The organism is Aeromonas sp. 604282 (assembly GCF_049170575.1).
Taxonomy (GTDB): domain Bacteria; phylum Pseudomonadota; class Gammaproteobacteria; order Enterobacterales; family Aeromonadaceae; genus Aeromonas; species Aeromonas veronii_A.
The window spans coordinates 56234-112382 of record NZ_JAAKMV010000014.1; the positions used below are offsets into that span (position 1 = coordinate 56234).

A 56149-nucleotide genomic window follows, 5' to 3' on the forward strand; every position below is an offset into this window, starting at 1 on the left:
GGGGAGTGCATAAATATTGGAGTGGGTAACATTATTGGTACGGCTCGTTTGCTTACCCGTTACCCTTCTGCTATAGATGTCGCCCTCAATTTATGGATGGCACGGGTAGCGTGCTGAATTAGGAGACAGGGCATGCCAACAGGCGAAAACAGGAAATCTCTGGGCCCCCTGGCCATTGCGGGTGTCGCGCCTTACCAGGAAAAGCCGGGTGAGGAGTACATGAATGACCAACAAAAGGCGCATTTTCGCAAGATCCTGGGTGCCTGGCGCAACCAACTGATGCAGGAAGTTGATCGTACCGTCGACCATATGAAAGACGAGGCTGCCAACTTCCCGGATCCCGTGGATCGTGCCGCGCAAGAAGAAGAGTTCGCTCTTGAACTGCGTACCCGCGACCGTGAACGCAAGCTGATCAAGAAGATCGAGAAGACCTTGCAGCTGCTTGAAGACGATGATTTCGGTTACTGCGAACATTGCGGTATCGAGATCGGTATCCGTCGTCTGGAAGCCCGTCCGACTGCCGACCTCTGTGTCGATTGCAAGACGCTGGCCGAGATCAAGGAAAAACAGATGGCCGGTTGATCCCGACCCTCTGGTATATGAAAAAGGGAGCTCGCGGGCTCCCTTTTTTATTGAGCTTTTGGCGGTCGCGCCCCAGAATGCAGCCTCAATGAATCGCTTACCCGAACAGTCATGCCAGTGAATCCCCCGTCCTCACCCCTTGCGCGCCCCTATGTCGGCCGCTTTGCTCCCTCACCCTCAGGCCCGCTTCATTTCGGTTCGCTGATCGCCGCCCTCGGCAGCTTTTTGCAGGCCAGAGCGCAGCAGGGACGCTGGTTGGTACGCATCGAAGATATAGATCCGCCGCGGGAAATGGCAGGGGCAGCGAACCTGATCCTCAAGACTCTTGAGGCATATGGCCTCGAGTGGGATGGGGAGGTGATGTTCCAGAGCGCGCGCCATGGCCGTTATGACGAGATCATCGACCAGCTCTATCGGGCGGGAGACCTCTACTGGTGCCGCTGCACCCGGCGCGAAATCATGGCCGCGGGCGGTCTCTACGGCGGCCACTGCCGCACGCTGGGGCTTGCGGCCGAAGGTTGCGCCGCCCGGCTGCGCCAGCACCATCCGGTCTACCACTTCGACGATCGCTTGCAGGGCCATATCGCGGTACCGGCGGCGCTCGCCGAGGAGGATTTCATTATCCGTCGCCGCGACGGGCTCTACGCCTACAACCTGGCGGTGGTGGTGGATGATATGGACAGCGGCATCACCGAGATAGTGCGCGGCGCCGATCTGCTGGAGCCCACGGTGCGCCAGATTGCCCTCTACCAGACCCTGGGGGCAGCGGTGCCGGACTGGGTGCATTTGCCGCTGGCGGTGCTGGCCGACGGCAACAAGCTCTCCAAGCAGAACCATGCGCCGGCGCTGGCGCTCGATGAGGTGCGCCCGGCCCTGTGGCAGGCGCTGCACTTCCTCGGCCAGTGTCCGCCGCCCGAGCTGATGGCGAGCCGGATCGACGAGATCATCGAATGGGGCATCGCCAACTGGCAGCTAGAACGGGTGCCCGCCAGCGAGAAAATCCCGCTGGGCCTTGAGTAAAAAGAGCCGGTTTTCGTGTAATAAGGCGTGAGCTGGGCGCTGATAGACCGCTATTTTCGCTGGCAGACGGTTTCATGCGGGATCAATTGTCAGCACGGTTTTTCATTTGGTTAGGCGTGAGCTATCATAGGCCGCTATTTTTTGGCCTCCCGTCAATTTAGAAGTCATGAAGAGGTGTACCATTTTTTCCCAGATCGCAAACTTTTGCCGCAAGGTGCTCGGCAAGGAAGACGGCGAGCAGTCGGTGGAATCCCCCATTCCAGCCCGTGTCGCCGGTCAACGTCGTACCTTAAGCCGTGATCAGCACCCTATTTCGCGCAAAGAGATCAGCGAGAATGCACTCAAGGTGCTCTATCGCCTGAACAAAGGGGGCTATGAGGCCTACCTGGTCGGCGGCGGAGTCCGGGATCTGCTGCTCGGGAAGACGCCCAAGGATTTCGACATCGCAACCGATGCGACGCCGGAGCAGATCAAGGCGCTGTTCAGCAACTGCCGCCTGATTGGCCGTCGTTTCCGCCTGGCCCACATTGTCTTTGGTCGTGACGTGATCGAAGTGGCCACCTTCCGGGGTCACCACCATCAGGTCAATACCAGCAAACATGTGTCGGCCCAGTCTGATGAAGGCATGCTGCTGCGCGACAACGTCTACGGCACCATCGAAGAGGATGCCGAGCGCCGCGACTTTACCGTCAACGCCCTCTACTACAGCGCCAAAGATTTCACCCTGCACGATTTCGAAGGGGGTCTGGAAGATCTGGCCGAGCGCAAGCTTGAGCTGATCGGCGATCCCGAGACCCGTTATCGTGAAGATCCGGTGCGGATGCTGCGCGCCGTGCGCTTTGCCGCCAAGCTGGATATGACCATCAGCCCGCGTACCGCCGCCCCCATCAAGGAGCTGGCGCCGCTGCTGCAAGACATACCGGCTGCCCGCCTGTTTGAGGAGACCCTCAAGCTGTTCCTAGCTGGCGACGGTCTGGCGACCTACAAACTGCTGCGCGAGTATGGTCTGTTCCAGCAGCTCTTCCCGCAAGTGGCTGCGCTGTTTACCCCGCACGGCAACTCGCCCTACGAGCAGTTTATCGAGCAGGCGCTGATCGATACCGACACCCGCGTTCGTGAAGACAAGCGCGTCACTCCCGCCTTCCTCTACGCCACCCTGCTGTGGGGCTGCGTCGAGGCCCGTGGTCGGGTGCTGGAGAACGAGAGCGGCCTGCCCTGGTATGACGCCTTCATGCTGGCGATCAACGAGGTGCTCGACAATCAGGTGCGGATCATCGCCGTTCCCCGCCGTTTCACCACAGATGTCCGTGACATCTGGGCACTGCAACAGCGGCTGACCCGTCGTCAGGGCAAGCACCCCGAGCGCGCCATGGAGCACCCCAAGTTCCGCGCGGCGTTCGACTTCCTGTTGCTGCGCAACCGGGTCGAGCGCGGTCTCGGCGAGCTGGCCAGCTGGTGGGAGCGCTATGTCGCCTCCAATCCGGATGTGCGCCCGCAACTGCAGCGTGAAGCGACCCGTCGCCCGGCCAGCGGTGAGCGCGGCGAGGCTCGCAGCCACGATGGCGAGAAGCGCAGCAGCAACAGCCGCAACCGTCGTCGCCCCCGTCGCCGCAAACCGAAAGTGGCCGAGTGACAACAGACGTGATGACCGAGGTCTTCATCGCCATTGGTTCCAACCTGTCTGACCCGCTGGGTCAGGCTCGTCGCGCCGTTGCCGCCCTGGCAAGGTTGCCGGAATCTGTGCTGGTGGAGGCCTCGTCGTTTTACAGCAGCCGCCCCATGGGCCCTGCTGACCAGCCGGACTACGTCAATGCCGTGGCCCGGCTCAATACCCGGCTCGCGCCCCTTGCGCTGCTGGATCAATTACAAAAAATCGAGCTGGAACAGGGACGTGTGCGCAAAGATGAGCGGTGGGGGCCGAGAACTCTGGATCTCGATCTGCTGCTCTATGGGGATCAGGTGATCAACCATGAGCGCCTGATCGTACCCCACTACGGCATGAAGGAGCGGGAGTTCGTGCTGCTGCCCCTTGCCGAAATTGCGCCTGCTCTGGTGCTGCCCTGCGGCACCCCGCTCGCCCTACTGGTTGCCCGCTGCCCGCACAATGATTTGGCCATCATTGCCCCGCGTGCAGACGTACAGGAGCCTCTATGAGCAAGATCACCACCGCCAGCCTGCTGAAGATGAAGCAGGAAGGTCAAAAGTTCACCGCCATCACCGCCTATGATGCTACCTTTGCCAAGCTGTTCGACGACGAGGGGGCCCACGTGCTGCTCATCGGCGATTCACTGGGCATGGTGCTGCAAGGGGGTCAGGATACCCTGGCGGTCAACATGGATGAGATGGTCTATCACACCCGCTGTGTGGCGCGCGGTGCCAGCAAGGCACTGGTGGTCGCCGATATGCCGTTCATGAGCTACGCCACCCCCGAGCAGACTTACCAGAACGCCGCCCGCCTGATGGCGGCCGGTGCCCGCATGGTGAAGATGGAAGGGGGCGACTGGCTCTGTGACTCCATCCGCCACCTTACCCGCAACGGGGTGCCGGTGTGCGGTCACCTCGGCCTCACCCCGCAATCCGTTCATGTCTTTGGCGGCTTCAAGGTGCAGGGGCGCGATGAGTTTCAGGCGCAGGAGATCTACCGTCAGGCCCTCGAACTGCAAGCGGCCGGTATCCAGCTGCTGGTGCTCGAGTGTGTGCCCACTGCGCTGGCCGAGCGAATCACCAAGGCGCTTCGCATCCCGGTGATCGGCATTGGTGCCGGCCCCGCGACCGACGGTCAGATTTTGGTGATGCACGATGCCTTTGGCGTCACCTCCGGCTATGTGCCCAAGTTCACCAAGAACTTCCTGGCCGAGACCGGTGATGTGCGTGCCGCCATCCGCCTCTATGTCCAGCAGGTGAGCGAGGGGAGTTTCCCCGGCCCGGAGCACTGCTTCAACTGATCCTGGCTGTTGCATGATGGGGGCTGCGGCCCCCGTCTCTGCTTGTCAGCCTCGCACAGTTAATCCGTATAGCTAATCCGTATCTTATTGATTCATCTAAAGGTGAACTGCTGATAGCCATGTTCGTGCCCCATCCCGCCCGAGCGCTACCGGTAGATGCAACCCGTCTCTCTTTTTGATTTATCGGAAGGTGAACTGCTGATGTTGGTCGTAAATAATCCCGTCGTTCTGCGTGAGCAGATCAGCCAATGGCGCCGTGAAGGGCGTGCCATCGCATTCGTGCCCACCATGGGCAACCTGCATCAGGGCCACCTGACGCTGGTGAAAGAGGCGCACAGCCACGCCGAGAAGGTGGTGGTCAGCATCTTCGTCAACCCGATGCAGTTCGACAAGGCCGAGGATCTTGCCAACTACCCGCGCACTCTGGAGCAGGATTGCGCTGCGCTGGAAGCGGCCGGTGTCGATATGGTATTCACCCCGACGCCGGAGATCATGTATCCGCAGGGGCTGGCCAGCCAGACCTTCGTCGAGGTGCCGGGTCTCTCCAATCTGCTGGAGGGGGCGCTGCGTCCGGGTCACTTCCGCGGGGTCAGCACCGTCGTCACCAAGCTGTTCAATCTGGTACAGCCGGATGTGGCCTGCTTTGGCCAGAAGGATTACCAGCAGTTGGCGCTTATTCGCAAGATGGTGGCCGACATGGCGATGCCCATAGAGATCGTCGGCGTACCCACCGTGCGGGCCGAAGACGGGCTGGCGCTCTCTTCCCGCAACGGCTACCTGACTGCCGCCGAGCGGGCCATTGCCCCCGAGCTGGCGCGCACCATGAACTGGATCGCCGAGCAGATCGAAGCGGGTGACCACCACCTGCCCTCCTTGGTGGCGCAGGCCAGCCAGCGCCTCGACAACGCCGGTTTTCGTACCGATGCCATCGACATCGTCGATGCCGCCACCCTCGAATCCGCCACTGACGAGAGCGCGCAGCTGGTGATCCTGATGGCTGCTTATCTCGGCAAGGCCCGCCTTATCGACAACCGCGTCGTCACCGTAAAGAAGTAATTCCCCCGATTGTCAGCGGACGCCTTCCCGGGCGTCCGCTGCTTTTTCACGCCTGCCATTTGGCGTTTTCCCCCGCGACCCTGCTCGCACCCGCTGTTTTCTCGCTCCACAATCGGCCCTGATGGCCGTTACAGGTGTTTATTTATGTTTACCTTGTTTGCTTCGTTGCTCTTCTGTCTGCTCTGTTTTGCCCTGACCCGGCTGCCCGCCACGGTGCCGCTGTCGCGCAAGGTGCTCGCCGGTCTGCTGCTGGGGGGGCTGTTTGGTCTCGGTCTGCAACTGGGCTGGGGCGCCGATGATGCCGGTGTCCAGCAGACCCTTGAGTGGGTCAATATCGTTGGCGGCGGCTATGTCAGCCTGCTCAAGGTGGTGATGATGCCGCTGGTGTTCACCTCCATCCTCTCCGCCATCAACAAGCTGGAGCAGGCCCAGTCCCTCGGCAAGATCAGCGCCGTGCTGATCGGCTCCATGCTGACCCTGGTGATGATCGCCGGTGTGGTAGGGATGAGCATTACCCACCTGAGCGGCCTTACCGCCACCGGGCTGTTGAGCCACGGCAGCGACGCGGCAGCCCTGCAACAGAGCATGAGCACCATCGACAGTGCCCAGACCCTACCGGCTCTGCTGCTCTCGCTGGTGCCCACCAACTTTGCTGCTGATATGGCGGGTAGTCGCGGCCTCTCGGTGATCGGGGTGGTGATCTTCACCGTGCTGGCCGGGGTTGCCCTGCTGCAGATGAAGGCGGAGCATCCAGAGGCCGGTGCTCGCGCCGCTGTGGCCATCGACACCCTGCAACTGTGGGTGATGAAGATGGTGCGGGTGGTGATAGCGCTCACCCCCTATGGCGTGATGGCGCTGATTGCCCGAGTGGTGGCCCACTATCCGCTGAGCGAGATCCTTAATCTGCTCGGCTTTATTCTGGTCTGCTATGTCGCCATTCTGGCGATGTTTGCGGTACACATGATGATCCTGCTGCTGATCGGTCAGAACCCGCTGCACTACCTGCGGGAAGTATGGGGCGTGCTCACTTTCGCTTTTATCTCCCGCAGCAGTGCCGCCTCCATTCCGCTCAGTATCGAGACCCAGCAGCGCCTTGGCGTGCCCGCCAGCATCGCCAATTTCGCCGCCTCATTCGGTGCCAATCTGGGTCAGAACGGCTGCGCCGGCATCTACCCGGCCATGATGGTGGCGATGATTGCCCCCATGCTCGGCATTAATCCGTTCGATCCGCTGTTCCTGCTGACTCTGCTGCCGGTGATTGCGCTGGGTTCCATCGGGGTGGCTGGCGTCGGCGGTGGCGGCACCTTCGCCGCGCTGATCGTGCTCTCCACTCTCAACTTCCCCATCGCGCTGGTGGGGGTGATGATCGCCATCGAGCCGCTGGTGGATATGGGCCGTACCGCTCTCAACGTCAACGGCTCCATCATGGCGGCGATGATCACCAAGCGCCTGCTGGGCAAACAGCAGCTGGCCGAGACGCAGGTGCTGGAGCAGCAGGCCGCCAGCTAACCCCGAGCGTTACCTAATATGAAAGAAGCCCGCAGTTGCGGGCTTCTTTCATATCGGCTGTGTTGCCTTGTGGGCAAACGCGGTTATTCGGCAGAGACGGGGTAACCGGCTCCTTTCCAGGCGAAGATGCCGCCCGGCACCCGATAGACCTGTTGATAGCCCTGAATCACCGCCCAGGCGGCAGCGTTGTGGCTGCGGCCGCACTTGACGAAGCCGCAGTAGATCACCACAGGGCGGGACTTGTCTTCACCCAGCAGCGCCTGGAACTGCTCCGGTGTACCGCTTCCCTCGACGATCTCGCTCCAGTTGTCGCCAGCTTTGGCCTCTTTCACAAAGACAAAGTTTTTGGCCCCCGGAATGTGCTCTTTCTTGTAGGAGTCCTCATAGGGCATGGTGTCGATGATCACCAGCTCCTCGCCCTTGTCCATCCGGGTTTTCAACTCGGCCACGGTCAGCAGCTGATAGCCCCCCTGCTGCGCCTCCTGTGCCAGCTGCACAGCCGATTGTTCCAGCTTCACCTCCTGCTCGAACTGGTTGTCGCCACAGCCCGCGAGGGCAAAGCTGGCGGCGATCAGCGAGGCCACCAGAGTGCGGGATCGCAATGTCATCATGTCACTACTCCTTTAGTACGGGAAAAACGGGAACGGGAAAAACGGGGCGGGAAGTTCGCAGCAGGGCGCCCGCAAGCGTCAGTAGCAGCAGATCCCGCACAATAGCTTCCGGCAACGAGCTGAGATCAGCCCTGCCAAGACAGCCGCAAGAGATGTCGAGCCCGATGGCAACGCCATAGCCCAACACCGGAATAAACAGGGTGAGCAACCCGATCACCAGCCACAATCCCCAGCGCCGGTTGGCGATGACTGCAAGCCCTGCGCAGAGCTCAAGGACAATCAGCCCCCAGGCGGCGAGTGGCAGCAACGGCGGCCAGAGCAGGCCAAAGGCGCCGATCTGCTCGATGAACAGGGCGGGGGAGGCCAGCTTGAACCCGGCGGAGGCGAGAAAGAATCCCCCCAGCGCCAGCCTGGCCAGCATGCGCAGATAAACAGCCATGGGATAGCTCTTTATCATCCATGACTCCGACTGCCAACCACAGGGCTTTGCTTTGCCATGGCTGGGCCATCGGCCTGGTAGCGGGCCAGCTCCTGATAGTCGCCGTCCGCTTCGCAGCGAAAGACGGCTGCGGTTTCGCCGCGCTGACACCAGTTCTGCCATTCATCTGGCGAGCAGTGGAGGCGAATGGCGAGGCCGCAGCCAGCGCTGAGCCGGCGCGGCACGTCGCAGACCCGAAACGACTGGCCGTGCAGCTCCAGCCGCTTGCGCAGCCTGACCGTACCGAGGGTGGAGTGGAACAGGTAGAGGAACTCTTCGTTCATGACTTGCCTCCCGCCATGGCGCGCGCGCCAAACAGCGCGGCCCCCAGCGCACCGGCAAATTGGGCGTCCGGGTGGGTGGCCACGTCGCAGCCCAACCCTTCGGCCAGATAGTGGCGGAAGGTGGCGCAGTGGCTGACGCCGCCGGTAAAGAGCACTGTCGGTCTGGTACCGAGGCGGCCGATAAAGTTGGCACTGCGCCGGGCCATTGATCGGACGATGCCGGCCAGGATCGACTCGGCCGGAATGCCCGCCGAGCGCAGGCTAATCGCCTCCGATTCGGCAAACACGGTACACATGCTGCTGATGTCGTGGGGCTCTGCGCCCTCCAACAGCTCGTCGAGCTGCTCGACCCGTGCCCCCAGAGTGCGGGTGATCACCTCGAGAAAGCGACCGGTACCGGCGGCGCACTTGTCGTTCATCAGAAAGTCGGTGAGATTGCCCTCGCTATCGAGCTGGATCACCTTGCTGTCCTGCCCGCCGATGTCGATGACGGTGTGTACCGACGGGCAGAGCAGGCGAGCCCCCAGCCCATGGCAGGAGATCTCGGTGACCCGGCGATCGGCGAACGACGCCAGATCGCGGCCATAGCCGGTCAGGGTCAGGTGGGGGCGCTCTGGCAAATCGGCCGAGAGCTCCTCCCAGCCTTGCTCGATGGCAGCCAGCGGACGAAAGGGGGTCGGCACCATAAAACGGCGGACGATACGCCCGCCATCCTTGTGGTCGAACAGGATCCCCTTGGTCGCGGTGGAGCCCGAGTCAATCCCGATGGAGAGTGACACGGCGCCTCCTCACAGCATTTCGATAAAGGCGGCCAGCCGGGTGGCCAGTTGTCCCTTGTCGGCGCTGGAGTAGTCGGTCTCGACCGCCATGTAGGGGATGCCGTGGCGTTCGCGCACATGGCGCTTGATGGCGAGCGACTCCACCGCATAGGTGTGGCAGGCCTGCAGGATCAGATCGATCACCCCGTCTGCCTGATACTCCTCCACCATCTGGCTCAGCAGATTCATGCGCTGGTGGTTGGGGGAGATGCAGGAGCAGCCGATGGCCAGATACTTGTCGGTTAAGGCATCGAAAGGGTCACCCTGTTCGCTGACGCACTGCTCGGTCGCCTTGGCGCCGGTGCAGTTCTCGTAACCCACCACCCAGCCACCGTGCTCCTCGATGAGGCGCACCACCTTGTCGGCCGCGCCGCCGATGGGACAGCCGGTGATGAGGATACGTGGGCGGGCATCGAGCCGCTTGCCCTCGGCATACTCGGTCTTGATGCGGCGGGTCATCTCCTGCAGCTCGCTGATGAGCTGCTCCTTGTCGAAGCGGAAGGTGGCGCCATAGACCACCTTGAGCAGGTCGGTGCCGCTCAGCGCCGGCGGGTTGAGCTGACCCAGCCGATAGAAGTCGGCCAGCGCGCGGCGCTCGCGGTTCTTCAGCACGATGGCGTCGCGCAGCGCCTGCTCGCTAATGGGTTGGCCGAACTGCTGCTCCAGCAACTCCTTGAAGCGGACGATTTCGCTGCGCCACAGGGTGCGGGAGGCTTCGTCATCGGCACGGTTGGGCAACTGCATCACGTGCACCGGTTTGAACTCGGCCATGTACTCGTACATCTTCTTCTTACCGTCGCAGGTGGTTTCCCCCACCACCAGATCGGAGAAGTAGAAGTAGGGGCACTTGTCGGTCTTGCCGAACCCGTAGCTGCTCTTGATCAGCGGGCAGAGGTTGCGGGGCAGATCTTTCTCGGCCTCCTCGATGGTCTCGTCGCTGGTGGAGCAGAGCGATACCACCACGGCGCCGGCGGCCATCGCCACCTCCTGCGGCATAAAGGTGCAGTAGGTGCCGACCAGGGGGATCTGTCGCTCCTTGAGTGCCATCACAGCCAGAAAGCCCTGCCGACGGGCATCAGAAAAACTATCGAAAATGGCTGGCAACTCGGTGATAAGTGACATAGGCGATCCTGCCCTGATGAGAGAAATGAAGAGACGGACGAGCCATCCGTGACGGCACATCCAACCGCGAGAATTATACCTTTGGGGGTAATTCGAAAGTTGCGGTGGATCACAAGGTGTCAGGTAAATCCTTAATAACAGGCAGGTTATTGAGAGGGGGGCTAGTTGGTTGAAGTGGCAGCATTTGGAGGGAGATAAAAAACGGGCACCGCGAGGTGCCCGTTTTGGTCATCAGTGGCGCAGGCCGGTGCCGCGCGAGATAAGCCACCATGCCAGACCGTAGAGAGCCACGATAAAGCCGATGATGATGAGGTAGGCGGTGCCGAGCGGCACGTCGGAGATCCCGAGGAAGCCGTAACGGAACGCGTTCACCATGTAGATGATGGGGTTCACCTGGGAGACGCCCTGCCAGAAGGGGGGTAGCAGGCTGATGGAGTAGAACACCCCGCCCAGATAGGTGAGCGGCGTCAGCACGAAGGTGGGGATGATGCTGATGTCGTCGAAGGTCTTGGCAAACACCGCGTTGATGAGGCCGCCCAGCGAGAAGAGGATCGCGGTGAGCAGCACGGTCACGCAGACGCTGAACAGGTGGTGGATCTGCAGCGGCACGAAGAAGAGCGACACTAGGGTGACAATGAGGCCGACGCAGAGGCCGCGCGCCACGCCACCGCCCACGTAGCCGGCGATGATGACGTAGTTGGGCACTGGTGCCACCAGCAGCTCCTCCACGTTGCGCTGGAACTTGGCGCTGAAGAAGGAGGAGGCGACGTTGGAGTAGGAGTTGGTGATCACCGACATCATGATGAGGCCGGGCACGATGAACTCCATGTAGGTGAAGCCGCCCATGTCACCGATGCGCGAACCGATCAGGTTGCCGAAGATGACGAAGTAGAGGCTCATGGTGATGGCGGGCGGCACCAGGGTCTGGATCCAGATCCGGGTAAAGCGACTCACCTCTTTGGCCAGGATGCTCTTGAAGGCGATGTAGTAAGTGGTCAGGTTCATGCTTTTCTCCCCTCTTCGACCAGGGTGACAAACAGCTCTTCCAGCCGGTTGGCCTTGTTGCGCATGCTCAGCACCTGCACCTGCTGGTTCGAGAGCTGCTCGAACAGGCTGTTGAGCGACTGGCTCTTGTCGAGATCAACTTCCAGGGTGCGCTCATCCGGCATGCGGCCGTTGAATTCGGGCACATTCGGCACGGCAGAACCAGGCGCCAGATCGAGCAGGAAGGTCTCGCGACCCAGCTTGCCCAGCAGGTTTTTCATGCTGGTGTTCTCGATCAGACGACCCTTGTCGATGATGCCGATGTTGCGGCACAGCATCTCGGCCTCTTCCAGATAGTGGGTGGTGAGGATGATGGTGACACCCTGCTCGTTGAGATCCTTGAGGAAGCTCCACATGGAGCGGCGGATCTCGATATCGACCCCGGCGGTCGGTTCATCGAGGATCAGCAGTTTGGGCTCGTGCATCAGGGCGCGGGCGATCATCAGACGGCGCTTCATGCCGCCGGAGAGGGTGCGGGCCGGCATGTCGCGCTTCTCCCACAGATCGAGCTGGCGCAGGTACTTTTCGGCGCGGATCTTGGCTTCCGCCTTGGGCACGCCGTAGAAACCGGCCTGATGGGTGACGATCTGGATCACCTTCTCGAACTGGCTGAAGTTGAACTCCTGCGGCACCAGTCCGAGCTGGGCCTTGGCCTGTTCCAGATCGCTGTCGATGTCGTAGCCAAACACCTTCACCTTGCCGGCGCTCTTGTTCACCAGCGAGCTGATGATGCCGATGGTGGTAGATTTGCCCGCGCCGTTCGGGCCGAGCAGGGCGAAGAAGTCCCCCTGCTTGACGGTAAGATCAATGCCTTTAAGAGCTTCAACGCCCCCCTGATAGGTCTTTTTCAGGCCGCTGATTTCCAGTGCGTTCATTGCAACCTCTGTGATGGTTGAATCCGGCTCGATACAGAAAAGGCGGCCAAGGCCGCCTGCACAAAGTAAAGGGCACAAGGCCACTTCACCCGTGATAGTCCTGAACCTGGCTTACTCCTGGGGTACCACTTTGCCGATGAAGGGCAGGTTGCGGTACTTCTGGGCGTAGTCGATGCCACAGCCGACCACGAATTCGTCCGGGATGGCGAAGCCGACCCAGTCGACCGGCACCTGCACTTCGCGGCGGGAGGGTTTGTCCAGCAGGGTGCAGATGGCCAGGGATTTCGGCTCGCGCAGGGAGAGGATCTCGCGCACCTTGTTGAGGGTGTAACCGGTATCGATGATGTCTTCCACGATCACCACATCCTTGCCCTTGATGTCGTCGTCCAGGTCTTTGAGGATGCGGACGTCACGGGTGCTGTGCATGCCGGAGCCGTAGCTGGAGGCGGTCATGAAGTCCAGGGTGATGGGCAGCTGGCACTGGCGGCAGAGGTCGGCCAGGAAGATGCAGGAACCGCGCAGCAGCGCAATCATTACGACTTCGTCAGAACCCTGATAGCGGGCGGTGATCTCTTCACCCAATTTGGCGATCCGGGCGGCGACTTCAGCCTCGGAGATCATCACCTCGACGGTGTGTTTCATCACTTACTCCCATAAGGCCAAAGGGGATTTGGCCGTTCATGAATATCAAAACCGATGATTCTACCACTCATGTTGAAGGGTGCTAGAGATACGTGGTGCTTTTATCAGCTTATTTTAATTGATAGAGTTAGCAGGCACTCAGGCATGATTAGTTAAAATACTATAAACACCATAATCAATAACTATTAGATGATAAAAACTATGGAACCACGCGCAGAAATAAGACGTCGTACCCGGCTGTCGCCGGAAGCTCGTCGCTCCCAATTGATGGAATGTGCCATCGAGGTGTTCTCCCGCCGCGGTATTGGTCGTGCTGGCCACGCCGAAATTGCCGAGCAGGCCAAGGTCTCTGTTGCCACTGTCTTCAACTATTTCAACACCCGCGAGGAGTTGGTAGATGAGGTATTGGCCGAGATCGAACGTTTCGTGAACCAGATGTTGTCGCAGGCATACAGTGGCAATGGTTCAATGTTCGACAAGATCAAGCGCCATGTGAGCTTGTCTGTCGATGCGGCCTACGACCAGCCCGATTACGCAGGTATCTGGCTGGAGTGGAGTTCCTCGGTTCGGGAAGAGGTATGGCCCCGCTATACCCGGCTGCTCGATCAGTGCCTTGAGCTGATCGCCAGCGAACTGCAAACCGCCATGGATGCAGGGGAGATCACCAGCGTGCTGTCGGCACAGGATCTGGCCCGCTCTTTGACCGGTTTTGGCTATGTGATGATGCAGATGATCAATCAACCCCAGCGCCCGGCGCGCGAAGAGGTGACTGATTTCCTGTTCAAGTACGTGACGGCACCTATTCAGGCTTGCTGATACGGCTTAACGAAAAAAGGCGCCCCTCATCAAGGGGCGCCTTTTTTTATCCGCTTTGTCTGGCCTGCTCAGCCGTGTCCATAGCCCCAGCGGTGGGTCAGCTCATGCTCGACACCCAGATGATCGAGGATGCGGGCGACCATAAAGTCCACCAGATCCGCAATGCTCTTTGGCTCATGGTAGAAGCCGGGCGCGGCGGGCATGATGGTCACCCCGAGCCGCGCCAGTTTCAGCATGTTCTCCAGATGGATCGCCGAGAAGGGGGTTTCGCGGGGCACCAGGATCAGCTGGCCACGCTCCTTGATCACCACGTCCGCCGCCCGTTCCAGCAGGTTGTCCGAGGTGCCGTTGGCAATGGCCGAGACGGTGCCCATGGAGCAGGGGCAGACCACCATCTGCTTGGGCGCGGCCGAACCGGAGGCGACCGGCGAGAACCACTCCTCCTTGCCGCAGGCCACGATCTGCCCATCGATGGCGCCATATTGGCGACAGAGATAAGCAGAGAGCTCTTTCGGCGAGCCGGGCCAATCCTGCTGCTGCTCGGTTTTGAGTACCACACGAGCCGCCGAGGAGGCGAGCAGATAGACCCGATAGTCCGCCTGCACCAGACACTGGAGCAGGCGCAGGGCGTAGGGGGCGCCGGAGGCGCCGGTCAGCGCCAGTGTGATCGCTTTGTTCATAGTTCGCCGTGGTAATCCTTGAGGCGGGCGATCAGCTTGTCATGAATGCCACCGAAGCCGCCGTTGCTCATGATCAGAATATGGTCGCCATCACGGCTCTCGGCCACCAGCCGGTTGATCAGGGTCTCCAGATCGTTGAACACCTTGGCCGGTCGGGTCATATGGGCAGTCACTTCGCCGAGATCCCAGCCGATGTTGGGAGGCTGGAAGAAGAATACCTCGTCAGCACCATCGAAGCAGCCGGCCAGCTCCTCCTTGTGTACCCCCAGTTTCATGGTGTTGGAGCGCGGCTCCAGCACTGCCAGGATACGGGCTTTGCCTACCTTGGCGCGCAGACCGCCAAGGGTGGTTTCGATGGCGGTGGGGTGGTGGGCGAAGTCGTCATAAACGCTGATGCCAGCTACCTCGCCCTTGAGCTCCATCCGCCGTTTGGGGGATTTGAACTGGCAGAGGGCTGCAATACCGTGCTCCACCATGACACCGGCGTGGCGGGCAGCCGCGATAGCCATCAGGCCATTGTTGACGTTGTGCTCGCCGATGCACTCCCAGTGCACCTCGCCCTGCTTTTCGCCATCCAGCCACACCTCGAAAGCGGAGCCGTCATCGGCCAGCTTGACCGCTTTCCACTTGGCGTCGTCCTGACCGACCAGCTCCACTTCGCTCCAGCAGCCCATCTTGCGTACGGCGGTGAGGTTGTCATCGGCTTGCGGGAACAGCACCCGGCCGTTGCTCGGCACGGTACGCATCAGGTGGTGGAACTGGCGCTGGATGGCGGCGAGATCCGGGAAGATATCGGCGTGGTCGAACTCCAGGTTGTTCATCACCAGGGTACGCGGGTGGTAGTGAACGAACTTGGAGCGCTTGTCGAAGAAGGCGCAGTCGTACTCGTCCGCTTCGATGACGAAGAAGGGGGCAGAGCCGAGACGGGCGGAGACCGGGAAGTTGCCCGGCACGCCGCCAATAAGGAAACCGGGCTCCAGTTTGGCGTACTCCAGCACCCAGGCCAGCATGCTGGCGGTGGTGGTCTTGCCGTGGGTGCCGGCAACGGCCAGTACCCAGCGATCCTGCAGCACATGCTCCAGCAGCCACTGGGGGCCGGAGATGTAGGGCAGATTGCGGTCCAGCACATATTCAACACAGGGGTTGCCGCGGCTCATGGCGTTGCCGATCACCACCAGATCCGGCGCCGGATCGAGTTGGGAGGGGTCATAGCCTTCGGTCAGTTCGATGCCCTGTTGCTCGAGCTGGGTACTCATGGGGGGATAGACGTTGGCATCCGAACCGGTCACCCGATAACCAAGCTGTTTTGCCAACACCGCCAGACCACCCATAAAGGTGCCGCAGATCCCGAGAATGTGAATATGCATACCGCTTCCTTTCGCAGTAAAGGGAAGTGGGCATTCTAGGGGGTGTTGCGGTGGTGGCACAAGCCGCACTCATGGTGAGAGGCCCACAGATGACGCACTGGAGGCAGAAATATTGTCGCTGTCGCGGTGTGCGAGGCTGGAGTGGGTTGTTGGGCTTTATTTGAGGCTTGATTTTGTGTCGCACTTTCTTACAATTCTTCGGTTTTGTGACGCACCCTGCAGTTTTACGATATCGCCCTTTTCAAACGGAGAGTCCCCATGGGCAAGTTCCTGCTTTGCTATCTGGTCGGTGGTCTGGTGGCCATCAGTTGGGCTGCGCTGCCCGCTCATGGTCCCTGGGATCAGTGGGACCTCGCGATTTTTCATACCGTCAATGTCTGGCTCGGGCAGTCTGCGCTGTGGGCCGATCTGGTGGCCATCACTAATAACCGGCTGTTCGATCTGGCAGTACTGACCTGTATGGGGTTGATCCTGGCCCGCTGTTTCTTTGCCCGGGATTTGGCGGGGCGTCGCCAACTGGTGGCGATGGGCATTGTCATGCTGCTGAGTGCACTGGTGATCAACCAGCTTGGTCACCGATTGCCGGTGGAGCGACCCAGCCCGACCCTGATGGTGGCCGATGCGCTGCGGGTGACCCAGCTAAGCGGTATTCCGACCAAGGACTCTTCCGGTGACAGCTTCCCCGGGGATCACGCCCTGTTCCTGATGATCTTCGCGGGTTACGCCTTACGTTATCTGCCACGTTGGGCGGGTCTCACCGCATTGTTGATGGTGCCGCTCTTTTCCGCACCACGCATGCTGGCGGGCGCTCACTGGTTTACCGATGTCTACGTCGGCGCACTGGGGCTGGCCACCCTCTGCCTGCCCTGGTTGCTGCTGACCCCCCTGGCGGATCGGCTGATTGGACGCATCGTTCCCTATCTCGCGCCATTACCACTATTACGTAGTCAGACTCACTGATTGAGTGCCACAAAATAAAACGCCCCGATATCAAGATATCGGGGCGTTTTATTATCAGTCCGCTAGAGATCAGCTTTGATAGCCGTTCGGATTCTGGCTTTGCCAGCGCCAGGTATCGATCATCATCCGCTCCAGACCGCGCTCTGCCTGCCAACCCAGCTCGGCACGGGCCTTGTGCGGCTCGGCCCAGCACTCGGCGATGTCGCCCGGGCGACGGGGTTTGATCTGGTAGGGAATGGTGCGACCGCTGGCCACTTCAAATGCCTTGATCATCTCCAGCACCGAGTACCCCTGACCTGTGCCCAGGTTATAGGTAAAGACGCCGGTATCAGACTCGATGCGTGCCAGCGCTTTGAGGTGACCGATGGCGAGATCCACCACGTGGATGTAATCGCGCACACCGGTACCATCCGGGGTCGGGTAGTCGTTGCCAAATACCCCCAGCTCCTTGAGCTTGCCGACACCCACCTGGCTGATATAGGGCAACAGGTTGTTGGGGATGCCGTTGGGATCTTCACCAATCAGGCCGCTCTCGTGGGCGCCTACCGGGTTGAAGTAACGCAGCAGTACGATGGCCCAGCGGGGATCGGATTTGGCGAGATCACGGAGGATCTCCTCCACCATCAGCTTGGAGCGACCATAGGGGTTGGTGGCGCTGGTGGGGAAATCTTCCCGCAGCGGTACCGAGGCGGGATCGCCATAGACGGTGGCCGAGGAGCTGAATACCAGCCGGAAAACCCCAGCCTTGGCCATCTCTTCGCACAGCACCAGAGTGCCGGTGATGTTGTTTTGGTAGTAGGTGAGCGGGATCTGGCTTGATTCACCGACCGCCTTGAGGCCGGCGAAATGGATCACCGACTCGATCTGGTGGGCGGCAAACAGTTGCTGCAGGCAGGCTCTGTCCAGCACATCCCCTTCGACGAAGATGACCGGCTTGCCGGTGATCCGTTCGACCCGCTTGAGTGACTCCGGTGAGGAGTTGGAGAGGTTGTCCAGCACCACCACCTGCTGCCCGGCGTTCAAGAGTTCAACCAGGGTATGGGAGCCGATATAGCCGGCGCCCCCTGTAACCAGAATTGTCATTTTTTATCCCGTCTTCGACTGAAACTGGGGCTGAGTCTACCTGCCCGACCCACTCGGGAAAAGCGCGAGATGCCAGGAACTCGCCTCAATAGTCGACGCTGACATCTCCACTGGCTGTGCAGGAGCAGGCCAGAGCCACCCCGCGTTCGAGATCCTGCGTGCTCAGGGTCATCACGCTCTGGCGCTCGATATCGCCTTCCGTGGTGCAGCGGCAGGCGCCGCATACCCCGGCGCGGCAGGCGGCCATTATGGTCTCACCCGCAGCTTCCAGCGCCGCCAGCAGGGTTTGGCCCGGCAGGATCTTCACCTTTTTGCCGCTCTTTTTCAGGGTTAGCCAGAAGTGGTCGCTGCTGGTTGCAACTGGCGCCGTATTCGATGTAACCGCAGGCAGACCGAACGACTCCTGGTGTAACTGCTCAGCCGGCAGTCCCAGCTCCGCCAGCATGGTGCTGACTGCTGTCATGTAAGGCGCAGGCCCGCACAGATAGACGTGGCGGCTCAAAAGATCCGGTACCAATTCCTTCAACATGCCCGCTGTGAGTCGGCCCACCCATGGGTGATCTGCAGGGGCCTCTTCCAGAATCAGGGCATGGCGTACACCGGCATGGGCCGCGGCCAGCGCAGCCAAGTCGTCTGCGAAGATCACATCCTCAGGCGAGCGGGCACTGTGAATAAAGCAGATGTCGGCATCCGGCCGCTTGGCCAGCTCGTCGCGCAGCATGGCCCACATGGGGGTGATGCCGGAACCGGCACTGAGCAGCAGTGGCCGCTCGCAGGGCAAGGCAGTCAGGTTGAAGTCGCCGAAGGGGCCATCCACCCGGATCTCGTCCCCCACTTGTAGGGTCTGGTGCAGATGGTGGGAGACCAGCCCCACATCCTTGATGGTGACCTGCCAGCAGGCATCCTGTGGGCTGGAGGAGAGGGTATAGGCGCGGCAGTGGGGCTTGCCGTCAATCTCGGTGTGCAGGGTGATGCACTGGCCTGCCAGCACGGGAGGGAGGCTGCCTGCAACCGGCACCAGCTGCCAGCTCACTACGTCGTGGGTGTTCTGTTGGCGGCCAATGCAGGTGAGCGTGATAGATGTCATCACAAGGCTCCTTATATTTGAAACGGTTTGAAAAACGTCTGATGAAAAAGCCGGATTCAGAAAAAAGGCGAGCCGGGGGGCTCGCCAAACGCTTACAACATGCTGGAATGTCAGGCTGCCATGATCTCGGCCAGATCCGCTTCGGCGGTGGTAGTGCCCTTGAGGCCAAACTGCTCCTCCAGCACTTTGAGCAGGGCTGGGGTGAGGAAGGCGGGGGCGGTCGGGCCGGTACGGATGTCCTTCACACCCAGCGCCAGCAGGGTGAGCAGGATGACAATGGCCTTCTGCTCGAACCAGGAGAGCACCAGCGTCAGCGGCAGATCGTTGACGCCGCACTCGAACGCCTCGGAGAGCGCCAGCGCGAGCTGGATGGCGGAGTAGGCATCGTTGCACTGACCCACATCCAGCAGACGTGGAATACCGCCGATGTCGCCAAAGTCGAGCTTGTTGAACTTGTATTTGCCGCAGCCCAGGGTGAGCAGCAGGCTGTCGCGTGGCGCCGCCTTGGCAAACTCGGTGAAGTAGGCGCGCTCGGCCTTGTCACCGTCACAGCCCCCCACCAGGAAGAAGTGGCTGATCTCTCCGGCTTTGACCTTCTCAATCACCGCAGGGGCGGCCTGCATCAAGGCGTTGCGAGCAAAGCCGATGGTGATGAAGTGCTCGAGCTCCGTGTGCTTGAAGCCCTCGAGCGCTTGCGCTTTGGCGATCACGGCGGAGAAATCATCCCCCTCCAGATGGGTTACCCCCGGCCAGCCGACGATGGAGCGGGTGAAGATGCGATCCGAGTAGTTGCCCACGTTCGGGTCGATGATGCAGTTGGAGGTCATCACCACGGCGCCCGGGAAGTTGGCAAACTCCTTCTGCTGGTTTTGCCAGGCGGAGCCGTAGTTGCCCACCAGATGGGGGTACTGCTTGAAGAAGGGGTAGGCCAGTGCGGGCAGCATCTCGCCGTGGGTGTAGACATGGATGCCGGTCCCCTTGGTCTGCTCCAGAATGAGCTTGAGATCCATCATGTCGTGGCCAGAGACCAGAATGCACTTGCCGGGGATGGGGGTGACTCTGACCTGGGTCGGCTCCGGATGGCCGAAGGCGCTGGTTTCACCGAGATCCAGCATCTCCATGATTTTGAAGTTGAGCTGACCGATCTCCATGGCGCAACTGAACAGCCGGCCCATTTCGCTCGGGTCTGTGCTGAGCCAGCTCATGATGCGGTGGAATTCGGCGGCCACCTCGTCACTCTGCTGAGCCAGCACCCGGGCGTGCTCCATATAGGCGGCGGCGCCCTTGAGGCCGTAAAGACAGAGCAGACGCAGCCCCATGATGTCCTCGTTCACCTCGCTCTTGCCCCGATTGGGGGCGGCTGGGGCAGCATGGGCAAGTTGTTCCAGCAGCTCGGCACCGGGCTCGAAATAAGCGGACTGTGGCAAATCGTTCACCTGCACCGCCATAGCGGTCAGACGATCGGCCAACTGCTGGCGATAAGCGATGGCCTGATTGACGTAGGCCACGATGCGATTCGAGTCGAAGTTGACGTTGGTGAGGGTGGCGAAGAAGGCCTTGGGCACGAAGGCATCGATCTCGCGGTCGATGATGCCCTGCTCGCGGGCGGCCAGCGCCCAGGCGCTGAGTCCCTGCAGGGTATAGATGAGCACATCTTGCAGATCCGAGGTTTCAGCCGTTTTGCCGCACATACCTTGTGCGTAGGCACAGCCGTTGCCAGCCGGGGTACGAATTGTCTGTTCACATTGCACACAAAACATCATGCCTCTCCTAATTGGACATTTCAGTTATTTGTTTTGTGGCGATTCTATTCCTACGGCTCAGAACTTAATAGGCATTCAATTTACCAATTCAGTTTTCATTGATGCAGATCAAAAACAAAAAAGCCGCCCAAACAGGGCGGCAAGCGGGTGGATAAAAGGAGAGACAACTCAGGTTTGCAACAGAACATAACAATCAGACGGATTGGGCCGTAGTCTGGTCAGGAGCTTTCGGCCCGGTACTTACTCAACCCAGCATACGTACGCTGTAGTCGGCTTGGTTCACTATCAGGCCAGATAAGCGCGCAGCATCCAGACCAGTTTTTCCTGCTGCTGCACATAGTCGGAGAGGATGGAGGCAGTGCCTTCATCACCGGCTTCGGCGGCCTGACCCAGAATACGGCGCTGGGCGACCAGCAGTTCGCGGAAGCTCTCCAGCAAGGATTCGACACAGGCGCGGCCATCGTGCAGCCCTTTTTGCTCCGGGATGGCAGAGACTTTCAGGTATTCACTGAAGCTGTGCATTGGCACGCCATCCAGGGTCAGGATCCGCTCGGCCAGCGCATCAACTTTCAACAGCAGGTCGTTGTAAATCTCTTCAAATTTCAGGTGCAGTTCGAAGAACTGGTTACCACGGATATTCCAGTGGAAGCCGCGCACGTTCATGTAGAGGATCTGGTAGCTGGCCAGCAATTTGTTCAACTCGGCTGCCAGGGCTTGTGATTGAGCAGTATCAAGACCAATCGGGCTTTTCATCATTCACCTCCAGATTTGGAAATCGGTTTTAAATTCTCTTTCGGAACGCAGTCAGAATAACGCCTTGCAAAATGCAGGGACAATTGCTTGTGCCTAACTGTTTGATAGCTAACGGCTATCAAACAGTACGCAGCAACGGGGGCAATGGATGAGGATTAGGGGAAGTATTTTTCCAGCAGCGCCATCAGGATGGCCTGACACTCGCGGTCCGGTTTGCTATCGACCTTGCTGGCGCGAAAGTGGAGTTGAAAGGCGCGCATGACGGCGCGGCTCTGCTCATCCCACTGGCCGGTCTGGGACAGGCCGTAGCCATAGCGGGCCAACTGCTGCTGCCACATGGCTGCATCCCAGTCGGGCAAGGGGCTGGCCAGCAACTCGGCCACCCGACCTTCATCTGGCCAGGCGCCGACTCCGTACGTCAGATAGAGCTGGCGCCAGGGGAAGTGGGGGCCGGGATCCTGCTTGCGCTCGGGGGCGACATCGCTGTGGCCCAGCACCTGGGTCGGTGGAATCTGGTAGCGGTCGACCAGCTCCCGACTGAGGGCGCCGACGGCGGCAATCTGCTGCGGGGTATAGGGTTGCCAGCGCCGCGCATCGGGGGCCAGCGGCTCATCTTCCGCTGGATAGCCGAGGTTGACGATCTCGATGCCAAGGGAGCTTGCATTGAGCCCGGCATATTGGTGCCAACGGCTGCGTCCCGCATGCCAGGCGCGCGCGTTGTCCGGCACCAGCTGATAGACGGTGAGCGGTGTTTCGTGGCTGTCGCGGGGGATCAGGTAGTGGGCGCTCACCTTGTGCTCCGGCTCGGTTAGCAGGCGCAGGGAGTTGGCATCGTCTTCGTCGGTGTAGTGGAGGATCAGAAAGGCGACCCGCTCGTTCTGGTTGGCGCTCTGATAGCGGGTAGAGAGCTGGTATTCGGACGGAGTACAACCACCCAGCAGCAGAACCAGTGGCAGAAAGAAGAGGGGAGGAAGACAGCGCCAGCGCCATCCCCCTGCCACAGTCAGTCTGCTGAGCGTGGGAGGAGTGAGTCGCTGGCACATGTCGAAGGCCCGGTCTGGTCAGTCGCGCGGCTGGTTAGCCGCGGTATTTGGCCGTGAGACCGATCAGGAAGTTGCGCAGGATCTGATCCCCGCAATCCTGATAGTGCTTGTGATCCTTGGAGCGGAACAGGGCACTGAGCTCGGACTTGGAGAGGTTGAAGTCGGCGAGTTTGAGGGTGCCGAGCATATCCTCTTCCTTGAAGTTGAGACCGATGCGCAGCTTGCGCAGGATCATGTTGTTGTTGATCCGGTTCGGGATCACCTGGGGCGGTGCATCTTCGCGCACGCCGCGGCGGGCGATGATGAAACCGTCGAGGAACTGGCTCAGAGCCGAGTCGGGACAGGCGACATAGCCTGCCTCTTGCTCTTCACCTTCCGCCGCCTCTTTCATCAACCAGCTGTGCAGCTGGGCGTGAGTGACCGTCAGGTTGCCCTTGGCAAACATCTCGACCATCTGGTCGTTGCTGATGGTGAGGGCGTAGCGCAGACGGCGCAGAATATCGTTGTTGGTCATGCTGACTCCTGTGTAAACGGCGCAACTTTACCATCTGGCGGCCCTCGCGTCAGAAAAAGCGGGGGCCGATACAGTTCAGGTCAAGCTCATCAAGCCTTGCCGAGATAGCGGGGCGCCTCCTGGCGCACCAGTTCCAGCGCATCTTGCAGCTCCAGCAACTCGGGTTCCAGCTCGCTGACCGGCACACCGTCACGTAGCTGTTGCTCCAGCTGGGAGAGCAGCCGTTGCAGCCCCGGCACCCCGGAATAGGCACAGCCGCCGTTGAGGCGATGGAGCTGGGCCAGCACTTCGCTATCTTCAATTTCGCCCGCCAGCGCGCTATCCAGCACAGGTTCCACTTCGTCGAAACTGGCCAGCAGCATGGTCAGCATCTCTCTGGCGAGATGCTCTTTCCCCGCCGCTTGCCGCACCGCCAGTGCCCAGTCGATCTGTTGGGCGCCATCATTCTGGTGGCGACGATGGGCAAAGTCGGTGATGAGCTGGGCCAGCATGCTCTCGTCGATGGGCTTGGCCAGATAGTCGTCCATCCCCTGCCGGATCAGCCGCTCCCGTTCTCCGGGGATGGCGTGGGCGGTCACCGCCACGATCGGGGTGGTGGTGTTGAGGGACTGGTTGCGGATCGCTTGGGTGGCACTGATGCCATCCATGATCGGCATCTGGATATCCATGAAGATGATGTCGAACGGCTGGCTCTGTGCCTGCTTGACCGCCTCCTTGCCGTTTTTGCACACCACCACCTGACTCACCATCTCCTTGAGCATGGCGGCGATCAGCTTGAGGTTGGCGGCGTTGTCATCCACCGCCAGCACCTTGATGGGCTGCAACTGGCGCGGCGCAGGCTGGGCGGGCAGCTTCTGGCGGCTCGATTCCGGCGAGAGCAGGGCGTGCAGCAGCTTGCGATGGTTGACCGGTTTGGAGAGACAGTGCTGGGCGCCATGGGCCAGCATAGCTTCATAGAGCGCCGGCTCGTGGCTGCTGAGCAGCACTATGGTGTTCTGCTGCTGGCCGTTCAGTCTGTCGAGACGGCCGATCACCTGCTGCGGCGTATGCAGGGTGCTGCTGCCAATGATCACCATCTCCTGCTCGCTCATCTCGGGCCAGGGATCATCGCTGGTCAGTGGGTGCACATCGAGGTGCCACTCCGCCAACAGGGCGAGCAGAGAGGCTTGTGCGAAGGGATCCGGTTCCAGCAGCCAGAGCCGTTTGCCACGGATCCGATCCAGCGGCAGTTGATCGGTCTGGGGCAGGGGGGAGACCTCCACATCCAGACTGAACGAGAAGATGGAGCCCTTGCCGAGCTCCGATTCAAAGCGGATCTGGCCGCCCATCTGCTGCACCAGCTTCTGGGTGATAACGAGGCCCAAACCCGTGCCGCCATAACGGCGGGAGATGGAGGAGTCGGCCTGATTGAAGGCCTGGAACAGCTGATGTTGCTGCTCCTGGGAGATTCCGATGCCGGTATCGCGGATCTGGACGTTGAGCCTCACCTTGTGGTTGCCACTGCCGGTCTGCTCGATATGGACATCCACGTTGCCCTGTTCGGTGAACTTGATGGCGTTGCCGGTGAGGTTGGTCAGCACCTGTTGAAGACGCATGGGGTCGCCGGTGAGGTAGTCCGGCACATCGGCATCCACCCGCAGGGAGAGCTCCAGTTGTTTGTCGTGGGCGCTGGGGCCGAGCAGGTGCATGGTCTCGTTGAGGGTATCGCGCAGGCTGAACGGGATATGTTCCAGCTGCAGCTTGCCCGCTTCCAGCTTAGAGAAGTCGAGGATGTCGTTGATGATGCCAAGCAGGTTGCGCGCCGACTTCTCGATGGTCTGCATGTAGTCGGTTTGGCTCGGGGTCAGGCTGGTTTTCAGCAACTGGCGGGTAAAGCCGATGACCCCGTTGAGCGGGGTACGCAATTCGTGGGACATGTTGGCCAGAAACTCCGACTTGACCCGCGCCGCCTCTTGTGCCCGTTTCTTGGCCATGTCGAGTTCGACGTTCTGGATCTCGATCTGCTCCAGCGTTTCGCGCAGGTCAGAGGTGGCCTGATCGATATTCTGCTGCATCTCTTCGTGATATTCGGAGAGCGCCTTGGCCATGGCGTTGATGCCGTTTTTCAGCATATCCAGCTCGCCGGTGAGTTGCCCGCTGACCCGGGTATCGAGCCGCCCCTCCCTGATCTTGTGCACCGCCTGCACCATGTTGGTGATGGGCTGGGTCACGCTCTTGACTAAGCGGAAACCAAACAGGGTACTGAAGGCGACCCCGATGAGCACCATGATCACCGCAAAGAAGGTGTCGCGGTATTGCAGCAACATGGCCCTGTCGGTCGCCATCTGCATCGAGATGTAGCCGATCATCGGCGGCTCTACATCGCTGGGCAGCGGGAAGCCATCGAGGCTGGTTTCAGCCTGGATCGGGGTGCGCAAAATGATGTCGTCCCCCTGAAACGTCACGCTGGTCAGATCCGGAATGGGCTCGCCATCGGGCAGCCTGAGCCGGGTGAAATCCCGGTGGTAGTTCGAGGTGACGAACAGCTGGTTGTCCTGGGTGAAAACCGCGATGGATTTGATGAAGGGGGAGTTCTTGCGGTGGGTCAGGCCAATCAGACGCTTGAGGGATTCGCGACTGTGCTGGGTCATCCCGTATTCACTGGCGATCGCCAGCGGTTCGATGATGTTGATCCCCTGATCAATGAGGTTGTTTTCCAGCTGCTGGTAGCGGTGGAAGGTGAAGTAACCGGCCATCAGGCCACCGATGATCAGGGTCGGCAGGATGGTGAAGGCGAGAACGCGTGCTCTCAGGCCATATTTGGTCATACGAACAGGCCACCAGTGAACAGGGTTGGCGATAGGGTTGATGGCAATACACGGGCTCTGTGGCCGTATTTGGTCATACTATTATTCTTGTGGGACAATACCCGGCAGCAGATTCCACAATCATGACATAGCCACCTATAGGCACCAAGTTTTATGGCCCAGTTTTTCAAGCCCCAAAAGAAGTCCCCCCAGCGCCAACGCATTGAATTTACGATAGACACCCTCGATCACCACTGCGTCGGTATCGGTCGCCATCAGGGCAAGGCGATCTTCGTCGAAGGGGCGCTGCCCGGCGAGACCGTCAAGGCACGCATCACCGAAGAGAAAAAACAGTATGGTCACGCCGCCTTGCAACAGGTGGTGACCCCGGCGGCCAATCGTATCGCCCCCTTTTGCAGCCACTATCGCGAGTGCGGCGGTTGCAGTGCCCAGCACATGTCGGTTGCCGATCAGCAAGCCGCCAAGGCGGCCGGACTGGTCAGCCTGTTCGAGCGGTTGGGCAACATCAAGGCGCCGGCGCTGGAGCCGGTACTGACCGGTGAAGATCGTGCCTACCGCCGGGTCTGTCGTCTGGCCATCAAATTTGACAAGAACGGTCGCTGCACCCGGGTCGGTTTCCGCCGCCGCAACAGCAACGATCTGGTGGAGATCGACAGTTGCCCTGTGCTGGCCGAACCGCTCTCTGCGCTGATTGCCCCGCTGCGTGAATGCCTCAATCGCCTCAAGAGCCAGCGCGAGCTGGGCCATGCGGAGCTAATCCAGGCCGAGCAGGGGATCATGATGCTGCTGCGTCACACCGGCCGCCCCAATGAGGCGGATCGTGCCCTGCTGGTGGAGTTTGCAAAAGCGCAGGGGATCGACCTCTATCTGCAGGCGGCCAATGATCGCATCGAAGCGCTGCAGCAACATTTTTCCCCATCCTACTCGCTGGATGGCCTGTCTCTTGCATTTGCTCCCGGTGATTTCATTCAGGTCAACGGCCCCATCAACCAGAGCATGGTTGAGCAGGCGCTGACATGGCTCGGGGCGAGCAAGGATGACAAGGTGCTCGATCTCTTCTGCGGTATCGGCAACTTCACCCTGCCGCTGGCCCGTCAGGCTCGCGAAGTGGTGGGTGTGGAAGGTGAACTGGCCATGGTGCAGCGGGCCGAAGAGAACGCCCGTCGCAACGGCATCACCAATGCCCGTTTCTACAAAGCCGACCTGAGCGATGACATCGTCGGCATGTCCTGGGCGCGGGAAGGGTTTGATCTGGTACTGCTGGATCCGGCTCGCCCCGGCGCGCTGGAAGTGATGGGACACGTCGTGAAACTTTCACCCAAGCGGGTGGTCTACGTCTCCTGTAACCCGGTCACCCTGGCGCGGGACAGCCAGGTGCTGGTGAAAGGGGGTTACCGTCTGGTGCGCCTCGGCATGCTCGACATGTTCCCTCACACCGGTCATCTGGAGTCCATGGCGCTGTTTGAACGGGAGTAAATGACTCATCAGTACGGCGATGCGGATGTGCAATCCGGCATGTCTGCGGCTGTTTGAGCTGATGTGATTGGGGTAATCTAGACCCTCGTCGTTCGGCAGGGCCTGTTGGTGCGCTCTATTGTCTTTCTGGACAATATGCCTTGAAAAGTGCGCTGGATATCCCCATTTGAGGCAATCTCATGAGGGGGGAAAGTGACAGCTTTCGGCCCGATAATTTAAAGGATTGATACCATGGTTGCGGTTCGCGATATTCATTTGAAAGACAACTTCACCCTGGAAGAGTGGGTCAGCTCGCTCTCCTTGAGTGACAGTGAAAAGGATCAGCTGCGAACCGTCTACCAGTATTGTCTGACGCTCGGTGACGAGGCGCTGACTAGCAAGCTGCTGGTGCGCGGCATCGAAATGGTGGGCATCCTGCAGATGCTCAGCATGGATATCGGTACCCTCAAAGCGGCCATCATCTACCCCTTCGTCGAAGCCGGTCTCATCAGCCAGGAGCGGATGGACGAGGACTTTGGCTCCAAGATCGCCAAGCTGGTGGAAGGGGTGCTGGAGATGGAAGCCATCCGCTCCCTGCAGACCCTCCATCGCAGCGAAACCTCGCCGGAGCAGGTCGACAACGTGCGCCGTATGTTGCTTGCCATGGTCGAGGATGTGCGCGCTGTGGTGATCAAGCTGGCGGAGCGGATCGCCTGCCTGCGGGAAGCGAAGACGGCAGATGAAGAGACCCGGGTGCTGATGGCCCAGGAGATCACCAATATCTATGCGCCGCTCGCCAACCGTCTGGGCATCGGCCAGCTCAAGTGGGAGCTGGAAGATCTCGCCTTCCGTTACCTGCACCCGGATACCTACAAGCAGATCGCCAAGCAGCTCGACGAGAAGCGGCTCGACCGCGAGCGCTACATCCGCGAGTTTGTGCAATCCCTGCGTAATGGCCTGAAAGAGGCGGGAGTTGACGCCGAGGTGTACGGTCGACCGAAACATATCTACAGCATCTGGCGCAAGATGCAGAAGAAGCACCTCGAATTCAACGAGTTGTTCGATGTGCGCGCGGTGCGGGTAGTGACCAAGCGGTTGCAGGATTGCTATGCGGCGCTCGGTATCGTGCACACCCAGTTCCACCACATTCCCCGCGAGTTTGACGACTATGTCGCCAACCCCAAACCCAACGGCTATCAGTCGATCCACACCGTAGTGGTGGGGCCTGAGGGCAAGACCGTCGAGATCCAGATCCGTACCGACCAGATGCATCAGGATGCCGAACTCGGCGTCGCGGCGCACTGGCGCTACAAGGAAGGGGCGCAGGCTGGCGGCAAGGCCAACACCTTCGAAGACAAGATCGAGTGGCTGCGCAAGCTGCTCGCCTGGCAGGAGGATCTCTCCGAGAGCGGCTCCCTGCTCGAAGACCTGCGCAGTCAGGTGTTCGAGGACCGGGTCTACGTCTTCACCCCGAAAGGGGATGTCATCGACCTGCCAGCTGGCGCCACCCCGCTCGATTTTGCCTATCACGTCCACAGCATGATCGGTCACCGCTGCATCGGCGCCAAGATTGACGGCCGCATCGTGCCGTTTACCTACGCGCTGCAGACCGGCGATCAGGTGGAGGTGATCACCCAGAAAGAGCCGAACCCGAGCCGCGACTGGATGAACCCCAACGCCGGCTTCCTGCGCTCCAGCCGGGCGCGGGCCAAGGTGGCGACCTGGTTCAGAAAACTGGATCGGGACAAGAATATCGTGGCCGGTCGCGAGCTGTTCGAGAAGGAGCTGGATCGCCACAACCTCAGCATGTCCAAGATCGACAAGGGCAACATGCTGCGCCGCTTCAATCTGGAGAGCACCGACGATCTGCTGGCCGGTATCGGCAGCGGCGATATCCGCATCAACCAGGTGCTCAACTATCTCGACACCTGTTACAACAAGCCGACGGCGGAAGAGGAAGATCGCCGCCTGCTGGAGAAGCTGGAGCAGAAGGCCAATGCGCCGATGCGCCACAAGCCCAAAGACCATATCGTGGTGGAAGGGGTCGGCAACCTGATGACCCATATCGCCCGCTGCTGCCAGCCCATTCCGGGGGACTCCATTCAGGGCTTTATCACCATGGGGCGCGGCGTTTCGATCCACCGGGAAGATTGTGAGCAGCTCAAGGAGTTGTCACGGCGCAACCCTGAGCGGCTGATCGATGCGGTGTGGGGGGAGAACTACTCCGGCGGCTATGGCCTCACCATCCGGATCATCTCCAACGATCGCTCCGGCCTGCTGCGCGATATCACCACAGTGCTGGCCAACGAGAAGATCAATGTGATGGGGGTGCGCTCGCGCTCCAACGTGCGCGAGCAGACTGCCGAGATCGACATGGAGCTGGAGATTTACAACATCAACGCCTTCAACCGGGCGTTGGCCAAGCTCAGTCAGCTTAACGACGTGATCAGCGCCAAGCGGCTTTGATATCGAACCGACCGGCCCCAGTGGCCGGTCTGCATTTACGACCCTTTTTGAACGAATCGAAAGCGAATATCCCATGTCCCAACGTTATGACCTCTCCCAACTGCTCGACATCATGGCTCGTTTGCGTGACCCGCAAAACGGTTGCCCCTGGGATCTGAAACAGGACTTCCAGACCATAGTGCCGCACACCCTGGAAGAGGCCTACGAGGTGGCCGATGCCATCGAGACCGAAGATTGGCAGGGGCTGAAAGGGGAGTTGGGTGACCTGCTGTTTCAGGTGGTGTTTTACGCCCAGCTAGGTAAAGAGCGGGGCTTGTTCGATTTCGCCGATATCGTCGATACGGTGAGCGAGAAACTCATTCGCCGTCACCCCCACGTTTTTTCCGATGCAGATCTCTCCAACGAGCAGGCGGTAAAAGCGAACTGGGAAGCAGAAAAAGCCAAGGAGCGGGCGGCCCTCGACAAAGATAGCGTGCTGGACGACATCCCGCAGGCGCTGCCTGCCCTGACCCGCGCCGCCAAAATTCAGAAACGCTGCGCCACCGTCGGTTTTGACTGGAAGACGTTGGGGCCTGTGGTGGACAAGATCCACGAAGAGATCGACGAGGTGATGGAAGAGGCGCTGATGGCAGATGTGGACGAGGCGCGGGTGAGCGACGAGCTCGGCGACCTGCTGTTTGCCACCGTCAATCTGGTGCGTCATCTGGGCAAGGATCCGGAGCAGGTACTGCGAGGCGCCAACGCCAAGTTCGAACGTCGTTTTCGTCAGGTTGAGCAGATAATCGCCGCAGAAGGCTTGAAAATGACCGATTGCACCCTCGAAAAGCTCGATGCCGCCTGGGATAAGGCGAAGGAAACCGAGCAAAGTTGATTTGGCGCAAGATGGGGGGGCGGTGAGCCTGATAGATTTTTGCTCATTGTTTGGGAGAGGGGTTTTTGGTATACTGTTTCCCCGTCCTGCTTCATCCCCGAAGCACCCCTTAAAATTCCCTAAACTTCTTTCAGGTTCAGCATGACGACCAAATATATTTTTGTTACTGGTGGCGTTGTTTCATCCCTCGGCAAAGGCATTGCCGCAGCTTCTCTGGCAGCCATTCTGGAAGCCCGTGGTCTGGATGTGACCATCATGAAACTGGACCCGTACATCAACGTGGATCCGGGCACCATGAGCCCGACCCAGCATGGTGAAGTGTTCGTAACCGAGGACGGGGCCGAAACCGATCTGGATTTGGGCCACTACGAGCGTTTCATCCGCACCAAGATGACCCGTCGCAACAACTTTACCACCGGACGTATCTACGCCGACGTACTGCGTAAAGAGCGTCGTGGTGACTATCTGGGCGCCACCATTCAGGTTATCCCGCACATCACCAACGCCATCAAAGAGCGGGTGATTGCCGGTGCCGAAGGCCATCAGGTTGCCATCGTCGAAGTGGGCGGTACCGTAGGTGACATCGAGTCCCTGCCGTTCCTCGAAGCCATTCGTCAGCTGGCCGCCGAAGTGGGCCGCAACAACGCCATGTTCATGCACCTGACGCTGGTTCCTTACCTGGCTGCTGCCGGTGAAGTGAAGACCAAGCCGACCCAGCACTCCGTCAAAGAGCTGCTCTCCATCGGTATCCAGCCGGATGTGCTGATCTGCCGCTCCGACCGTGCCATTCCGGCCAACGAGCGCGCCAAGATTGCCCTGTTCTGCAACGTGCCCGAGCGCGCCGTCATCTCCATGAAAGACGTCGACTCCATCTACAAGATCCCGGCACTGCTGAAATCCCAGAATCTGGACTCCTACTTCACCGAGCGTTTCGGTCTGGAGTGCAAAGAAGCTGATTTGTCCGAGTGGGAACAGGTTATTTACGAAGAGGCCAACCCGACTGGTGAAGTGACCATCGGTATGGTCGGCAAGTACGTCTCCCTGCCGGACGCTTACAAGTCCGTCAACGAGGCGCTCAAGCACGGTGGTCTCAAGACTCGCCTTTCCGTCAACATCAAGTACATCGACTCTCAGGATATCGAGACCCGTGGCGCCGAGCTGCTGGAAGGTCTGGACGCGATCCTGGTGCCGGGTGGCTTCGGTGAGCGTGGTGTGGAAGGCAAAATCCTGGCTGCCCAGTATGCCCGCGAGAACAAGATCCCCTACCTGGGTATCTGCCTCGGCATGCAGGTTGCCATGATCGAATTCGCTCGCAACGTAGCGGGCATGGAAGGGGCTCACTCCTCCGAATTCAAGAAAGATTGCGCGTACCCGGTCGTCGGCCTCATCACCGAGTGGGTGGATGAAGAGGGCAACGTCGAGACCCGTACCGAGAAGTCCGATCTGGGCGGTACCATGCGTCTGGGTTCCCAGCTCTGCCACCTGGTCGAAGATTCCAAGGTGCGTCAGATGTACGGCAGCCCGACCATTTACGAGCGTCACCGTCACCGTTACGAAGTAAACAACAAGCTGCTGCCGCAGATTGAAGCGGCAGGTCTGAAAGTGACCGGTCTCTCCGCCGACAAGAAGTTGGTGGAAATCATCGAGATCCCGGATCACCCCTGGTTCGTGGCTGCGCAGTTCCACCCGGAGTTCACCTCAACTCCTCGTGATGGCCACGCCTTGTTCGCCGGTTTTGTGAAGGCGGCAGGCGAGTATCAGAAGCGTAATTTGAAGTAATTGAAAATAAATGCGGTTGGGGCACTGTGCCACAGCCGCTTTTTTTGGCATATTTTTGTTGTTTTTTTACGAAACCTGAGGAAATACACATGTCCAAGATCGTTAAAGTGATCGGTCGTGAAATCATCGACTCCCGTGGTAACCCGACCGTTGAGGCCGAAGTTCACCTGGAAGGTGGTTTTGTTGGTATGGCAGCCGCTCCGTCTGGCGCGTCCACTGGTTCCCGCGAAGCGCTGGAACTGCGTGACGGCGACAAGAGCCGTTTCCTGGGTAAAGGCGTGCTGAAAGCCATCGAAGCCGTAAACGGCCCGATCGCTCAAGCTCTGCTGGGTAAAGATGCCAAGGACCAGGCCACTGTCGACCAGATCATGATCGACCTCGACGGTACCGAGAACAAATCCAAGTTCGGCGCCAACGCCATCCTGGCTGTTTCCCTGGCTAACGCCAAAGCTGCCGCTGCTGCCAAAGGCATGCCGCTGTACGCCCACATCGCCGAGCTGAACGGCACCCCGGGTGTTTACTCCATGCCGCTGCCGATGATGAACATCATCAACGGTGGTGAGCACGCCGACAACAACGTCGACATCCAGGAGTTCATGATCCAGCCGGTTGGCGCCAAGACCCTGAAAGAAGCCGTTCGCATGGGTGCAGAAGTGTTCCACAACCTGGCCAAAGTGCTGAAGTCCAAGGGCTACAACACTGCAGTTGGTGACGAAGGTGGTTTCGCTCCGAACCTGAAATCCAACGCCGAAGCGCTGGAAGTTATCGCTGAAGCCGTTGCCGCTGCCGGTTACAAACTGGGCACCGACATCACCCTGGCTATGGACTGCGCTGCTTCCGAGTTCTACGACGCAGAGAAGAAAGAGTACAACCTGAAAGGCGAAGGTCGTGTCTTCACCTCTAACGGTTTCTCCGACTTCCTGGCTGACCTGACCACCAAGTTCCCGATCGTCTCCATCGAAGATGGCCTGGACGAATCTGACTGGGAAGGTTTCGCCTACCAGACTGCTGAACTGGGCAAGAAAATCCAGATCGTGGGTGACGACCTGTTCGTAACCAACACCAAGATCCTGAAGCGCGGTATCGACAACGGCATCGCCAACTCCATCCTGATCAAGTTCAACCAGATCGGTTCCCTGACCGAAACTCTGGCTGCCATCAAGATGGCCAAAGACGCTGGCTACACTGCCGTCATCTCCCACCGCTCCGGTGAGACCGAAGACGCGACCATCGCCGACCTGGCTGTTGGTACCGCTGCTGGCCAGATCAAGACCGGCTCTATGAGCCGTTCTGACCGTGTTGCCAAGTACAACCAGCTGATCCGTATCGAAGAAGCTCTGGGTGCCAAAGCTCCTTTCCGCGGTCTGAAAGAAGTTAAAAACCAGGCTTAATTTGCTGGTTTGCCAGCCTCGGCTGGAATGAAAAAAACCGGAACCCCTGGGTTCCGGTTTTTTTATGGTTGCTGTTCGAGCCAGCGTTGCAGATGCTGCACAAACAGCGCGGGCTGCTCGATGGGGTAGAGGTGCCCGGCGTGTTGTACCTGCAAGCGATCGCAGGCGGGAATGGCGTTGCCAATAGCCTCACAGACCAGCGCAAACAGCGCTCTGGTATCTGCGCTCTGCACGATGCAGGTGGGCATGTTGAGCATGGCAAGGCGCCCGGGTGACCAATCTGGTCGCTCGCTCTGGCTCAACTGCTTGGGCAGGCTATCGGCTTCTGCCAACTGTGCCTGCTGCCACTTGAGCGGTTGTGCAGCAAAATAGCCGGCATGACCACCCGAACCATCGATCAGGGTCGCCACGGCCTCTTGCAGCAAGCCTTCCCCAACCTGGCCAAACACGGGGCCAAACATGGCTCCGGCATCGGCCATAAAGGCAGCGATCCCCTGTTCGTCGAGGGCTCCAGGGCAGCCTGGCTCCACCAGATAGAGGCTTATGAATTGCTCCGGAGCCATCAGGGCCGCGGTCAGGGCAACATCCGCCCCGTATGACCAGCCCGCCAGATGCACTGGCCCGCACGGCAATTGTTTCAGCAGGGCAAGCAGATCACTGGCGTGGGTCTCCAGACCAAAAGGCCCGTTTTTGCCCGCCTCGCCAAAGTGGCGCAGGGTGGGGGCATAGACGCTGTAGTGCTGCGAGAGCTGCTCGATATGTTCGAGCCATAGGGTATGGTTGGCCAGTGCGCCATGGATCAGCAGCAACGGCTCGCCCGAACCGGCCTGCAGGCAAGGCAGCGGGATGTCATTGACGATAAAGGTGTGAGTCTGTGATTGCATATCAACGCCTCCCCGGCGTGTCATAAGAGCACAAGAGTATATGACAAGCGCTCCGTGGCCGGTAAGAGGGTTGCAACTGGCGTGAATGTAATGGTGATAGCTGGAAAGGTGGGTGTCCTATTTTGTCTGTTTTTTACAGCTGTGCTTCGCCACAACAGCCTGAGAGGTGAGGGGGTTGTACCTCTGGTGTCGGGTCAGACAAAGGGGATCGTGCGCTGATAGCGCCCTGCATGCGCCTGGAAGCCCAGCTTTTCAAACAGGGCGATAGAGCGGACGTTATCTGCATCGATATCTGCGGTGAGGCGGGTGACCCCCAATGTGCAGGCATGGGCGAACAGCAATCCCAGTGCCTCCGACATAAACCCTCTGCGCCAATAGGCCGCATTGAGCAGGCAGCCCACCTCGCAGCAATGGCCCGCCTCACTGAAGCTGTGCAGGCCGCAGGTGCCGATCACCTTGTTGTCCTCCCGCTCGACAATCGCCCACTCCAGCGACTCCCCCGTTTGCTCCAGCCGCACCACGCTCGCCATCATCTGCACCACCATGGCGGGTGAGGTAAAGCAGGGATCAGAGGCAAACTCCATGGTCAGCGGATTGCCATAAATCTCGAACAGATCGGCCGCATCTTGCGGGCCAATGGTGCGCAGCACAATCCGAGTGCCGGTTAAGTCGGGCTTCATAAATCTCCTTGGGGAGTGTTACGCCAGCAAAGATACAGGTAAAAAATGAGACAGCGTGAAAGTCGGTCTCTAAAGGCAATTGGTGTTATCACGAAATATTGTGACCGCGAACGTCCGATTACGCTTCGCTAATCGAACCTACGGGCTAGCTACTATAAGAAAAAGTGGGTCATTATCGGAAATTCCATAAATTCATCTTATAGTGGCAGGCTTATGTGATGGAGGGGGTTAGAAAGATGGCGGGTAATTCTCTCTAAAACAAGGGGTCCTCATCAGTGTCCATATTCTCATTTTCAAGAATGAGGCTCTTTAGGCTTGAATCCACAAACTTAACTAGTTCTTCTATTCTGTTAATGAGTTCATGAATAGTTACTTTAGAGATCTCTAACGACTCGCCTTCTTTATTTTTGCCATTTCTATGCACCCAATCATGTCGTTGAGATACCGCAACATAAATTGGGCCAATGTCTCTTGGTAAATCTATGTCATAGGTTATTTTATATAAAGGAACAACTATGTCGCTGAGGTTATGCCATAGCTTATCAACAAGGCTTTCCTTTACTCGCTTTTTCACCGCTGATATATGGTTTTCAATGTCAGCTGCCGAGTCAAAAAGACGGCTCAAATGGATAGTTTCTTTTTGATATTCTTTGCTATTTCTCAGGAAATTGAACATAAATTTTTGGTTTATTTCTAGTGATGAAATAAATGCCTCTGCTAAATATGTTTCCATTGCTGTGATTAGATTAACTTGTAACATACCCAGTAGATAACGTTCCTTCTCGATTTTGATGGGGATCTCTAGCATGTCCTGAATATGACGGATGCTTTCATTAAAGGAATGTAATGGCTTAGCGATTAATTCCAAGCCTGAGTTATCAGGATTAATGATGTCATCAAATTGATCATAATACCAATCACTATTGTCTGGGTTACCTCCCCATTCATAGTTTTGCTCATTCAACTCATCAACTAGCTCTTGAATGAAACGGTCTTCTATATATCCAGAAAACGTTCCAAAGAGTTCCTCGCTAGCATCGTATGGACCACCATGTATGTATTGATAACCCCCCTCTCGTCCAATGTAAGGTAGGTCTATAGGGTCTGCGTAGTTATCAAAAAACCACTCACGCATTAAATCTAACTTATCATCGTTAGATTTATATTTTAATGAATTTAATCTGTATAGCTTTGAGCCAATAGAGATTTTCGCATTCTTTCTATAAAACTTATCAAATTTCTCTTTCATCTAATAATTCCTATTGTGCCAACCTTGTCTAGTGGGTGATATAAATTTATGTGCTAAAAAATAAAGCTATCACATTAAAATTGTTAACTTCACTTTTTAATTAAAGATTAGCCATCTCGTCGATCTATATATTCAATCTAAGCAAAGGTATTCCACGGGATTTTTAAAAATTAATCATAATAGATCCGGCACTACGCTTTGCCTCACCGTGATAAACCGCTTCGATATTATTTCCGTCCGGATCGAGGACAAAGGCGGCGTAGTAGCCGGGGTGATAATTACGCTCGCCCGGGGCGCCGTTGTCTTTGCCGCCGTGGGCCAGTGCGGCCTGATAAAAACGATCTACCATGGCGCGGTCTTGCGCCTGAAAGGCGAGATGGTGGCGACCGGTCAGCACCCCTAGCGCGGCGGGGCTGTCGATGGCGGTAACAAACAGTTCGTCCGCCCAGAAGTAGCCATCACCTGTGCCGCCCAGCGGAATATCGAGGCTGGCCAGGGTTGCGGTGTAAAAGCGTTGGCTGGCAGCCAAATCTTTGACCACCAGCTGGGTATGGTCGATCAAGCGACCTCGATACAGGGTTTGTGTTTCCATACACCACCTTGATTTGCATGTTGTGGGTGAGTCACCGGCTTGGCAGGCAGGGGAATTGGCATGGCTACCGCCCCTGAATTTCAGCTTCCAGTCTGCTGCGTTTCACCAACGGGATGGGGTTGGCATGGCTCATGGGAGACTCCGACGAGGCAATTGTTGCCAAATGGCAATATTAACCATGGCGCTGTGGAGAGAAAGCTCAATATTGAGGATTTCTGTGCAAGATCAATAAATTAATCAAATGTCGCTCACGATTGATGACGCGCCGACATAGCGTGAACAACCATTCTTGAGCTATCACCATAGAATATTCATGGTCATATCTGGCTTGAACCAGCATAAAACTCTTTGTTATTGTCCGCACTCCCCGCTTAAATAGCTTATTTATCTATAAATCAACAAGGTGGCATTATGTGGTGGCGTCGCGGGGCATCTGCTATCGGGAAGGAGAGTTATGAAGTCGCAGTTCAAAGTGGCGCTGGCCATGTTGGCCCTGTTCGTCGTCCAAGGCTGCACAGCCCCGGATTCATCCACCAAGCGCAATGCACCCGGCCCGGTGCTGACAGTGTATTACGAAAGCGCCCCCCTGATCCCCGTCACCATCGCTGGTGAGCAGTACCAGTTTTTGCTCGATACCGGGGCCAGTATCACCTTTATCGATCGTCGTCTGGCCAGCCGCTTCAAGGCGCTGACATTAAGCGAATTGCCCAGGGCCTATCAGGCTGATTTTGCCAGTGTGAGCAGCGTTTCGAGCCAACTGGGCAGCGAGCAGCTTGGCTTTGTTGAGCCGCAGCCCTTCTCGGTGGGATCGGTCACCATTGATGACAGCGATCTGTGGGCAACCGTTGATTTCGATCTCTTCTCCCAGTCTCTCGGCAGCCGTATCGATGGCATCCTCGGGATCGACACCATCCGCCGTTTCAACTGGGTGTTTGATCACGACAGGCATCAGCTCACGGCTTTGCTGACGGCACCGTCGGCAGCCACGTTCGAGCGTTGCATCGGCTATGAAGACAGCTACAACCGCTCCCCGGCAGTGTATCTGACCCACGGCGAGAGCAGCGTGCGCATGTATCTGGATACCGGGGCCGATCAGAGCTATGCCGACCATGCCTTTATCGACTTTATGGCGAGCCAGAAGGCGATCGCTGGCGAAGATGCGATGCCACGCAAAGGGGTGGACGCCAGCGGTATGGTGGAGGGGCGTGAACATATCCTCACCGGCCTGCACTTTGATGAGCGCCAGCTCGGTGAGCTGCGCGTGTCGGAAAACAGCAATGAGCAGTATGGTCTGGGGCTGGATTTTGTTAACCGCTTCAATCGCTTTGCGATCATGCCCGGGCGGATGATGCTCTGCTACGACGCTGACAGCCTGGCGCGCAAAGTGCCGCCAATCCTGCGCAATATCGGGGTGCGCTTTGATGGCGAGCATCTGCAGGTCTACTACAGCGACGAACGGGATCTTGCCCCCTATGGTCTGGCCAACGGCGACATTCTGGAGCAGATCAACGGGGTGGCTTATCGTCCCCTCGAGATCGACAAGGTGCGTGAACTGCTCAGCACCAGCAAGCCGGGGTCGCTCAAGTTGCGGATTGTGCGGGAAGGAAAACCACTGGATATCGCCATCTAGTCAAGGTGGGGCGGCAAGACGAGCCGCCCCTATGAGCCTCAGCCCTTGGTCGGATTTTCCATGCAGGTGAGGGTTGGCTGGCCGTAACGCTCCAGCGTGGCGTCGTCCCCCTTGGTGAAGAAGGTGAGGTTTTGCCCTTCATAACGGGCGCCGCTGGCGCTGGGGGCTTCATAGGCGAGCACTTGTTGCTGCTTGTCGCCCTCGCTCAGGTTGAGCACCGCGGCGGGCAGCTTGGCATCGTTATAGAAGTAGGTAGAGAGCATGACGCTCTTGCCGCACTGGTAGTTGACCGGTGCCGGCACCATCAGCTGGCCGCCGCTGATCTGCAGCTCGGTGATCCGCAGCAGGTAGTTATCTTCCACACACTGGCGCAGATCCTGCCCCTTCCAGCAGTCGTTACGCCCCTTGATCCAGCCGCGCTGCATGGCGCGCTCTGTCTTGAGCTGTTCGGGAGAGAGCGCAGCAATCGCCTTGGGGTAGAGGGCCGCCAGTTCGTTATCAAGGGCGGCCAGTCCGGCATCCTTGCAGATCAGGGTTTCGACCGATCCGGAGGCTTTGGTGCAGTCAAAGGAGGGGGTTGCGGCGCTGGCCAGCAGAGGAGCAAACAGCAGGGTGGCAAGCAAGGTCTTGTTCATCGATAGATTCCAGCAATGAAGAGGGCATATCTGCCTACTACAGCACACTCTACAGGGCAATGCAGCAGGGGAGCCGAGCTCAGTTTGCTCTGCTGAATGGCTGCCAAACGGAAAAACCCGACACTCCTGGCCGGAATGTCGGGTTTTTTGTGGCCGCGATAAAGGGGGAGGCGGTTGCCCGGTTGATCAGGCCAGCGCCAGTTGCTGACTGCGGGCGCGCCACAGCCGCTCGTGGAAGAAGAACACCACGGTATTGATGGCCGGTTCGATCATCGCCATCACGCCGCCGGTGAGCAGCTCGCCGCTCAGCAGGAAGGCCACCCCGAAGGCCACCGAGAAGTGGACCACCGCGAAGCTGCTGGTCTTGGCCTGCAGGCTGTGCTTTGGTTTGAGCTTGTGCCAGCCAAGGTCATGAAAGTAGAAGGCGACCGTGTTGACGGCGGGCTCGATCAGGGCGATCAGGCTGGCGGTCAGCAGCTCACCGGTCAGCAGGTAAGCCACGGTAAAGGCGACACCGAAGTGCAGGATGGCAAAGCTGATGGTCTTTTTCATGATGGCGGCTCCCTCTGTTGATGATGAGAGTATCCGCCGAAATGAGATTAAATGAAAATCATTCTCATCTATTGCCAGGATAGAGAGAACCTATCAACGGGCGAGTGGCCGGTGTGGTTCAGCGGTTGCCAATCGCAGCCAAGGCGATAAAGTACAGCTTCTTCACACTTGCCCATGAAAAAGGATCTTTCATGAATATCAATGCCACCCTGCTTGGCCAGTTCATTGCGTTGCTGATGGTCATCGTCGGCGTCATCGCCTGGCGACTGGCGCGCCGCAAGAGCGAGCATCCGGCGCTGATCACCCTTATCTGCTCCCTGCTCTGTCTGTTTCCGCCCTTTGGCCTGCTGGCCCTGTTGCTGGTTGCGCTGAAACAGGATCTGCCCGCCCGTTCATAGGGCGCGCAGGTTCAGGCTGCCGCACACACCGGCCGCACCAATAGAAAAAGCCCCGTGATGGGGCTTTTGCGTTTGAACTCGGTGAGCGCCGTAGGGGCGGGGGATTAATCCTCGGCCTTGTTGAGCCACTCCACCTTGTACTGGGCGCCGGCGCCCTGGGCCAGCTTGGCGCACAGGGGTTTCAAGAAGGCGTCGATCTGTTCGTCCAGCATCCAGGGGGGGCTCACTATCAGCATGCCTGAGCCATTCATTCCCCAGTCGGCGGTCTGGCCGGCCACTTCCAGCTCAGCCACCAGCACGTTGCCGAAGTTCTCGCGCTTGATGGCGCGCAGCATGTCGCGGGACTTGTCCGCCTCTTCCCCCAGAATGGGATACCAGAGGGCGTAGATGCCGGTGGCCCAGCGTTTTTGCGCCTTTTTCAGGGTATCGACTACCGCGAAGTAGTCTTCTTTGAGCTCATAGGGCGGGTCTATCAGCACCAGGCCGCGGCGCGGAGTGGGCGGCAGCAGGGCCACCAGTCCCTCGAAGCCGTCCCTATGGTGCACGGCGACGCGGGGGTCGTAACCCATGTTGGCGCGCAGGTCTTCCACCTCGTTGTTGTGCAGCTCCATCAGCGCCAGCTTGTCCTGCTCGCGGGCGAGGCGGCGGGAGAGCTCCGGCGAGCCGGGGTAGTAGCGCAACTGACCATCGCTGTTCATCTCCTCGATGACGCCGAGATAGGGGGCCATGCTGGACCACTGGACCCGCTCATCCCACAGTCGGCCAATGCCGTCGGCATATTCCGCCTTCTTCTGCGACCAGTCGCCGCGCAGGTCGTAGAGACCGCCGCCGGCATGGGTGTCCAGCACGATGAAGGGTTTCTCCTTCTTCTTGAGGGACTCGATGATCAGGGCCTGAACGGCGTGTTTCAGCACGTCGGCGTGGTTGCCGGCGTGAAAGGCGTGGCGATAACTCAGCATATTAAGTCTCTGAGGGGGCCCTGCTGGGCCCCCAGTAACGATAGATAGTTCAACAGGTTGCGGCTGTCGCCGCGCACCAGGGTGAGGCTGCGCAGGGTCTGCAGCAGCACCCCTTGTTGCAGCCGCTCCAGCTCCAGCTCGTGGGCCAGCATGGCCTGATACTCCTGCTCGCCGAGCCGCGCCTTGGCGCTCGAACGCAGGGTACGCCAGGGGCCGAGCACCGCCTCGGTCTGCACCAGCGCCGGTTGCAGGTCGGTGAGATCCACCGGGATGCTGCTCTGATCCAGCCGGTGCAGCAACAGGGCCAGGTTGACGTTGCCCCCCAGCGCCTGCACGCTGAGCCAATCCTGACTGCGCGCGCCGTAAACCTCGCCGCTCCAGTGCCAGAAGTCGAGCGGGCCCGGCAGTTCGTGGGCGTCGATCCGCTCGCCCGTCATCAGCTGTTCGTCACGCAAGGAAGGCCTGCTCCATGGTTTCCAGCTCTTCAGAGAGGCTCATCCACTCCAGCTCCACCCCTTCCAGCTCCTCCTTGATGGGGCCCTGGGACTTGAGCAGCTCGGAGAGCTTCTGCTTGGCGCTCTCTTCATAGATGGCGGGGTCGGCCAGCTGGCTCTCGATGTCGCCAAGCTTGCCCTGCAGCTTCTCCATGCTGGTTTCGAGCTTCTCCAGCTTCTGGCGCAGTGGTCGGGTCGCTTGCCGGAACTCCGCCTCGCGCCGCTTCTGATCCTTGCGCGCCACCGCCGAGTTGGCGGAGACGACGCCGTCGTCCTGTTTGGCGTTGGCCTCTTTCTCCTGCTCGCCGAGCCACTTGTGGTAGTCGTCCAGATCGCCGTCGAAGGCCTCGACCCGGCCACCGTGCACCAGATAGAAGTCATCTGTGGTGGTGCGCAGCAGGTGACGGTCGTGTGATACCACCACCATGGCCCCTTCGAAGCCTTGCAGCGCCATGGTCAGGGCGTGGCGCATCTCCAGATCCAGGTGGTTGGTCGGTTCATCCAGCAGCAGCAGGTTGGGCTTTTGCCAGGTGATGAGGGCCAGCACCAGCCGCGCTTTTTCGCCGCCGGAGAAGGGGGCGACCTTGTCGAGCGCCTTGTCACCGTGGAAGCCGAAGCTGCCCAGATAGTTGCGCAGCTCCTGCTCGGTCTTGTCCGGCGCGAGGCGGGCCAGATGATCGAGCGGAGAATCATCGAGACGCAGGGTCTCCAGCTGATGCTGGGCGAAGTAGCCGATGCTCACCCCGGCGCTCACTTCGAGCTTGCCCGACAGCGGTGGGTTGGAGCCCGACAGCATCTTGATAAAGGTCGATTTACCGGCGCCGTTGCGACCGAGCAGACCGATGCGCGAACCCGGTACCAGATTGAGTTTGATCTTCTCGAGGATCACCTTGTCGCCGTAACCGGCAGAGAGGTTCTCCATGGCGATGAGCGGGGTCGGCAGGGCCGACGGCTCGCGAAACTCGAAGCTGAACTCGGAGTCGGCGTGGGCGGGCAGGATCTTCTCCATCCGCTCCATGGCTTTCAGGCGGCTCTGGGCCTGACGGGCCTTGGAAGCCTTGTAGCGGAAGCGGTCCACATACGCCTGCATGTGGGACATCTCCCGCTGCTGCTTCTCGTACATCGACTGCTGCTGGGCCAGATGTTCGGCGCGCTGCAGTTCGAAGTCGGAGTAGCCGCCGGTGTATTCGTTGAGCTTGCCGTTCTCGATATGGATGATGCGGTTGATGACAGAATCGAGGAAATCGCGGTCGTGAGAGATGAGCACCAGCGTGCCCTGATAGCCCTTGAGCCACTTCTCCAGCCAGATCACCGCATCGAGATCCAGGTGGTTGGTCGGTTCATCGAGCAGCAGCAGATCGGAGCGGCAGAGCAGCGCCTGAGCGAGGTTCAGACGCATGCGCCAGCCACCGGAGAAGCTGCGCACCGGCGAGCTGAGCTGCTCGTCGCTGAAACCGAGGCCGTGCAGCAGTTCGGCGGCGCGGGCGCGAATGCTGTAGGCGCCGATGGTATCAAGGCGACCGTGCAGCTCGGCTACCAACAGGCCATTGTCATCCTGCTCGGCTTGCACCAGCTGGGCCTCCAGCGAGCGGAACTCCTTGTCGCCGTCGATCACGTAGTCGAGGGCGGAGCAGTCCAGCGCAGGGGTCTCCTGCGCGACGCCTGCAATCTGCCAACCGGCGGGCAGGCTGAAGGTGCCGCTGTCGATGGCCAGCTCGCCCCGTACCAGTGCAAAAAAGGTGGACTTGCCACAGCCGTTTTTGCCCACCAGACCCACTTTGTGGCCGGGGTGAATGGTGGCGGAGGCGTTGTCCAGCAGCTTGCGGCCGCCGCGGATCAGTTCGATTTGACTGGCAACTATCATGGGTGGGGTCTGCTTGCTCAAAATGGAGGAGAAAAACTGGCGCGGATCTTACGTGAAATGACGCAGATTTGCACTTTGGTGAGGGGCTTGCCACTGGCTGGCATCGTAAAAACATGCCATAACAGAGAAACCAGTTTGGTAACGGGAGGTTAGCATGCATATCAGGGATATTATGACGACCCGGGTCGCCACCGTTTCAATGGATGATCGACTCCGAGTCATCAGGGATATCTTCGAGCAGGCACACTTTCGCCACCTGCTGGTGCTGGAAGAGGAGGAACTGGTGGGGGTCATCTCGGATCGGGATCTGTTCCGCGCCATCAGCCCCTATCTCGACTCCGAAGCCGAGATGAGCCGCGATACCGAAACCCTCAACAAGCGTGCCCACCAGATCATGAGTCGTCAGCTCGTCACCATCGCTCCCCATCTCACCGTGCGCGACGGCGTCAAGCTGATGCTGGAGAAGGGGGTCTCCTGTCTGCCTGTGCTGGAGAATGGCGCCCTGGTCGGCATCATCAGCTGGAAAGATTTTCTCAAGGTCGCGCTGGAGAGTGACGCGCTGGGCTGAGCCCGGGGACTTAACAGTCATCTGTCACCGTATCTGCTTGTGCCCGTTCTTGAGGGCCATAAGGTTACACGAAATGAATAGAGGGGAGCCAAGGCTCCCCTCTCTCTTATGTGGCTGGCGGCACAGGCCAGCCTCATCATGATTCCGGGGGCCCCTTGCCCAGGCTGGCGGGGGCGCTGCCGGAGAGGTGCGGCTGCAAGTGAGTGCGGATCTCGTGCAGAGTACGCTGATACTGCCGGGCATGTTGATCCAGAAACGCAGGGCTGTGCTTGAGGCGTCGCTCCAGGGTATCGACCAGCAGCGCCACCCTGGGGGCCGCCATGCCCGCCGGCCAGCTGTGCTGTAGCAGCTCCAGCAGTTGCCAGGCATCGCCCGGCAGGGCGGGGAACTCTTCTAGCAGCTGCAAGCCCGCTTGCAGGGCTGTCTGATACTGGCTGGCCTGCATCGCCTTGTGGCGCAGCTGGCGCAGTTCGTTCAGCCGTTGTTCTCTCGCCGTCAGACGCAGGCCCAGCTCGGCCACCAGATGGTGGAACAGCTGGCGGGTGAGCGGGTGGGGCGCAACCCTGACGCGGTATTGGGTCAGCTGGGTCAGGTAGCGCTGGGCGTGGTGGGGCAAACCGCAGAACTGGCTGACAGCAAAGCCGAGCAGCAGGGTGAGGTGGTTGTCGCTCCCCTCATCCGGCTGGTGGTGGGCAATCAGGATCAGCGCCTCGTCGAAGCGGTAATCCAGCCCCAGCATCAGCGCCTGCAGCAGCTCATATTCGTGGGGTTGCAGGTGGACGGTGCGTTTGAGGTGCTCCCACTCCTGTTGCAGGGAGCGGATCCGGTTGCTGGAAGGGGCGTGCCACAGCACCGCCAGACTGGCATTGAGCATGAAGCTGTCGATGGCGAGCCGGACGCGCTGCTCGCTGAAGTGGCGCAGGGTCAGGCTGTTGGCCTGCTCCAGCACCTTCTCCTCATCTTGCAGCACCAGCCCGAGCAACATCGCCAGCTGATGCCAGCGCGGCTGATGGGGACGGATCTGCAGCAGCTCTCCCATGGTCTCCCAGGCCGCCAGCCAGTAATGCTGATTCAGCTGGCTGGCGAGTTGCAGCTCCAGCCGGGTGGCCATCGAGACGCTGGCCTGATGGCGCTGCAAGTCGGTCCGGGCGCTCTGCAATTTGCCGAGCCTCAGCATGGCGTAGAAGAGCCCGGCCCTTGGCCAGCTCGCCTGATACTCGTTGGCACAGAGGGCATAGTGCTGGGCGGCGGTGATCCGCTCGGCTGATTGCAGCAGCAGGTAACCCTTGAGTCGATCCAGCCAGGGGGTCAGCGAGCGATTCTCCCGTTGAAACAGCAGGTCTTCACAGAGGGCGGTAGCCAGTTGCCACTCCCGCAGCAGAATGGGGGCGGCCAGCGTGCGGGTCAGGTTGCTTAACTTCACCAGCTGGCCGAGCACCGCGGTGAGCTGTTGGGTCATGAAGGGGAGGGGCAGATAGAGGGAGAAGTAGAGATCCGAGGGGAGAAACTCCTGCTCGCTCTGATCGGCATCGAGCAGCAGCAAGACGCAACCGGGTTGCAGCAGGCCGAGATAGTGCGCTTCGTGCAGCAGCCGGGCTCCGTCAAGATCCTGCTGCTTGTCCTGCTGACAGATGATGGCGTCGTAGGCGTGCTGTTGCAGCAGGGCCAGCAGGCCACTGCGCTCGTGGTTTGGATGGCTGTGGTAGTGGATCCGGTCGGCTGGCACCCCCTGTTCGGTCAGTTCCCGGGTGATGGCGCTACGGAGCAGGGGATCCTCTTCGAGCAGCAGTATCGTCATGCACGCGTCCTTTCAATACTCCACGAGTAGATCAGATTAGACCCAAGAGGAACATGGCGACAACTCTGCGGGGGAGGAAAAGTGACAGTAGTCGGCGCGAGACGAGGAAGGGCATTATAGGCGGTTACCGGGATTTATGTGCTTCGGTGAGAAAGACACACTCTGTTTGACGGATCTGGTGTGAGCCACTCCCCTGTTCCCCCTGCCAGCTTAATTCCAGCTTGCCGAGGCGGCCTAGATGGCGCAGTTCAAATTCGTAGCGCTGGCAGAGGTTGTTTTGGGGCAGACTCGTCATACCCGCTGGCAGGCGGTATTGATAGCGCAGGATCGGCCCATCTTCCAGCTTGCTGGCCACCGGCACCAGCCCCTCTGGCGTGGGCTGCGGCGCCCCGAGCGCACGGCGCAAACTGAGCGGTGCATCGATCGCCTTTTGATAGTGCAGGCCGTTCATGGCCGCCAGCTCCTCTTCCAGCCGTTGCAACTCCCCTTCCAGTCCATTGAGCGCGGCCCCCAGCTGCTGGTGGGTCGTTGACGAGGCGCAGCCACCCAGCAACAGGGTGGCAAGCAGCAGGGCGGCTCTGATGGGGGGCACGGCATCTCCTTGGCAATGACGATGAAGCGTGAAGGTCAGGTCGGCTGGCCCTGACTATAGCAGGGGATTGCTCGGGGGCGTCCCCTGCAGCAGCTGCGCCAGACGGGCCAGCCCTTCGCCGACCCGGGCATCGGTGGCGGGTTGGCTCAGGCTCAGGCGCACCCCTTGCGGAGCGGCAAACTGACCGGCGGCGAAGTGTTCCCCGCTCGCCACGCCAACGTCAAGAGCATCGGCGGCGGCAGCAAACTGTTGGCTGCGCCAGGGCTCCGGCAGCGGTAGCCAGGCGTGCATGCTGCCCGGCTGCCAGCGGGCGGCAGGCAGCAGGTGGCGCAGCAGTTCGCCACGGCGTTTGAGGATCTCCCGCTGCTGCTCGACCAGCGGCATGATCTGGCGCTGACTGACCATTTTGCAGGCGAGCTCGATCAACAGCGGGCTCACCATCCAGCTCGACAGCCGCATGGTCTGGGCGAAGGCGCTGCGCAGGGCAGGGGGCGTCAGCACGAAGCCCACCCGCAGGCCGCCGCAGGCGATCTTGGCCAGACTGCCCAGATAGATGACCCGCTCCGGCGCCAGATTGACCAGAGGGATCACAGGTTGCTGGGGCAGCAGGCCGTTGACGTCATCCTCGATGATCAGCAGATCGTGGCGACGGGCGATGGTGACGATGGCCTCCCGCCGCGCCAGACTCATGATGGCGGTGGTGGGGTTTTGCAGGGTCGGGGTGAGGTAGAGCAGCTTGGCCCGGCGGGTGCGGCAGGCGGCGTCCAGCGCCTCGGGCAGCAGCCCCTCCTCGTCCATCGCCAGTCCCACCACCTGATTCTTCAGCTGGCGGGCATTGCCCAGCATACCGGGGTAGCTCAGCCCCTCGCACAGGATGGTCTCCCCCACGCAGCCGGTCGCCAGCAGCGCCAGCATGATGCCGTGCTGGGCGCCGTGGCTGAACAGCAGGCGATCCTCACTACAGGCCACCCCTTGCTCCGCCAGCCAGTTGACGAACTGCTGGCGCTGATCCGGTCGTCCCGCCTCCTTGTCGTAGCCGAGCAGGGCGTTGAGATCCCCGTCCGCCACTTCCCCCAGCATGGGGCGAATGATGGCCGCCCGATCCAGCTGCACCGGCAGGTTCTGCCACAGCTCGATGCGGTGCCCCTCCTCCTGACGGATCACCCACTCATTGGCAGGATCCGTGTTCGCTCCCTTGACCCAGGTGCCGTGGCCCACCCGGGCAGCCAGCAGGCCGCGCCGCTCCGCCTCGCTGTAGGCGCGGGTGACGGTGCCGACGGTGACACCCAGACGATCCGCCAGGGATCTGTGGGTAGGCAATCGGGTCTGCGGTGGCAGCTCGCCATTCGCGATCCCCTGTTCGATTGCTTTGACCAGCTTGAGGTAGAGGGGGCCATCGAAGGCCGCAAGGTCGGGCGTCCAGATTGTCATGGTGACAATAAATCCATTGATCCAAATTTGTTGTCAATATAGCGTGAATTTCAGCCTGATAACAATCAAATAGCTTGCATTGTATCGATACAATTCAGCGAGTAAGGAGTCACAATATGACGATGGAGTGGTATGTTACCCTGTTCGGTTTTGCCGTACTCACCTGCGGTACGCCGGGGCCCAACAACCTGATGCTGACGGCCTCCGGCGCCAACTTCGGGGTGCGTCGCACTCTGCCACATCTGCTCGGGGTGGGGCTGGGGCAGCCGGTGTTGCAACTGGTGCTGGCGCTGGGGCTTTATCCGCTGTTCGAGCGCTGGCCCCTGCTACGGCTCGGTTTGCAGATCTTCGGCAGCCTCTATCTGCTGTGGTTGGCGTGGCGTATCGCGGTGGCCGGGGCGCCGGGGGATCCGGCCCGGAGGGCCCGTCCGCTGACCATGCTGGAGGGGCTGGGCTTTCAGTTCCTCAATCCCAAGGCGTGGATGATGGGGATCTCCGCCATCAGTCTGTTCAGCCTGCCCGGCGCCAGTTACTGGTCGAGTCAGCTGGCGGTGATGGTCATGTTTGCGCTGGTGGCCCTGCCGGTCTGCTTTGTCTGGGTACTGTTCGGCCATCAGCTGAGTAACTGGATCAGCTCGGATCGGGGCTGGCGGCGACTCAACGGTTCTCTCGGCCTGCTGACGGCGCTCTGCGTGGTGATGCTCTGGTATTGAGCCGTGTTGCGCTGGAGGGGGAGGTGGCCTGGAAAGAGGCATTTCTGACTTGTCGCCACGGGGTTGGCTCTGCATATTAGAAGGCTTTCCCCATAACGGGCGCGTTGCATCGACAAGAGGTTGAGATGGATCTGAACTGGTTACTGCCCCTGGCGGGGTTTGCCCTGGTTACCTGCGGCACGCCGGGGCCCAACAATATGTTGCTCACCAGCGCCGGGGCGGCGCAGGGGTTTCGCCGCACGATTCCCCTGCTGGTGGGGGTGGTGGGGGGGATCAATCTGATGATCCTCGCCACCGCGCTGGGGCTTGGCGTGGTGTTCGAGAAGGTGCCGCTGCTGCACGACGGCCTCAAGATTATCGGCTCGGCCTATCTGCTCTGGCTGGCGTGGAAGGTGGCGACCGCCAGCGGCCCGACCGAGGGCAACCGGCCGCTTATTCCCGCTCATCAGGGGGCCATGCTGCAACTGCTCAACCCCAAGGCATGGATGATGGCGCTATCCGCCATCAGCGGTTTCACTCTGGCGGGGGAGGCTTACTGGCCCTCCGCGCTCTGGGTGTTGGTGATCTTCTTTATTACCGGCCTCTACACCGGGGCATTCTGGGTGCTTTTTGGTGCCCAGGTGCGGCAAATCATTCGCACCGCCCGAGGCTGGCGGCGTTTCAATCTCGGCATGGGGCTGGCGACGGCCGCCTGTGTCGGGATGATCTGGATTTAGCCTGGGGTTGCCCCGGGCCTTTACCGGCTGTCTTGTTGGCCCTGTGGGGCCTTTTTTATCTCGCTCCCGTGATCTTGCCTGCAAGGTGGCGTGGTTCTGCCCTTCCTCGGGATAAAAGGAGTTCCTATGAAATGTATCGGTCTGTTGGGTGGCATGAGCTGGGAGTCCACCGTCAGTTACTATCAGGCGCTCAACCGCGGGGTGCGGGCGCAGCTTGGCGGTTTGCACTCGGCGCGAGTGCTATTGAGCAGTGTGGATTTTGCCGAGATAGAGCGGCTGCAGCATGTTGGTGACTGGCCCGCCACCGCTCGCCTGTTGGTGGCCGAAGCTCAGGCTATCCAGGCCGGCGGCGCCGATTTCTTGCTGATCGGCACCAACACCATGCACAAGGTCGCCCCCGAGATTGAGGCCGCCATCGATATCCCGCTGCTCCATATCGCCGATGCCACCGCGGCCAAATTGCGGGCTGACGGGATCACCCGAGTCGGCCTGCTCGGCACCCGCTTCACCATGGAGCAGGATTTCTACAAGGGGCGTTTGCAGGCGCGCTTCGGGTTGACTGTGCTGGTACCCGATGAGGCAGGGCGGGAGCGGGTACACAGGATCATCTATGACGAGCTCTGTCTGGGCGAGATCCGCGAATCGTCGCGGGCCGAGTATCTGGCCATCATCGAGGCGCTGGCGGATGCTGGTGCCGAGGCGGTGATCCTCGGTTGCACCGAGATTGCCCTGCTGGTGGGCGATGCCCAGGCGGCGGTGCCGCTCTACGACACCACTGCCATCCATGCCGAGGCCGCCGTGGCACTGGCGCTCTGCTCCGATTAATTAACTGGTCAGATCTCACTATTCATGCTTGTCTCATACCCCTTGCCATAAAAGCGTGTAAAATTGCGCCCTGAATTTTCCCCGGCCAACAAGGGTTGGCTGCGGTTTCCTAGCATGCAAGGCTGACATTGTGACTGAAGTAGATAGATTCGCGGATATTCGCCCCTACCGCGATGAAGAAGTGCCGGCAGCCATCGAACGGCTGATCCAGGATGATGAATTTATCGGCGCCATCGCCAAGTATCGTTTCGGTTCCCTGATGAGCTGGCTGGGTTGGGCCATCCGCCCGATGATCCGCCTGTTCCTGCGCCGTAAATGGTCAAAAGTGACCACGGTGCATCAGGTCCAGATGGGGGTGACCCGCTATATGTCCCGCATGATCGCCACCTCCACCAAGGGGGTGACCTTCTCCGGGCTCGAACATCTGAAGAAGGAGCAGGGCTACCTGTTTGTCTCCAACCACAGAGACATCGCCATGGACCCGGCGTTCGTCAACTGGGGGTTGCACACCCACGGTTTCGATACCGTACGTATCGCCATCGGCGACAACCTGCTGCGCAAGCCCTGCGCCACCGAGCTGATGAAGCTCAACAAGAGCTTTATCGTCAAGCGTTCCGCCAAGGGGCCGCGGGAGATGATGAAAGCGCTCGGCGAGCTGTCGGCCTATATAGGTCAGTCGGTCCACGAGGGGCACTCCATCTGGATCGCCCAGAAAGAGGGGCGGGCCAAGGATGGGGATGACAAGACCGATCCGGCCATCCTCAAGATGTTTTATGTCGACGGCAAGAAGCAGAAGATCGACTTTGTCGACTACATGCGTAGCCTCAATATCGTGCCGGTCAGCATCAGCTACGAGCTGGACCCCACCGACAAGGCGAAGGCGCGCGAGCTCTACGAGAAATCGGTCAACGGCAGCTACGAGAAGGGCGAGTTCGAAGATATCGAGAGCATTGTCGCCGGTATCGTCGGCATGAAGGGGCGGGTACATGTCTCTTTCGGCGCCCCCATTACCGAGGGCTTCAGCGATCCGGACGAACTGGCCGCGCTGATCGATAAGGCTATATGGAGCAGTTACCGCCTCTTCCCCAGCAACTATCTGGCAGCAGATGTGGCTGGCAAGGCCAATACCATCGAACAGGCTGCTTTCCTGACTCGCCAGTCAGAAGTGCCACAAGAGCACAAGGCTATCTGGCGTGCCATGTACGCCAAACCGGTGGAAAACGCCGAAAAGGCTTGAATGAAGCCGGTTGCGTGAAAAAAACGGGAGCAGATGCTCCCGTTTTTGCGTCTGGTCAAAGTCGCCGGCAAAAGGGTGGTGAATAATATGGTTTCAGCTGGTACGATCACCCGGAAAATGGGGTTCACGCTCTTGGCAACCACCGGATGAGTGTGTAACAGTGCCCCAATATGCTGAATGTGAGCATTAGCTCTAATCCCTCTGCACGGATCGCCGGGGGCATTATCGAAGGACCTGTAACAGGTCCTTTTTCATTGGGCGGCAAAGATGCCGCGCAGATATACCTAACAGGAAGATGCTCGCACCATGATCACCGGTAGCCTGAACACTTTGCAGCGTACGCCGCTGCCTGCCCCGCTGGATCGCATCATGGTCGAGGTGGTCAAAAGCGTTGCCCTCTGGCGCGAGGCGCCCCTTGGCAAGAGCGAGATCGACGGCCTCAAGCTGTTCTGTCTGGTGAGCGAGGAGATGACCGAGCCGGCTGCGGATCGCCGTGGCGAGTTCCACCGCGACTATCTCGATATCCAGCTGCTGCTGGCAGGCGAAGAGTGGATCGGTGTCGGGCCTCATGAGTATGCGAATGAAGGTGCTGACCATCCCCATCCTGACCTCTGGTTTGTCGATGACGAGCAGACTACCTATCTGGCGCTGCAACCTGGCGATTTCGCCGTCTTCTGGCCGGGCGAACTGCATCGCCCGCTCTGTACCCGCAACCAGCCCGCCAAAGTGAAGAAGCTGGTGGTCAAGGTACACCGGGATCTGCTGGCCATCGCCTGAGCATCCCCATTGAAGCGAGCCCTGCGCAGCTGATGCGTCGAGACTCGCAAGCATTGAAACGAGTGATACGCACCACAAGTTGCGATGACTCTTTCAAGAGCAAGAATTGAAAAATTGGGCGCACTTTCCTGCGACCATAAGCCCCCGGCAGGGGAATCCCATCCTCTTTTTGGATGACACGACACTGTCGGCGTAAAGCCGAAGCACAGGAAGATGTAGAAAATGAGCAAGTTGGTATTGATCCTTAACTGCGGTAGCTCTTCCCTGAAATTTGCCGTAATGGACGCCGAAACAGGTGAGGACATGCTGTCCGGCCTGGCCGAATGCTTCAATCTGGATGATGCACGTATCAAATGGAAACTCCACGGGGTCAAGGGCGAAGCCATGCTGGGCGCGGGTGCCGCGCACCAGGAGGCCCTCGACCATATCGTGGGTCATATCCTGCCGCAGGATCCGACTCTTGCCGAGCAACTGGTGGCCATCGGTCACCGCATCGTACATGGTGGCGAGCAGTTCTCCCGCTCCGTGCGTATTGATGACGGCGTGATCGCCGGTATCGAAGCCGCCATTCCGTTCGCCCCGCTGCACAATCCGGCCCACCTCATCGGTATTCGCGCCGCGCTGAAAGTGTTCCCGCAGCTGTCCGAGAAAAACGTGGCCGTGTTCGACACCGCCTTCCACCAGACTCTGCCACAAGAGGCCTACCTCTATGCGCTGCCACACAAGCTCTACCGCGAACACGGCATCCGTCGTTATGGTGCCCACGGTACTTCTCACCGCTACATCGCGGAAGAAGCCGCGAAAGAGCTGGGCAAGCCGTTGAATGAACTGAACATCATCAACTGCCACCTGGGTAACGGTGCCTCTGTCTGCGCCATCAAGAACGGCGAATCCGTAGACACCTCCATGGGGCTGACTCCGCTGGAAGGTCTGGCGATGGGTACCCGCTCCGGTGATATCGATCCGGCCGTGGTCTTCTTCATGCACGACCAGCTCGGTTACAGCGTGGAGCAGATCAACCACACCCTGACCCGTGAGTCCGGTCTGCTGGGGATGACCGAAGCGAGCAGCGACTGCCGCTACGTCACCACCAACTACGCCACCGACGCCGGTGCCAAGCGTGCGCTGGATGTCTTCACCTACCGTGTGGCCAAGTATGTCGGTGCCTATGCCGCTGCGATGGACGGTCGTCTGGACGCCGTGGTCTTCACCGGCGGTATCGGTGAGAACGCCGCCATGGTGCGCGAGATGGTGCTGAACCGTCTGGCACTGTTTGGCTTCAAGGTGGACAAAGAGGCCAACAACGCCGCGGTACTGGGTGGCGAAGGTCGCATCACCACCGCCGACAGCCGTTGCGCCATGGTGATCCCGACCAACGAAGAGCTGGTCATCGCTCGCGATGCCCTGAGCCTGGTCTGCTAAGTCAGCCTCGCTTTGAAACAACGCCCGGCCTGTGCCGGGCGTTGTCATTTCAGGCATACGCCGATTTGACATGGGGGAGGGGAGCGGTACCCTGACCACCACTGTTTTTGCAGCCAGCGGGCTGCCCGGTTCGGGAGAGAGCAATGAAAGAGGCGTTTTTTAACTGGTTGTCGGGCCTTGGGGTGGAAGTGACCAGCATGATGGCGCTGGTAATCGCGCTGGGCTTTATCGTCATTACCTCCCTGTTGCTGCACATGGCGCTGCACCGCTTTCTGCTGGTGCGGCTGGTGGGGATACTTGGTAGAGCCAAGCAGGTGTGGCTACCGCCTCAATTGCAACAGCGCCTCTTTTACCGACTCGCTTTTGTCTTTCAGGGAGCCGTCTTGCTGGCTCAGGCTGAGATCTGGTTACCCCGTCAGTCGGAGAGCCTCAAGTTGATCGAAATGCTGGCTCAGCTCTGGATCCTGCTCTTTTTGCTGCTCTCTTTCTTTAGTCTGCTCGACTGCGTGTTGGCGGTGAGCCGCAATACTCGGTTGTGGCGGGACCTGCCCCTGCGTGGCATCTTTCAGGGGGCCAAGCTGGTAGGCAGCATTCTGGTGGGCATCCTGATGATCGCCTTGCTGCTTGGCAAGTCGCCGCTGTTCCTGTTCAGCGGTCTGGGTGCCATGACTGCGGTGCTGATGCTGGTGTTCAAGGACCCCATCCTCGGGCTGGTAGCAGGGATCCAGCTCTCCGCCAACCGGATGCTGAGTGTCGGTGACTGGCTGCAGATGGACAAGTATGGCGCCGATGGTGAGGTGACCGATATCGGCCTCACCACGGTCAAGGTGTCGAACTGGGACAAAACAGTCACCACTATCCCCACCTATGCCCTGATCTCCGATTCTTTCAAGAATTGGCAGGGGATGACCGAGTCGGGTGGCCGCCGTATCAAGCGCAGCATCAATATCGACATGACCAGCGTACGCTTTCTGACAGCCGATGAGCAGCGGCAGCTCAAGCAGGCACAACTGCTGGCCCCCTATCTCAGTCGCAAGGAGCAGGAGCTGAGCAGTTACAATCAGCAGCTGAGCGATGCCCTGAGCTGCCCTATCAACGGTCGTCACCTCACCAACCTCGGCACCCTGCGCGCCTATCTGGATGCCTATCTGCGTGCTCACCCCGGCATTCGCAAGGACATGACCCTGATGGTGCGCCAGCTGGCGCCCACGTCAGACGGTTTGCCGCTGGAAATTTACTGTTTTACCGCGACCACCGCATGGGCTGATTACGAAGGGATCCAAGCCGATATTTTCGACCATATCTTCGCTATCATTGAGCAATTTCATCTGCGGTTGCATCAATCTCCCACAGGTTATGATATGCGCCTCTGGCAACGGGGATAAACAGGGGGAGAGGGCGAGTCGAGGGCGTTGGATAATCCGCATATTAATCATCGACCCGTCACCACTTGTCAGTTGATATTTGGTCAGCAGAGGAGAAAAATGGCGGCCTTCTCTTCGCGCCCCTGATCTTCTGCTGATCAGCCGTCAGCTCAGAGATGTCAATTCAGTCATTATCATGGGAAAGTTATGAAGCTCCTTCGCAATAGTGTGGTAACACTCTGCTACAGCCTGCTGCTGACCGCTGCGCCGGTTTTCGCTGTTGAATATGCTCTGCCTGCGGCCAACAGCCGTCTGGTGGGGGAAAATCTGGAATATGTGGTTCCGGCCGAAGAGAATGGCCAGCCGCTGGAGGCCATTGCTGCCAAATTCCAGCTGGGGCTGACCAACATGATAGAGGCCAACCCCGATGCGGATCCCCTGTTGGTACAGACCGGCGAGAAGCTGGTGATCCCCCAGCAACTCATCCTGCCGGATGCCCCTCGTGAAGGGATTGTGCTGAACGTGGCCGAGATGCGCCTCTACTACTACCCGAAAGGCAAGAAGGTGGTAGAAGTGTTGCCCATCGGCATCGGCCAGCTCGGCACCGACACCCCGGAAAACTGGGTGACCAGCGTGCAGCGCAAGAAAGCGGGCCCGACCTGGACCCCGACTGCCAAGATGCATGCCGAATATGCCGCCCGTGGCGAGAGCCTGCCAGCGGTATGGCCGGCCGGTCCGGACAACCCCATGGGGCTGTTTGCACTCTATATCGGCAAGATGTACGCCATCCACGGCACCAATGCCAACTTCGGTATCGGTCTGCGGGTGAGTCACGGCTGTGTGCGGCTGCGTAACGACGATATCGAGTACCTGTTCAAGCGGGTTCCGGTTGGTACCCGCGTCCAGTTTGTCAACCAGCCGATCAAGGCCTCTCTCGAGCCCAACGGC

The 56149-nt window shown here is 59.6% G+C and carries 55 protein-coding genes (2 of these 55 cut by a window edge); 26 read left to right on the forward strand and 29 right to left on the reverse strand.

Annotated elements, in window-relative coordinates; genetic code table 11:
* From sfsA to G5367_RS15980, 8 genes are all read left to right on the forward strand, one after another.
* On the forward strand, window positions 1-13 hold the end of the coding sequence (gene sfsA / locus G5367_RS15945; protein ID WP_047437797.1) for a DNA/RNA nuclease SfsA. 731 nt of this gene lie to the left of the window's left edge; only the last 13 of its 744 coding nucleotides appear in the window; the start codon falls outside the window, past its left edge; its stop codon occupies window positions 11-13.
* A gap of 119 nt (window positions 14-132) precedes the next feature.
* Entirely contained in the window at window positions 133-582 is a 450-nt protein-coding gene (gene dksA, locus G5367_RS15950; protein ID WP_005335644.1) for an RNA polymerase-binding protein DksA, read from the forward strand.
* A 111-nt stretch (window positions 583-693) separates the two neighbouring features.
* Window positions 694-1602, forward strand: a complete 909-nt coding sequence (gene gluQRS / locus G5367_RS15955) for a tRNA glutamyl-Q(34) synthetase GluQRS (RefSeq protein ID WP_421244564.1) — start codon at window positions 694-696, stop codon at window positions 1600-1602.
* Window positions 1603-1768: 166 nt separating this feature from the next.
* Entirely contained in the window at window positions 1769-3235 is a 1467-nt protein-coding gene (gene pcnB / locus G5367_RS15960; RefSeq protein ID WP_005335642.1) for a polynucleotide adenylyltransferase PcnB, read from the forward strand.
* Between the two features lie 11 nt (window positions 3236-3246).
* A complete protein-coding gene (folK, locus tag G5367_RS15965; RefSeq protein WP_184235878.1) occupies window positions 3247-3756 on the forward strand; it encodes a 2-amino-4-hydroxy-6-hydroxymethyldihydropteridine diphosphokinase in 510 nt (169 codons plus the stop codon).
* Entirely contained in the window at window positions 3753-4547 is a 795-nt protein-coding gene (gene panB / locus G5367_RS15970) for a 3-methyl-2-oxobutanoate hydroxymethyltransferase (RefSeq protein ID WP_005335640.1), read from the forward strand. Before folK ends, panB begins: the two co-directional genes overlap by 4 nt.
* A 201-nt stretch (window positions 4548-4748) precedes the next feature.
* Complete coding sequence (panC, locus tag G5367_RS15975) at window positions 4749-5603, forward strand: pantoate--beta-alanine ligase (protein ID WP_019445357.1); 855 nt, start codon at window positions 4749-4751, stop codon at window positions 5601-5603.
* A gap of 144 nt (window positions 5604-5747) precedes the next feature.
* Window positions 5748-7112, forward strand: a complete 1365-nt coding sequence (locus G5367_RS15980) for a cation:dicarboxylate symporter family transporter (protein WP_421294653.1) — start codon at window positions 5748-5750, stop codon at window positions 7110-7112.
* Between the two features lie 83 nt (window positions 7113-7195).
* On the opposite strand, the gene G5367_RS15985 is transcribed toward G5367_RS15980, so the two are convergent.
* The 8 genes from G5367_RS15985 to hpt form a co-directional block, all read right to left on the reverse strand.
* On the reverse strand, window positions 7196-7723 hold the full coding sequence (locus G5367_RS15985) for a rhodanese-like domain-containing protein (RefSeq protein WP_421244562.1): 528 nt from the start codon (window positions 7721-7723) through the stop codon (window positions 7196-7198).
* 4 nt (window positions 7724-7727) lie between these two features.
* Window positions 7728-8162 carry a MauE/DoxX family redox-associated membrane protein gene (locus tag G5367_RS15990; RefSeq protein ID WP_421212646.1) on the reverse strand — a complete coding sequence of 145 codons (435 nt, stop codon included), beginning with the start codon at window positions 8160-8162 and terminating at the stop codon, window positions 7728-7730.
* Window positions 8163-8176: 14 nt separating this feature from the next.
* On the reverse strand, window positions 8177-8485 hold the full coding sequence (locus G5367_RS15995) for a DUF3343 domain-containing protein (protein WP_421244561.1): 309 nt from the start codon (window positions 8483-8485) through the stop codon (window positions 8177-8179).
* Complete coding sequence (locus tag G5367_RS16000) at window positions 8482-9264, reverse strand: acyl-CoA dehydratase activase (RefSeq protein ID WP_421244560.1); 783 nt, start codon at window positions 9262-9264, stop codon at window positions 8482-8484. The genes G5367_RS15995 and G5367_RS16000 overlap by 4 nt, the downstream gene beginning before the upstream one ends.
* Window positions 9265-9273: 9 nt before the next feature.
* A complete protein-coding gene (locus tag G5367_RS16005) occupies window positions 9274-10425 on the reverse strand; it encodes a double-cubane-cluster-containing anaerobic reductase (protein WP_421244559.1) in 1152 nt (383 codons plus the stop codon).
* Window positions 10426-10656: 231 nt separating this feature from the next.
* Window positions 10657-11430 carry an ABC transporter permease gene (locus G5367_RS16010; RefSeq protein ID WP_033113075.1) on the reverse strand — a complete coding sequence of 258 codons (774 nt, stop codon included), beginning with the start codon at window positions 11428-11430 and terminating at the stop codon, window positions 10657-10659.
* Window positions 11427-12344 carry an ABC transporter ATP-binding protein gene (locus G5367_RS16015; RefSeq protein ID WP_236348494.1) on the reverse strand — a complete coding sequence of 306 codons (918 nt, stop codon included), beginning with the start codon at window positions 12342-12344 and terminating at the stop codon, window positions 11427-11429. The genes G5367_RS16010 and G5367_RS16015 overlap by 4 nt, the downstream gene beginning before the upstream one ends.
* Window positions 12345-12455: 111 nt before the next feature.
* Window positions 12456-12986 carry a hypoxanthine phosphoribosyltransferase gene (gene hpt / locus G5367_RS16020; RefSeq protein WP_139428617.1) on the reverse strand — a complete coding sequence of 177 codons (531 nt, stop codon included), beginning with the start codon at window positions 12984-12986 and terminating at the stop codon, window positions 12456-12458.
* Window positions 12987-13187: 201 nt separating this feature from the next.
* On the opposite strand from hpt, the gene G5367_RS16025 reads away from it, so the two are divergent.
* Window positions 13188-13802, forward strand: a complete 615-nt coding sequence (locus tag G5367_RS16025; RefSeq protein WP_216979454.1) for a TetR/AcrR family transcriptional regulator — start codon at window positions 13188-13190, stop codon at window positions 13800-13802.
* A 68-nt stretch (window positions 13803-13870) separates the two neighbouring features.
* Here G5367_RS16025 and G5367_RS16030 read toward each other — a convergent pair whose 3' ends face one another.
* Window positions 13871-14482 carry a flavin prenyltransferase UbiX gene (locus G5367_RS16030; RefSeq protein WP_216979453.1) on the reverse strand — a complete coding sequence of 204 codons (612 nt, stop codon included), beginning with the start codon at window positions 14480-14482 and terminating at the stop codon, window positions 13871-13873.
* The gene (gene mpl, locus G5367_RS16035; protein WP_005335612.1) at window positions 14479-15849 is read right to left on the reverse strand and encodes a UDP-N-acetylmuramate:L-alanyl-gamma-D-glutamyl-meso-diaminopimelate ligase; all 1371 of its coding nucleotides are present in this window, start codon (window positions 15847-15849) and stop codon (window positions 14479-14481) included. Before mpl ends, G5367_RS16030 begins: the two co-directional genes overlap by 4 nt.
* 258 nt (window positions 15850-16107) lie before the next feature.
* Between mpl and G5367_RS16040 the strand changes: the two genes are divergently transcribed.
* On the forward strand, window positions 16108-16809 hold the full coding sequence (locus G5367_RS16040) for a phosphatase PAP2 family protein (RefSeq protein WP_421244558.1): 702 nt from the start codon (window positions 16108-16110) through the stop codon (window positions 16807-16809).
* Window positions 16810-16878: 69 nt separating this feature from the next.
* On the opposite strand, the gene galE is transcribed toward G5367_RS16040, so the two are convergent.
* From galE to barA, 7 genes are all read right to left on the reverse strand, one after another.
* Entirely contained in the window at window positions 16879-17892 is a 1014-nt protein-coding gene (gene galE, locus G5367_RS16045; protein ID WP_421244557.1) for a UDP-glucose 4-epimerase GalE, read from the reverse strand.
* An 85-nt stretch (window positions 17893-17977) separates the two neighbouring features.
* Window positions 17978-18979 (reverse strand): FAD-binding oxidoreductase, encoded by a 1002-nt coding sequence (locus tag G5367_RS16050; protein WP_421244556.1) that lies wholly within the window; start codon window positions 18977-18979, stop codon window positions 17978-17980.
* A 110-nt stretch (window positions 18980-19089) separates the two neighbouring features.
* The gene (gene hcp, locus G5367_RS16055) at window positions 19090-20739 is read right to left on the reverse strand and encodes a hydroxylamine reductase (RefSeq protein ID WP_421244584.1); all 1650 of its coding nucleotides are present in this window, start codon (window positions 20737-20739) and stop codon (window positions 19090-19092) included.
* 288 nt (window positions 20740-21027) lie between these two features.
* Window positions 21028-21495: a Dps family protein gene (locus tag G5367_RS16060; RefSeq protein ID WP_159164776.1), complete on the reverse strand. Its 468-nt coding sequence runs from the start codon at window positions 21493-21495 to the stop codon at window positions 21028-21030.
* Between the two features lie 155 nt (window positions 21496-21650).
* On the reverse strand, window positions 21651-22538 hold the full coding sequence (locus G5367_RS16065; protein ID WP_421294660.1) for an N-acetylmuramoyl-L-alanine amidase: 888 nt from the start codon (window positions 22536-22538) through the stop codon (window positions 21651-21653).
* 34 nt (window positions 22539-22572) lie between these two features.
* Window positions 22573-23052, reverse strand: coding sequence for a DUF1456 family protein (locus tag G5367_RS16070; RefSeq protein ID WP_005343323.1), 480 nt, complete (start codon window positions 23050-23052; stop codon window positions 22573-22575).
* Between the two features lie 89 nt (window positions 23053-23141).
* Window positions 23142-25859, reverse strand: coding sequence for a two-component sensor histidine kinase BarA (gene barA, locus G5367_RS16075; RefSeq protein WP_309507721.1), 2718 nt, complete (start codon window positions 25857-25859; stop codon window positions 23142-23144).
* 153 nt (window positions 25860-26012) lie between these two features.
* Here barA and rlmD point away from each other — a divergent pair, with 153 nt between their 5' ends.
* The 5 genes from rlmD to eno all read left to right on the forward strand — a co-directional run bounded on the left by rlmD (window position 26013) and on the right by eno (window position 33821).
* Complete coding sequence (gene rlmD / locus G5367_RS16080; RefSeq protein ID WP_421244554.1) at window positions 26013-27335, forward strand: 23S rRNA (uracil(1939)-C(5))-methyltransferase RlmD; 1323 nt, start codon at window positions 26013-26015, stop codon at window positions 27333-27335.
* A 231-nt stretch (window positions 27336-27566) separates the two neighbouring features.
* Window positions 27567-29780, forward strand: coding sequence for a GTP diphosphokinase (gene relA, locus G5367_RS16085; protein WP_005335588.1), 2214 nt, complete (start codon window positions 27567-27569; stop codon window positions 29778-29780).
* Between the two features lie 73 nt (window positions 29781-29853).
* Entirely contained in the window at window positions 29854-30651 is a 798-nt protein-coding gene (mazG, locus tag G5367_RS16090; protein WP_421244553.1) for a nucleoside triphosphate pyrophosphohydrolase, read from the forward strand.
* A gap of 141 nt (window positions 30652-30792) precedes the next feature.
* Window positions 30793-32430, forward strand: coding sequence for a glutamine hydrolyzing CTP synthase (gene pyrG / locus G5367_RS16095; protein ID WP_043821667.1), 1638 nt, complete (start codon window positions 30793-30795; stop codon window positions 32428-32430).
* A gap of 89 nt (window positions 32431-32519) precedes the next feature.
* Window positions 32520-33821 carry a phosphopyruvate hydratase gene (gene eno / locus G5367_RS16100; protein WP_005335583.1) on the forward strand — a complete coding sequence of 434 codons (1302 nt, stop codon included), beginning with the start codon at window positions 32520-32522 and terminating at the stop codon, window positions 33819-33821.
* Between the two features lie 62 nt (window positions 33822-33883).
* Here the strand turns inward: eno and G5367_RS16105 are convergent, their stop codons facing one another.
* From G5367_RS16105 to G5367_RS16120, 4 genes are all read right to left on the reverse strand, one after another.
* Window positions 33884-34705: an alpha/beta fold hydrolase gene (locus G5367_RS16105; RefSeq protein WP_421244552.1), complete on the reverse strand. Its 822-nt coding sequence runs from the start codon at window positions 34703-34705 to the stop codon at window positions 33884-33886.
* Window positions 34706-34899: 194 nt separating this feature from the next.
* Window positions 34900-35385, reverse strand: a complete 486-nt coding sequence (locus G5367_RS16110; protein WP_421244551.1) for a GNAT family N-acetyltransferase — start codon at window positions 35383-35385, stop codon at window positions 34900-34902.
* A gap of 253 nt (window positions 35386-35638) precedes the next feature.
* The gene (locus G5367_RS16115; protein ID WP_113739779.1) at window positions 35639-36634 is read right to left on the reverse strand and encodes a hypothetical protein; all 996 of its coding nucleotides are present in this window, start codon (window positions 36632-36634) and stop codon (window positions 35639-35641) included.
* A gap of 163 nt (window positions 36635-36797) precedes the next feature.
* On the reverse strand, window positions 36798-37226 hold the full coding sequence (locus G5367_RS16120; RefSeq protein WP_421244550.1) for a VOC family protein: 429 nt from the start codon (window positions 37224-37226) through the stop codon (window positions 36798-36800).
* 454 nt (window positions 37227-37680) lie between these two features.
* Here G5367_RS16120 and G5367_RS16125 point away from each other — a divergent pair, with 454 nt between their 5' ends.
* On the forward strand, window positions 37681-38856 hold the full coding sequence (locus G5367_RS16125; protein WP_421244549.1) for an aspartyl protease family protein: 1176 nt from the start codon (window positions 37681-37683) through the stop codon (window positions 38854-38856).
* 38 nt (window positions 38857-38894) lie between these two features.
* Here the strand turns inward: G5367_RS16125 and G5367_RS16130 are convergent, their stop codons facing one another.
* Complete coding sequence (locus G5367_RS16130; protein ID WP_421244548.1) at window positions 38895-39491, reverse strand: MliC family protein; 597 nt, start codon at window positions 39489-39491, stop codon at window positions 38895-38897.
* Window positions 39492-39677: 186 nt separating this feature from the next.
* Window positions 39678-40043, reverse strand: a complete 366-nt coding sequence (locus G5367_RS16135) for a DUF2061 domain-containing protein (protein WP_005343334.1) — start codon at window positions 40041-40043, stop codon at window positions 39678-39680.
* A gap of 191 nt (window positions 40044-40234) precedes the next feature.
* Here G5367_RS16135 and G5367_RS16140 point away from each other — a divergent pair, with 191 nt between their 5' ends.
* A complete protein-coding gene (locus G5367_RS16140) occupies window positions 40235-40441 on the forward strand; it encodes a hypothetical protein (protein ID WP_005354562.1) in 207 nt (68 codons plus the stop codon).
* Between the two features lie 104 nt (window positions 40442-40545).
* On the opposite strand, the gene G5367_RS16145 is transcribed toward G5367_RS16140, so the two are convergent.
* The 3 genes from G5367_RS16145 to G5367_RS16155 are packed head-to-tail and all read right to left on the reverse strand — an operon-like array spanning window position 40546 to window position 43758.
* Window positions 40546-41400 carry a 23S rRNA (adenine(2030)-N(6))-methyltransferase RlmJ gene (locus G5367_RS16145; RefSeq protein WP_421244547.1) on the reverse strand — a complete coding sequence of 285 codons (855 nt, stop codon included), beginning with the start codon at window positions 41398-41400 and terminating at the stop codon, window positions 40546-40548.
* Window positions 41394-41855, reverse strand: a complete 462-nt coding sequence (locus tag G5367_RS16150) for a DUF2390 domain-containing protein (RefSeq protein ID WP_162518836.1) — start codon at window positions 41853-41855, stop codon at window positions 41394-41396. Before G5367_RS16150 ends, G5367_RS16145 begins: the two co-directional genes overlap by 7 nt.
* Window positions 41848-43758, reverse strand: a complete 1911-nt coding sequence (locus G5367_RS16155) for an ABC transporter ATP-binding protein (RefSeq protein ID WP_421294667.1) — start codon at window positions 43756-43758, stop codon at window positions 41848-41850. Before G5367_RS16155 ends, G5367_RS16150 begins: the two co-directional genes overlap by 8 nt.
* 154 nt (window positions 43759-43912) lie before the next feature.
* Between G5367_RS16155 and G5367_RS16160 the strand changes: the two genes are divergently transcribed.
* Window positions 43913-44326 (forward strand): CBS domain-containing protein, encoded by a 414-nt coding sequence (locus G5367_RS16160; protein WP_005343339.1) that lies wholly within the window; start codon window positions 43913-43915, stop codon window positions 44324-44326.
* A 136-nt stretch (window positions 44327-44462) separates the two neighbouring features.
* On the opposite strand, the gene G5367_RS16165 is transcribed toward G5367_RS16160, so the two are convergent.
* The 3 genes from G5367_RS16165 to G5367_RS16175 form a co-directional block, all read right to left on the reverse strand.
* Window positions 44463-46124 (reverse strand): hypothetical protein, encoded by a 1662-nt coding sequence (locus G5367_RS16165; protein WP_421294670.1) that lies wholly within the window; start codon window positions 46122-46124, stop codon window positions 44463-44465.
* Window positions 46125-46248: 124 nt separating this feature from the next.
* Window positions 46249-46716 (reverse strand): hypothetical protein, encoded by a 468-nt coding sequence (locus G5367_RS16170; RefSeq protein WP_216979440.1) that lies wholly within the window; start codon window positions 46714-46716, stop codon window positions 46249-46251.
* A 54-nt stretch (window positions 46717-46770) separates the two neighbouring features.
* Entirely contained in the window at window positions 46771-48147 is a 1377-nt protein-coding gene (locus G5367_RS16175) for a PLP-dependent aminotransferase family protein (RefSeq protein ID WP_421206958.1), read from the reverse strand.
* Window positions 48148-48263: 116 nt separating this feature from the next.
* Here G5367_RS16175 and G5367_RS16180 point away from each other — a divergent pair, with 116 nt between their 5' ends.
* From G5367_RS16180 to G5367_RS16215, 8 genes are all read left to right on the forward strand, one after another.
* Window positions 48264-48860: a LysE family translocator gene (locus tag G5367_RS16180; RefSeq protein WP_040068356.1), complete on the forward strand. Its 597-nt coding sequence runs from the start codon at window positions 48264-48266 to the stop codon at window positions 48858-48860.
* A gap of 125 nt (window positions 48861-48985) precedes the next feature.
* Window positions 48986-49576 carry a LysE family translocator gene (locus G5367_RS16185; RefSeq protein WP_288728239.1) on the forward strand — a complete coding sequence of 197 codons (591 nt, stop codon included), beginning with the start codon at window positions 48986-48988 and terminating at the stop codon, window positions 49574-49576.
* Window positions 49577-49702: 126 nt separating this feature from the next.
* Window positions 49703-50401 carry an aspartate/glutamate racemase family protein gene (locus tag G5367_RS16190; RefSeq protein WP_421270489.1) on the forward strand — a complete coding sequence of 233 codons (699 nt, stop codon included), beginning with the start codon at window positions 49703-49705 and terminating at the stop codon, window positions 50399-50401.
* Between the two features lie 130 nt (window positions 50402-50531).
* A complete protein-coding gene (locus G5367_RS16195; RefSeq protein WP_216979439.1) occupies window positions 50532-51638 on the forward strand; it encodes a 1-acyl-sn-glycerol-3-phosphate acyltransferase in 1107 nt (368 codons plus the stop codon).
* A 306-nt stretch (window positions 51639-51944) separates the two neighbouring features.
* Window positions 51945-52415, forward strand: coding sequence for a YhcH/YjgK/YiaL family protein (locus G5367_RS16200; RefSeq protein ID WP_156853540.1), 471 nt, complete (start codon window positions 51945-51947; stop codon window positions 52413-52415).
* 222 nt (window positions 52416-52637) lie between these two features.
* Window positions 52638-53837, forward strand: a complete 1200-nt coding sequence (locus tag G5367_RS16205; protein WP_005354534.1) for an acetate kinase — start codon at window positions 52638-52640, stop codon at window positions 53835-53837.
* Between the two features lie 143 nt (window positions 53838-53980).
* A complete protein-coding gene (locus G5367_RS16210; RefSeq protein WP_421244542.1) occupies window positions 53981-55222 on the forward strand; it encodes a mechanosensitive ion channel family protein in 1242 nt (413 codons plus the stop codon).
* Between the two features lie 186 nt (window positions 55223-55408).
* On the forward strand, window positions 55409-56149 hold the 5' portion of the coding sequence (locus G5367_RS16215; protein WP_421244541.1) for a L,D-transpeptidase family protein. The gene runs 186 nt beyond the window's last position; 741 of the gene's 927 nt are visible here — the first part of the coding sequence; it begins with the start codon at window positions 55409-55411; its stop codon lies beyond the right edge, outside the window.

Excerpts from the sequence above, each read along its gene's own strand:
- dksA (WP_005335644.1), top strand. The coding sequence starts at position 133 with ATGCCAACAGGCGAAAACAGGAAATCTCTGGGCCCCCTGGCCATTGCG.
- gluQRS (WP_421244564.1), top strand. The coding sequence starts at position 694 with ATGCCAGTGAATCCCCCGTCCTCACCCCTTGCGCGCCCCTATGTCGGC.
- pcnB (WP_005335642.1), top strand. The coding sequence starts at position 1,769 with ATGAAGAGGTGTACCATTTTTTCCCAGATCGCAAACTTTTGCCGCAAG.
- folK (WP_184235878.1), top strand. The coding sequence starts at position 3,247 with ATGACCGAGGTCTTCATCGCCATTGGTTCCAACCTGTCTGACCCGCTG.
- panB (WP_005335640.1), top strand. The coding sequence starts at position 3,753 with ATGAGCAAGATCACCACCGCCAGCCTGCTGAAGATGAAGCAGGAAGGT.
- panC (WP_019445357.1), top strand. The coding sequence starts at position 4,749 with ATGTTGGTCGTAAATAATCCCGTCGTTCTGCGTGAGCAGATCAGCCAA.
- G5367_RS15980 (WP_421294653.1), top strand. The coding sequence starts at position 5,748 with ATGTTTACCTTGTTTGCTTCGTTGCTCTTCTGTCTGCTCTGTTTTGCC.
- G5367_RS15985 (WP_421244562.1), bottom strand. The coding sequence starts at position 7,723 with ATGATGACATTGCGATCCCGCACTCTGGTGGCCTCGCTGATCGCCGCC.
- G5367_RS15990 (WP_421212646.1), bottom strand. The coding sequence starts at position 8,162 with ATGGCTGTTTATCTGCGCATGCTGGCCAGGCTGGCGCTGGGGGGATTC.
- G5367_RS15995 (WP_421244561.1), bottom strand. The coding sequence starts at position 8,485 with ATGAACGAAGAGTTCCTCTACCTGTTCCACTCCACCCTCGGTACGGTC.
- G5367_RS16005 (WP_421244559.1), bottom strand. The coding sequence starts at position 10,425 with ATGTCACTTATCACCGAGTTGCCAGCCATTTTCGATAGTTTTTCTGAT.
- G5367_RS16010 (WP_033113075.1), bottom strand. The coding sequence starts at position 11,430 with ATGAACCTGACCACTTACTACATCGCCTTCAAGAGCATCCTGGCCAAA.
- G5367_RS16015 (WP_236348494.1), bottom strand. The coding sequence starts at position 12,344 with ATGAACGCACTGGAAATCAGCGGCCTGAAAAAGACCTATCAGGGGGGC.
- hpt (WP_139428617.1), bottom strand. The coding sequence starts at position 12,986 with ATGAAACACACCGTCGAGGTGATGATCTCCGAGGCTGAAGTCGCCGCC.
- G5367_RS16025 (WP_216979454.1), top strand. The coding sequence starts at position 13,188 with ATGGAACCACGCGCAGAAATAAGACGTCGTACCCGGCTGTCGCCGGAA.
- G5367_RS16030 (WP_216979453.1), bottom strand. The coding sequence starts at position 14,482 with ATGAACAAAGCGATCACACTGGCGCTGACCGGCGCCTCCGGCGCCCCC.
- mpl (WP_005335612.1), bottom strand. The coding sequence starts at position 15,849 with ATGCATATTCACATTCTCGGGATCTGCGGCACCTTTATGGGTGGTCTG.
- G5367_RS16040 (WP_421244558.1), top strand. The coding sequence starts at position 16,108 with ATGGGCAAGTTCCTGCTTTGCTATCTGGTCGGTGGTCTGGTGGCCATC.
- galE (WP_421244557.1), bottom strand. The coding sequence starts at position 17,892 with ATGACAATTCTGGTTACAGGGGGCGCCGGCTATATCGGCTCCCATACC.
- G5367_RS16050 (WP_421244556.1), bottom strand. The coding sequence starts at position 18,979 with ATGACATCTATCACGCTCACCTGCATTGGCCGCCAACAGAACACCCAC.
- hcp (WP_421244584.1), bottom strand. The coding sequence starts at position 20,739 with ATGTTTTGTGTGCAATGTGAACAGACAATTCGTACCCCGGCTGGCAAC.
- G5367_RS16060 (WP_159164776.1), bottom strand. The coding sequence starts at position 21,495 with ATGAAAAGCCCGATTGGTCTTGATACTGCTCAATCACAAGCCCTGGCA.
- G5367_RS16065 (WP_421294660.1), bottom strand. The coding sequence starts at position 22,538 with ATGTGCCAGCGACTCACTCCTCCCACGCTCAGCAGACTGACTGTGGCA.
- G5367_RS16070 (WP_005343323.1), bottom strand. The coding sequence starts at position 23,052 with ATGACCAACAACGATATTCTGCGCCGTCTGCGCTACGCCCTCACCATC.
- barA (WP_309507721.1), bottom strand. The coding sequence starts at position 25,859 with ATGACCAAATATGGCCTGAGAGCACGCGTTCTCGCCTTCACCATCCTG.
- rlmD (WP_421244554.1), top strand. The coding sequence starts at position 26,013 with ATGGCCCAGTTTTTCAAGCCCCAAAAGAAGTCCCCCCAGCGCCAACGC.
- relA (WP_005335588.1), top strand. The coding sequence starts at position 27,567 with ATGGTTGCGGTTCGCGATATTCATTTGAAAGACAACTTCACCCTGGAA.
- mazG (WP_421244553.1), top strand. The coding sequence starts at position 29,854 with ATGTCCCAACGTTATGACCTCTCCCAACTGCTCGACATCATGGCTCGT.
- pyrG (WP_043821667.1), top strand. The coding sequence starts at position 30,793 with ATGACGACCAAATATATTTTTGTTACTGGTGGCGTTGTTTCATCCCTC.
- eno (WP_005335583.1), top strand. The coding sequence starts at position 32,520 with ATGTCCAAGATCGTTAAAGTGATCGGTCGTGAAATCATCGACTCCCGT.
- G5367_RS16105 (WP_421244552.1), bottom strand. The coding sequence starts at position 34,705 with ATGCAATCACAGACTCACACCTTTATCGTCAATGACATCCCGCTGCCT.
- G5367_RS16110 (WP_421244551.1), bottom strand. The coding sequence starts at position 35,385 with ATGAAGCCCGACTTAACCGGCACTCGGATTGTGCTGCGCACCATTGGC.
- G5367_RS16115 (WP_113739779.1), bottom strand. The coding sequence starts at position 36,634 with ATGAAAGAGAAATTTGATAAGTTTTATAGAAAGAATGCGAAAATCTCT.
- G5367_RS16120 (WP_421244550.1), bottom strand. The coding sequence starts at position 37,226 with ATGGAAACACAAACCCTGTATCGAGGTCGCTTGATCGACCATACCCAG.
- G5367_RS16125 (WP_421244549.1), top strand. The coding sequence starts at position 37,681 with ATGAAGTCGCAGTTCAAAGTGGCGCTGGCCATGTTGGCCCTGTTCGTC.
- G5367_RS16130 (WP_421244548.1), bottom strand. The coding sequence starts at position 39,491 with ATGAACAAGACCTTGCTTGCCACCCTGCTGTTTGCTCCTCTGCTGGCC.
- G5367_RS16135 (WP_005343334.1), bottom strand. The coding sequence starts at position 40,043 with ATGAAAAAGACCATCAGCTTTGCCATCCTGCACTTCGGTGTCGCCTTT.
- G5367_RS16140 (WP_005354562.1), top strand. The coding sequence starts at position 40,235 with ATGAATATCAATGCCACCCTGCTTGGCCAGTTCATTGCGTTGCTGATG.
- G5367_RS16145 (WP_421244547.1), bottom strand. The coding sequence starts at position 41,400 with ATGCTGAGTTATCGCCACGCCTTTCACGCCGGCAACCACGCCGACGTG.
- G5367_RS16155 (WP_421294667.1), bottom strand. The coding sequence starts at position 43,758 with ATGATAGTTGCCAGTCAAATCGAACTGATCCGCGGCGGCCGCAAGCTG.
- G5367_RS16160 (WP_005343339.1), top strand. The coding sequence starts at position 43,913 with ATGCATATCAGGGATATTATGACGACCCGGGTCGCCACCGTTTCAATG.
- G5367_RS16165 (WP_421294670.1), bottom strand. The coding sequence starts at position 46,124 with ATGACGATACTGCTGCTCGAAGAGGATCCCCTGCTCCGTAGCGCCATC.
- G5367_RS16175 (WP_421206958.1), bottom strand. The coding sequence starts at position 48,147 with ATGACAATCTGGACGCCCGACCTTGCGGCCTTCGATGGCCCCCTCTAC.
- G5367_RS16180 (WP_040068356.1), top strand. The coding sequence starts at position 48,264 with ATGACGATGGAGTGGTATGTTACCCTGTTCGGTTTTGCCGTACTCACC.
- G5367_RS16185 (WP_288728239.1), top strand. The coding sequence starts at position 48,986 with ATGGATCTGAACTGGTTACTGCCCCTGGCGGGGTTTGCCCTGGTTACC.
- G5367_RS16190 (WP_421270489.1), top strand. The coding sequence starts at position 49,703 with ATGAAATGTATCGGTCTGTTGGGTGGCATGAGCTGGGAGTCCACCGTC.
- G5367_RS16200 (WP_156853540.1), top strand. The coding sequence starts at position 51,945 with ATGATCACCGGTAGCCTGAACACTTTGCAGCGTACGCCGCTGCCTGCC.
- G5367_RS16205 (WP_005354534.1), top strand. The coding sequence starts at position 52,638 with ATGAGCAAGTTGGTATTGATCCTTAACTGCGGTAGCTCTTCCCTGAAA.
- G5367_RS16210 (WP_421244542.1), top strand. The coding sequence starts at position 53,981 with ATGAAAGAGGCGTTTTTTAACTGGTTGTCGGGCCTTGGGGTGGAAGTG.